Origin of the sequence: Clostridium sp., from assembly GCF_050717535.1 — a bacterium.
Taxonomy (GTDB): Bacteria; Bacillota; Clostridia; order Clostridiales; family Clostridiaceae; genus Clostridium_AD.
In genome coordinates, this window is record NZ_JBOITM010000074.1 from 1 (window position 1) to 57671 (window position 57671).

The following is a 57671-nucleotide window of genomic DNA, read 5'->3' on the forward strand; positions in this document are numbered from 1 at the left end:
CATTCACATCCTTTTTTTGATACCTTATTATACCATAAATACCCAAAAATAAGAACCCTGAGCATAAAGAAAAAGCAGGTTTTTACACCCGCATTTTCTTCTATACACCCAAAGTTTAGTAAGAACCATTAATTTAGGCTTTTGCTGCTTTTTATTTATAAAACCCCCATTACTTTCTTTAATGTTATTTTATAAGATGTCTTAAGTGTAAATGCTGCCAGAAAGCTAATAACTACAATTCCTAGGAGTTCACCATTTAAAATGGCATTAGGTCCAATAATCCTATTTACATTAAAAGCACATAATGCAGTAAAAGACATGATAACGAAGGCTAAAGTAGCCCAGGCAATTGGCTCTGGAGCATTGATTGATTTAAGTTCACAGGAAGCCAGAGCTGGATAAAGTAAATTTGTGCATAAAAGATACATGACAATAAATAGTAAGTATAACCTAGGCAGTTCCTGATGACTAAAGATTGATACAAGAAAAGTGCCAATGAACCCTATAATATACATTACATAGGTGTGAAGATAAACAATTTTTATAATATCTTTAGTTCTTATAGGAAGAGTTAAGCAGAAAATATATCCCTTTTCAGAAATCTCGTTTATGCCTATGGATACAATGAAAAAGCCTACGATAACTACAAAAGATGTTTCATAAAAATCACTTCCACCAGTAAAAAAAATATTTACTACTGAAGGAATAATCAAGAGTAGTGCAAAGAAAAAGGTTTTATAAAAGAATCCAGCTTTAAGCATTTTAAGATAGTTTAATAATAGGTCTTTCATTTCAATTACCCACCTTCTCCGAAATTTTTAGAGGTAACTTGCAACCTAAAAAATAACTGATTATAGTTGAAAGGAGTATAATAATTAAACCTGTAATTCCGCCAATGTATCTACAAGCCTTTAATATAGGAATGAATATTGGACCTAAACCGTTAAACATATTTTGCTCGTTTACTAAAGTACTCGGTTGTAAATCAGGAATAGATATTAAATAAAACATAAATACGAGCAATATTAATATTAATGCTATGAATAGATACCTAAAGGCCTTATATTTTTCAGATGAAGATGAAAAGCCTATTGATATATTTACAGCCATAGTCCATATACAATAAATTAAAACAAGAAATCCTGAATATGCTGATATAAGCTCACTTGTGCTTACAAAAACATTTAATCCTATAAAATATATTACTACTATAAAAAATGGAATACTTACCATTTGGAAAATCCCGAATTTCACATTATATATATCTTTTTTTAATACTGGTGCCTGTATTAGAAAATCATTCAGATTACCTGTGACTTTTCTTTTTAACCCAATACCACTTTGAGTGCTTAAAATAAATACATAGGATAGGTTGATTAAATTAAGTAATTGAAGAACTATATCGCTAAAATCTACCATTGTTCCTTTATTTACATAATCCTGTACCAACCTTGTTGTTTCAGAACATATCATTATTGATATTAGTCCAGTGAAAAATATAGAAAATCTTAATAGCCACTCAATATTGCTTGGATACATAAACCAAAAGGCTTTAATTATATTAATAGTTCTTTTCATAATTATCATACCCCCAGATAGTAAAAGTTAATAGATTTTCAACACTAGGGTTAGTACCTTTTATGTCCTTAAAATATTCATGAGCTTTTTCTCTTAATATCAAACCCTCAAAAGTAATCTCACCTTTTCTAATTCCAATAAACTCATGTTCAAGTCCATTTAATTCTTCAATGCCCCCAGTTAATACAATATATTTTTCTTCGAGTTTATCAACCGACAAACTTTCTATTATTTTACCACCATGAATTAAAGTTATATAATCTGCTATTTTATCTAAATCTGAGGTAATATGTGTTGAAAAGAATACAGATTTTTCTCCGTCAGATACAAACTCTCGAAGTATATCTAAAATCTCAATTCTTGCAACGGGATCAAGACCTGCGGTGGGCTCGTCAAGAATTAGAAGATTAGGCTGATGTGCTAAGGCAAGAGCGAACATTGCTTTTGTTTTCATACCCTTAGAGAACTCACTTATTTTTTGTTTTAAAGGAATTCTCCATTTGGAAACATAGTTATTGAAAATATCGTCACTCCAATTATCATAAAACACCCTGAGAGCTTTTGCATGATTTTGCAAAGTAGAGCTACTTATAAAATAATCTTCATCTGGCACATAGCCAATTTGGGATTTTACAAAGATTTCTTCTTTAACATTATCTTTTCCAAGGATTTTAATCTGTCCTGAGGTTTTCCCAATTGCATTTAACATTAATTTTATAGTAGTAGTTTTTCCTGATCCGTTTTGCCCTATAAACCCCATAATGCATCCTTTTTCAAGGGTAAAGGTTACATTCTTCAAGCTGAAATCCCTAAAATCCTTATTTAAATTTAAAACTTCTAATATATTCTCCATTTTTATTCCCCCTTATAAATGTTTTCAATTATCTTTAAAATATTTTTTTTCGTTACCCCAACTTCCATTATTTTAAGAGTCATATCTTCATATTCTCGGATTAATTTATCTTTTCTTTCTGATAACAACTTTGACACATCCACAGTATTTACAAAAGTGCCCTTGCCAGAGACTGTATATATAAGGCCTTCATGTTCTAAATCTGTATATGCTCTTTTGGTGGTAATAGTGCTAACATTTAGCTCCTTAGCTAGCTGCCTAACCGACGGGAGAGTGTCACTTGCTTGAAGCTTTCCACAAAGTATATTTGATTTGATACAAGCCTTTATTTGTTCATACATAGGCAAGTCACTTGTATAATCTATAGTAATATTCATTAATTCACCTCTTTCTTGGTAGGACTTATTTATACAAAATCGTGTATACCATATATATACGATATCGCATATCCAGCTTATTGTCAATGAATTTAATGTTATACTTATACATGGAAATATAGAGAAATCATAAATTATGGGTTATCTCACTGAAAAAATGAAATATGGTTTTATATATTATAAATAGTAAATTTAAATGTGTTTTAGAAAGGACTGAACAAAATTTATGAAATTGGTATGTTTTGGCGATAGTTTAACCTATGGATATGGGATAACAAGAGGGAAATGTTGGGTAGATTTAATTAGAAAAAAATTAAATGTAGAAGTTATAAATCAAGGTGTTAATGGCGAAACAACTGCTGCTATGATTTCTAGGTATTATACTGATATAGTAGAAAAAACTCCAAGTCATGTAATTATAATGGGTGGTAGTAATGATTTCTTAAAGGGATATACGGTGAGTAGAGTTGAAGCAAAAGTAAGCCGCCTAATTAAGGAAGCAAAAGAACATGGAATAGTACCTATCATAGGCATACAAACTCTAATAGACAAAGATTTAGCACTTGAACATTGGAGTATTGATGTGGACTATTTAAAAGTAAATGAAAAGATCAAATTGTATAGGCAATGGGTATTAAATTTTTGCAATGAAGAACATATTTTGTTTATAGACTTTTATAATGCTTTAGAAAATTCCAAAAAAACTTTATACCCTAAACAATTGTACATTGATGGGATTCATCTAACAGAAAAAGGCCATGAAATTATCAGTGAATGTGCATTATTAACGATTTAAGAATGGGAGCTTTACTATTTTAGAAAGGCGGGATAGTAGTTGGCTGTGGATAACATTTATACTCCACCGTAGGGAGAATTCGCTTTTTACACGGTAAAGAAAGTATATATTACGTAAACTTCATTTGAGCAAGCTCTAGTAATATATACTTTCTTTTATTTTTTATTTTTGACTCTGCGCCTTATTATCAATAAGTTGTAGATCATTTTCCTTTATTATGGAAATCAACAGATCCGCATATACGTTATTTTCATTAATATCTTGTATAGTACTATATCCTGCATTTTCAAGGGCTTGAGCTTGCTGTATATACTGAGAGGCATCGAAAACTCCATTTTTTTTATATCTATCATTGTCAGAAAGAAATTTTCCATAATCATCTAGTGAATCTACTTTGTTTTCATATAGTCTAAAATTAGCTTTTACAACTTCATCATGATATTCTGATGTAGTCATATTTATACTTTTTCCATTCCAACTACTATCAGATTTTATTCCAAATAGATTATTTGCTTTAATACTTAAATCTGATTTACCCCAAGCAGATTCTAATATACATTGAGATATTGTGATGGATGGAAGAATTTTATACTTATTGTATAGTTCAATCGCTTTTGGTGAAAGGTCCTAAATGAAAATTTTATTTGAAGAATCCTTTTTTAAATTACCATTTACTAAACCTATAAATTTTAGTTGGGATAAGTAGTTATTTACGAAACAGTAGGTTTAAATGTAATAAATAGCATAAAATTAGTATATACCTATTAAATCAAGCAAATCAACTAAATTAAGGTTATAATGAATAGAATAAGCAAAATAATAAATTCTAGGAGATGGTATGGTGGGAAACTCAGAAAGTATAATATCAATTGTGGATTTACAAATGAGCTATGGTAGTAAAAAGGTGCTTAATGGAATAAATCTAGAGATACCTAGAGGCCAAATAATAGGATACATAGGGACTAATGGTGCTGGTAAAAGCACAACTATAAAGATAATGCTTGGGATATTAGATGGATACACAGGAAAAGTTGAAATATTAGGACAGGATATAAGTAATGGAAGTGTAGAGTATAAAAAGAAAATAGGGTATGTTCCTGAGCTTGCAGATATATATGAAAACTTAACTGCGTATGAGTATATAAGCTTTTTAGGTGAAATATATGGATTAGAAAAAGATAAGATTATTGAGAAAGCTAAAAAGTTAATGGCCTTATTTGGAATGGAGGGTGTTATAAATTCTAGAATATCCTCATATTCAAAAGGTATGAAGCAAAAGTTACTTATAATATGTAGTTTAATTCATAATCCTGAAATATTATTTTTTGATGAGCCTTTAAGTGGTCTAGATGCCAATAGTGTAATGGTGTTTAAGGAGGTTATGCGTTCTCTTGCAAATAGCGGAAAAACCATATTTTATTCATCACATATAATGGATGTTGTTGAGAAGGTAAGTGATAGGATATTACTTTTAAACGATGGACAAGTAGTAGCCGATGGAAGTTTCGAGGAGCTTAATAATAATCAAAAGGATGGTTCACTTGAAGAAATATTCAATCAGCTAACAGGCTTTAATGAGCATGCGAAGATTGCCAAAGAATTCGTTTCTTTGGTGTGCGAGGTGTAATTATGAAGAATTTTACCGTACTTAAAATATTAGATAAATTCCAATCAGCATATAAAAAATTAGGCGTTGACTATAAGACAATGAGAATGATACTTCAAATAAAACTAACCATGGATGGCCGTAGAGTAAGTACTGTTATGGCAAATAATAAAAAAACAGATGACACAGAGGAAAAGAACAATTATTCATCTTTACTTAAAATAAACGGATTTATGAGCATTTTCATTGGACTCATAATGATGGGTGAGATGCCTTCTATGATTTCAACAAATATTGTTATAGGTATAAATTTATTTATGATGGTATCTCTTATGATATCTGATTTTTCAGCAGTTTTGCTAGATGTAAAAGAAAAAAATATATTGTTACCGAAACCTATTGATAGTAAGACATTTAATGCGGCAAAGACTACTCACATATTTATATATTTAATGGGGTTATCACTGTCACTAAATTTAATTCCACTAGTTCTTGGTACAATAAACTATGGACCCTTATTTTTTTTAATATTTAGTATAGAAAATATACTTTCAGTATTGTTAGTTATAGCATTGACAGCATTACTATACACTTTAGTTTTGAAGTTTTTTGATGGAGAAAAACTAAAGGATATAATCAACTATTTTCAAATATTATTAGCTTTTGTGTTTGCCTTTGGATATCAGCTAATGATTAGGGTTTTTAATATGCAAAGTATTAATATTGAATATGCACCAAAGTTTTGGCATGCACTACTTCCATCTATGTGGTTTGCAGCGCCCTTTGGAATATATATTGATGGTAATAAACAACCTTTTTTAATACTTTTATGCGTATTTGCAATAGTAGGTCCGATTTTATTAATTACGGTTTATATTAAAGGGGTAGTACCTTATTTCGAAAAGAACCTTCAAAAATTAAATGAAAATGGAGGAAAAGTAAGTAAGCGGAGTGAAAATAGAAAAGAATTTATAGCATCATTAGTTTGCAGGGATAAGATTGAAAGGAGCATGTTTAAATTTACTCAAAACATGATAGCTACAGAAAGAAATTTAAAGCTTAAGGTATATCCAACACTGGCAATGGCTGTATTTGTGCCAATCCTATTCATGTTCATGGATAGAGGTGATAAATCCATTATGGATAATATCCAAACTGGCTTTGGTGGTAAAGTTCATTTGTTAATGTATGTAAGTATATTCCTGCTATGTTTTTGTACAGCTTTTATAAATAATAGTGATAGTTATAAGGGTGCCTTTATATACAAGGTATTACCTATAGAAAATCCAGGAGTAATATTAAAAGGAGCAATAAAAGGAACTATATTCAAGCTAATAATACCACTTTACATATTAGAGGCTGGAGTGTTTTTAATACTTAAAGGTCCCTCAATAATTATAGATTTAATAGTAATGTTTTTAGTGCTTTTAATAGTATCATTAGTGTATTTTAAAGTATCCAATAAGGAAATGCCCTTTAGTGTAAAATTTGCGGTGGCAGATAGTGGAAAGCTTATAGGACCATCGGGAATTACAATAGTGCTACTTGGGGCTTTTGCAGGAATCCATTTTATTATTAGAAATAATATGATGTTTACTTCCGTTTATGCGGTGGTACTTTTAATTGTTAATATAATTCTTTGGAAAATTAGCTTTAAAGTAAGTTGGAATGATGTAAATATGTAAGGAGTCATATATAAAAGGTTACAGAAACATTAACTTGTCACATGAGTTACACCTAGGTTATCTTACAAAACTGTAAGATAACCTTTTGCATTTGTAAGTTGAATGATATGGAGTGTAAGCATTGCAAGAAGTATAATATGCTTATAGTGATGAGAAATGAGAAAAGGGAGAGATATAAATGGAAGTTTTAAAGGTTGAAAATTTAACTAAAACTTATGGAAAAGGTGAAAATGAGGTAGAGGCTCTTAAAAATATAAATTTGTCAGTACATAAGGGGGAGTTTGTAGCAATTGTGGGAGCATCGGGTTCTGGTAAGAGTACACTTCTTCATTTACTTGGAGGGCTAGATAGGCCTACATCTGGAAATGTGGTTATTGATGGGGAAAGTATTTATGATTATAAAGAAGAAAAACTTGCAGTGTTTAGAAGAAGAAAGATAGGTTTTGTATTTCAGTTTTATAATTTACTTCCTATTTTAGATGTAGAAGAAAATATAGCACTTCCAGCATTACTTGATAATGATAAGGTAGATAAAGTTTATTTGGAAGAGCTTATTAAAATACTCGGACTAAGCGAAAGGAAAAAGCATCTTCCCTCAGAGCTATCAGGAGGACAACAGCAAAGGGTGTCAATAGGTAGAGCGGTGTTTAATAAGCCATCAATAATACTTGCAGATGAGCCTACAGGAAATCTTGATACTAAAAATTCAAAGGATGTTATAGAATTATTAAAGTTTACAGCTAAAAAATATAATCAGACATTAATACTCATCACCCATGACGTGAATATAGCAGCTATGGCAGATAGAGTTTTAACAATTGAAGATGGTGAAATAATTTCTGATAAGCATTTGAAAGTAAGCTAGGGGGAAGAGAAAAGATGATAACAAGTTATAAACAGTTAACAGGTAAATATTTAAAGCGAAATAAAAAAAGAACTGCACTTACTATTATAGGAATAATGTTATCAGTTGCGCTTATTTCAACAATAGGACTTTTCTTTAAGGGGATGCAAGAGGCGCAGATACAAGATGCTAAAAATAGTGGAGGCTCTTTCCATCTAGCATTTCTAAAAACTGATGAAAAATTGATTTCTAAAATAGTTAATAATCCAAAAGTATCTAGGAGTGGATTATATAATATAAGTAAGGAAATAAAGATAGGTGATAAATTAGTTGTTAATATAATAACAGCAACAGATAAAGCCTTAGAACTTTTCCCATATAATGCCAAGGTAGGTAGATTGCCAGAAAGTGCAAATGAAGTAGCCATGGAAAAGTGGATATTACCATATATTGAAAAAGATACTCATGTAGGAAGTAAAATTAATGTTAATAATAAGGATTGTACTCTTGTAGGAATACTGGAGGATAATGTACAAAATCAGATGGATGGTAACGGACTAATTTTAACTAAAAATAATAATATTAATAAACAGAATGCATCGCTTTTAGTGGAAATAAGCTCAAAAACAAATTTGAAAACTGCAGTAAGCCAGTTAAAGCAATTAGGTGAGAAGGATTCTGTAATGGAAAATAGCTATTTGCTTCAAATGCAGGGGGCAGGAGACGATAGTTCAGGGTTTGGACAATTATATGTAGCCCTAGCAATAATAATTGGGATAGTTGTAATTTCAACTATAGCAGTAATATACAACTCATTTCAAATAAGTGTTGTAGAGCGGATTAAACAGTTTGGACTTTTAAGAGCAGTGGGAACAACTCCAAGTCAAATTAGAAAAATTGTCCTAAGAGAGGCAACAATACTTGCAGCAATTGCTATTCCATTGGGGCTTGTATGTGGCATTATAGCTATCTTTGGAATAAGTTCTGCATTTAAATTAATTGGTGCAGATTCAGTTATGCCAATGAAAATTTCAATATCTCCTATGGTTTTATGCATCAGTGCAGGTGTTGGACTTGTCTCAATATACCTATCAGCACTGGTACCAGCATATTTCGCAGGCAAGATTTCACCACTGAATGCTATAAGTGGTAGAAACTCTATAACAAAAGAGAAAATTAAAAGACGAAAAAATGTAGTCATTAAAAAAATATTCGGATTTGAAGGAGCATTGGCGGCTAAAAATATAAAGAGAAATAGAAAAAGGTATAGAATAACTGTTTTTTCTATAGTAATAAGTGTGGTTTTATTTGTTACTTTTAAATCCTTTATGGATATGTCACTTAATATATCGTCAGATCTTAATGAATCAAAAGATATTCATTTTACTGTTGTTAGAGATAATAAAGTTACAGCAGAAGATTCAAATATAGATAATAAAATAGTAGATGACATAAAAGCACTGAAGTCGGTGGAGAAGGTATATAAAGTATGCGATCCATATCTTTTTCAGATGGCAATAAACCAAAACAGTGAAGTTAAAGAAATTCAGGACATGAAAAATATATATAAAAAAACAACCTTAGATGGAGACAAGAAAACTCTTATGGAAAGTGCTATTGTAGTTTATGATAAGGAATCTTTAGAAGTTTCTAAGAAATATCTAAAGTCAGGAAAAATTGATATAGAAGCACTAAACAGTGGAAATGGAGTGATCTTGTATAATAAATATAGTTTATATAATGAAAACACGAAGAAACAATATTTTGGATCAATGGCAGATATAAAAGTAGGAGATGAAATTGACCTTCAATTTACTGGTGAATACAGTGAAGGTAGTGAAGTAAAAACAGAATTTGGGAAAGGCAAGGTTCAAAAGGTTAACGTTATGGCAATTCTTGAAAATTCACCTTTTGATACTATTCAATATAGTAATAGCTTAAATATAATCACAACAGAAGAAATGGGAAGGAAATTGACAGGTGGCAAGTATGCTAAGCCTGTAAACTTAAACATAGTTCTTAAAGATATAAAAGATGAAGATGCAGGAAAGATAGGAATAGAAACGGCCATAAAATCAAACCCCTCACTACAAGTAATAAATAATATAGATAGTAATAAAGAAGCAAAATCTGCAATATTAATGGTTCAAATATTACTTTATGGATTTGTATTGGTAGTTTCCTTAATTGGCAGTGTTAATATTGTAAATACCTTAACAACAAATATTATTCTTAGAAAAAGAGAGTTTGCTACCTTAAAATCCATAGGGCTCACTCAAAAGGGTTTAAAGAAAATGATTGTACTAGAAGGACTTCTTTATGGAATTGTAGGTGCCATATATGGCTGCATAATAGGCTGCGGAATATCTTACCTCCTAGGATTATCAATGGGTGCATTTAGAGAGTTTGGATGGATGGTGCCTTGGCAGGCAATAGCTATTGCGGGAGCTGCATCTATAGCAATAAGCTATCTTTCAGTTTTATCACCGCTTTCACGAATTAAAAAAGAAAATTTAATTCAGGCAGTTAGAGAAGATTATTAATAATAATCTTCTCGTTAAAAGGTTTATATGACTATGGCATTTTGATACTTTATAAGATATAATAATATTAAATATTAATTTAAAAGAATTTGTGAATGGTTTGCTTAAAAAGTTTCAGAATGGTAAAGATATTAATAATAAAATATATTGAGGTGAGCTGTATGAAAGCGAATTTGAATGAAGTTTGGGAACTAATTGATTGTTTAACATTAGAAGAAAAAAAAATAATATATAAAAAAATGGAAGTGGATATAAATTTAAAATTAATAGACTTATTGGATAGAGTAAGCGAACGAGTAGAAAAAGAATCTCTTTCATTGGATGATATTACTAAAGAAGTTGAGGAAGTAAGAGGGAATTTTCATGAACAAAATTAAAGTTGTAATAGATACCAATATATTTGTTAGTGCATTTCTAGGAAGTAAAAATGCAAAGCTAATACTAAAGGAAATAATTAATGGTGAATTTCTTCTTATTATGTCTACAGAACAATTAAGAGAATTAAAAGAAGTTCTAAATAGACCTAAATTCAGTAAATATATAACATTAAGGGAAGTGGAAGAATTAATAGCTTTGTTGTCAATGAAAGTAATAGTTCCAGCATGTTATGAGAAAGTAACTGATTGTAGAGATCCAAAAGATAATATGATTCTTGAGGAAGCAGTTTATGGGAACGCACAATATATAATAACTGGAGATGATGATTTATTAGTTTTAAATCCATATAAATGGATAAATATAGTGAATTTGAGAAACTTTATTACAGAAATATATGATTTGTAAATTAGCATATTAAATACAAAGCAATATAAACGAAAATGAGTATTGGATAGAGAGTATAGTAATTAAAATAATATATGAGCTATTGTTTCTATTAGGTTATCTTACGAAATTGTAAGATAACCTTTTGCATTTGAGTTGACTTAAATGATGATATACTTTGAATTAACCCATAAGTAAGGTATTATTAAGGTATTAATTGTTTGCAATATTTAAAATGAGGTGAAAATTATGGATAGATTATTATTAGTTGAAGATGATGAATCATTAGCCCTTGGCATAGAGTTTTCTCTAAAAGATGGGGGATATGAAGTTTCTAGAACCCCAACAGTAGAAGGTGGTAAAAACTTATTCCATTCTGAACTTTTTGACTTAGTTTTATTAGATGTTAACTTGCCTGATGGCAATGGATATGAATTATGCAAGTATATAAGAAGTCTAAGTGATGTGCCTATAATATTTTTAACGGCTTGTGATGATGAGGTTAATATAGTTCAGGGTCTTGAAATAGGTGGAGACGATTATATAACAAAGCCTTTTCGGGTTAGAGAACTTATATCAAGAATAAAGGCAGCCATAAGGCGTAATTCTAAAAACACAGCGAATTCTAAAAATATATTATTAGAGAATACGCTTAAAAGTGAAAATATATTTGTTGATAATATAAAAGGAACAGTTCGAAAAAATAGCGATATTATAAATCTTACAGCGCAAGAATATAAACTTTTATTAATATTTATGAATAAGCCCAATGTTTTAATGAAGAGGGATGAGATACTGTGTGAATTATTAGAAGGGGAAGACCCTTTTTTTGATGAAAACACGCTATCTGTTTATATTAAGAGAATAAGAGACAAAATAGAAGACAATCCAAGGGAACCCCAGTATATAGTTAATAAACGTGGACTGGGGTATAAGTGGAATAAGGATGTTGTAGCATCCTAGGTGATAAACAGCTTCGAAGATGATGAATAGCACCTAGGGCGATAATTAAGGAGTAGATTACTATGAGAAGATATTTTATTAATTCTGAACTGAAAATAAGCACGGCGGTTCTTTTGTTTGTAATGACACTATTTTTAATTATTACTGCTTTGTTTTTAAAGATCCATAATGATAATTTGAAGGCTGACTATATAAAAAGTTTAGGAGCCATTGCTACAAGGGTAATTGAAAAAAATCCTGAAATGGAAAAGGAAATTATACCACTTATTACAAAGGAAGTTTCTAAGGAAGAAGCTGCACATGGAAGTGCTTTACTAAAGCAATATGGGCTAACACAGGAGTTAGAAGATTCACTTTTTCCCTATGTAAGTAGGGCTATTATAAAAAATAACTATTCAATTAGTTTAAGCTTTATTCTTATGGCGGCTATATTATTTATGTTGAATTATTTTCAATATGTTTTTTTTTATAAAAGGATAAGAAGACTAACAAATGCAGCAAAAAAGGTAGTTGATGGCGATTATGATATAGCTATAAATGAAAATAAAGAGGGCGATTTTTCAAAACTAGCAATTTCTTTTAATTCCATGAGGGAAATCATTAGAAGTAATTTAAGTGATCTACGGCGTGAGAAACAATTTCTAGCGGATTTATTATCAGATATATCTCATCAACTAAAAACTCCACTTTCATCTGTAATTTTATATAACGATATTATGGTTACAAAGCAGCTACCTGAAGATCAAAGAACAGCTTTTTTGCTGAATAATCAAAATCAGCTAGAAAAGATGAATTGGCTCATAAAAAACTTACTTAAGTTAGCTAAATTAGATGCTAAAGCTATAGAAATTGTCAAAGAGAAACAAAGTTTAAATGAAACGGTGCAAGATGCAATAGATGCACTAGAGAGCAAGGCATATGAGGCAGAGGTTGTTATTACTTTTAAAGAAAATGGAGAAATAGTTTTTTATCATGATAGATTGTGGCTTGAAGAAGCACTTATTAATATTATTAAAAATGGCATAGAACATAATGCTGTGGGTGGAACAATAAATTTAGATCTCCAGGAAAATCCAATGTATACAAGAATTATTATAGAAGATACTGGAGAAGGTATAAGCGAGGCTGATATACCTAATATATTTAAGCGGTTTTACAAAGCTAAAGCAGGAAGGAAAAGCGAATCTATTGGAATAGGGCTGGCACTATCAAAATCAATAATTGAAGCACATAATGGGATGATTGAAGTACGAAGTCGGGTGGATGTAGGAACCAAATTTATTATTACGTTTATAGTATAGAAGATAAATACAAGGAAGTCGCACACAAATATAAATTTGTGTGCGACTTCCTTGTATTTATTGTCAGGTTATTTTATTTTATTAGAGTTTATATATCTTTTTAAATCATATTTCAACATTATGAAGTAACTGGGAATTGTGTATACTAACACGCCTAGTTTAAAAGCATTAGGAATATAACTACCAAACAATACTTCTAATCCATCACCCAAGTAGTATGCTCCAAGACCTACCAAGAATAGATTTAGTATATAAAATACTAAGCCAATATTAAGATTAGAGATTCCTCTAGATACTATATAAACAACTAAAGCTGCAGTTGCTAAACCAAGTACAGAGGAGCTTGCAACTAGTAGTGGTGAGCCATCTGGGCTAGTTAAAATAAATAAGGTTGCTTCTAATAATTCTCTAAAGCAGGTTACAGCAGCAAGAATAAATACTCCCTTTTGACTAAGCAAAACAAATTGTTGGTTTGGAAGGGTGCTAAAGGATTTGTTTTTCCTTAAAAGTACTATACTATATAATATTAAACCAGCTAATACTATCCCAAGGAGTCCATCAAATAATTCGCCAGCAGGACCGTTTAATAATGCAGTTTGTGAAAACATTATTAGAGCGGTTATAGTTGCAATAAATGTTCCTAAAGCTACACCTAATAAAGAACTCTTAGTCATATTATATAATTTGTTTTTGTTAAAATAAACTACTAAAGGGATAATAACTAAGAAAATCTCTATACCTTCTCTTAAGCATATTATAAAAGGAGCAAACATCGTAAATCACCTCCTAATCTGCAATCGTAGACTTGTCTACTATACATAATATGCTGAATTAATGCTTTGAGATACTTTGTTATATGGCATTTTGAAAAAAAAGTTATTAGAAATAGAGGAAAATTTAAAGGAGTGTCAAATATGGGGATTTTGATAAAGATGAAATTGCTTTAGTTAAAGAAATATGCTCAGTTCTTGGAGTAAATTCAGCTGATTTTCAGATTTAATAATGAATATGTGTAAAAAGTCTCAATATGTATAATATTGCGACTTTTTTCTTCGTAAGAATGGTATTTAAAGTGGTATAATCTGATTAGCCTATTAAAAATATCAATTTATGGAGGGGTGGAATATGGTAGATAAGTTTGGAAGTGGTTTAGAGGAATACATTACTAAAATTAAAGAAGCTGTAGATGAATTATCTGAAGCAATAGTGGTTTTTGTATACGGTACTCTTATGAGTGGAAATAATAATAATGAAATGTTCTTATCAGAGACTAAATTTGCAGGTGATTTCATAGCTGAAGGTTTTGAGTTATATGACTTAGGTAATTATCCTGGCATAATTCATAGTGAAAATAATAAAGTTAAAGGTCAGCTTTATGTTATTAATAAAAATATATTAAATAATTTAGATATACTTGAGGGTGAGGGAAGTTTATATATAAGAGAGTTAATTAGAGTAGTCAATGATAAAAATGAGTCTCGAGAGGCATATACGTATGTATATAATCAGGATATCTCAGGAAAAGTTAAGGTTAGTTATGAAGATCAACCCTGGAGAGTAGTAAAAGAAGTTTTTTAATGAATGTATTTGGACTAGTATGGATTAAAGTGGAATGGATTAGCTTAGAAGAAGCTATATAGAATATGAATGGGAGATGACTTTATGAATAGGACTATAATGCAATTTTTTGAATGGTATTTGCCTTCAGATGGGGGGCACTGGAATTTTTTAAAAGAACATTGTAAGCAGTTAAGTGATGTTGGTATAAATACTCTGTGGCTTCCTCCGGCATATAAAGGTGGCGGTGGCATTAATGATACCGGTTATGGAATTTATGATTTATATGATCTTGGGGAATTTGATCAAAAGGGAACCGTGAGAACTAAATATGGCACAAAAGATCAATATATAGAAGCAATAGCGGAGGCTCACAAAAATAACATTGAGATATTAGCAGATATAGTACTTAATCAGAAAGGTGGAGCAGATGATACTGAGTGGGTAAAGATAGTTAAAGTTGACCCATCAAACCGAAATAATAAGATATCTGGAGAGTATGATATAAAGGCATGGACTAAATTTACCTTCCCAGGAAGAAATAATAAATATTCTGATTTTAAGTGGAATTGGGAACAGTTTGATGGGGTAGATTGGGATGAGAATAAAAAGGAAAGTGCTATATTTGAATTTACTGGGGAAGGTAAATGCTGGGATCCAGATGTAGATTTAGAAAATGGAAACTATGATTATCTTATGCTTACAGACTTAGATTTTACTTCAACTGTAGTATGTGAAGAACTTTTAAAGTGGGGATTATGGTACATAGAAATTGCAAACCTTGACGGATTTAGATTAGATGCAGTAAAACATATAGATTATGAATTTTTCATCAAGTTTATTAGTGATATTAGAAGAATTACCAATAAAGAGTTATTTACAGTAGGGGAATATTGGAGTGGTGATTTAGGTGTTCTAAAAAAATATATAGAAAAAACAAGTCATGCATTTAATATTTTTGATGTACCTCTGCACTATAACTTTTTTTCAGCAGCACAACAAAAGGAGAAATATGATTTAAGAAATTTAATGTCAAATACCTTAATAAGTTGTTATCCTGAAAATTCAGTGACTTTTGTGAATAATCATGATACCCAGCCGGAACAATCCCTTGAGTCATTTGTAGATAAATCCTTTAGTTTACAGGCATATACTTTTATTTTGACAAGACAAGAAGGAATACCAAACGTTTTTTTTGGGGATTATTATGGCATACCAAATAATAATATAGCTCCACTAAAAGATAAACTAGATAAATTATTAAAGGCTAGAAAAGATTTCGCCTATGGTGTGCAACATGATTATTTTAACGAGGCACATATTGTTGGTTGGACAAGAGAAAATGGACTAGCTGCCTTGATTTCTAATGGAAATGATGGTGGCTCTATCAAGATGTTTGTTTCCGAAAAACTTTCGGGTAAGACATTTGTAGATATAACTGGTAATGTTCAAGGAGAAATTAAAATAGCTGAGGATGGTAATGGGGATTTTAAAGTTAATGGTAATTCCTATTCGGTTTGGTGTATGGTTTAAAAAAGCAGAAGCTTCCAATTTAATGGAGGCTTCTGCTTTTGTTGAAAATTTTAGATGTAATACATATCCACGTTCTCTAATTAAAGAACGTGGATTATTTGTACGTCCAGCATGTTCGCTGAGCCGATAGGCTGAAAGAAGCCTATGTCACCTAACCAACGGGAAGACAACCTGAGAGCAAGGGCGCTACTGGCAACGGTAGAGTCTGAAGGAAGCAGCAGGGGAAATGTGGAACATAACAAAAGTAAACCGAAGTTGGCTTATAAAGTGGGTAACCCTGCAAAATATGGGAAAGCCCCAAAGTTGGATGACTTTATAAGTTAAGACGGATGCGTTCGCATTTAGGCAGGCAAACCTATCTGGAGAAACCTGTATTATCCTATTTTAAAAGGTAAGTTCAAACAAATGGGAACATAAGGGAGATACGATGTAGTGCAGGTGGCAGATGAATCCATAGTAGTTATTAACTTTTAGCCAATGAAAACTGGTAACAGTATGGAGGGCAAAACTAAGAGGACATTATGCAGAAAGTATTATATGAGCAGTCATAATGAGGGATAGATTACCAAAAGTATCTATTCTTGCAAAGGGAGGAAGGCAAAACAAAGTTTGTAATTCAAAATTGTAAACTTATAAACTTATTAGAAAAGATAATCAAGGTCGAAATACTAAGAGGTACTTGTAACTGGTGATGACGAATCTACTGGAAACATAGCCCGTTCTAAACAGAGTAATTAGGTTAAGCTAGATATATTGCCGTAAGGCTAAAGAGGTCAGCAAAACCAATGAAGAAACTGTGGTTTATAAGGGAATAATTTAGATAGCAAAGCGAGAGGAGTTCATGATGAAAAAGTGGTATAGTTTGATTGATAAAGTTTATACAATTGATAACTTAAGAAAGGCTTTTAAAGCGGTCAAAAGCAATAAGGGAGCCCCTGGTATAGATGGGGAGACTATTGGAATTTTTGAAGCTAATATGGAAGCTAATATAGTCAAGCTAAATCATGAACTCAAAACCGAAACGTACGAGCCACTTTCAGTACGTAGGGTATATATTGATAAAGATGATGGCACTAAAAGACCGTTAGGTATTCCGACGGTTAGAGATAGGGTTGTCCAACAAGCACTAAAGAATATTTTAGAACCAATTTTCGAACCCACATTTCATCCTTCAAGCTATGGTTATAGACCGAATAGGTCTTGTCAAAAAGCTGTAGCAAAAGCTGAAAGATTCATGAACAAATATGGATTAGAGCATGTAGTAGATATGGATTTATCTAAATGTTTTGACACACTTGACCATGAAATAATAATTAAATCAGTGAATGAAAAAGTAAGTGACAGTAGAATTTTAAAATTAGTAGGTAAATTCTTAAATGCTGGAACTATGGAAAATGGAATTTTTGATGAATCTGATATAGGTTGTCCGCAGGGCACTGTTATTTCACCATTGCTAATGAATATATATTTAGATTATTTTGACAAGGCAATGATGGAAAAAGGTATCCGCATAGTTAGATATGCAGATGATATACTGATTTTTGCAAAATCAAAGAAATTGGCAGGAAAATATCTAGCTTTTGCTATCCATATATTAGAAAGGGACCTAAAACTTAAGGTGAATGGAACTAAGACCCATATAGCTGACGCTAGTCAAGGGGTGGCTTTTCTTGGATTTATAATCAGAGAAAAGTGGGTTTCCATACATCCTAAAAGAATTGAGGAATTCAAAAATAAAATCAGACGGCTAACGCCTAGAAACCATGGGATGAATATAGAACAAATGCTTAGAAAGTTAAATCCAGTAATCAGAGGATGGGCAAATTATTTTAGAATTGCAAACTGTAAAGGACTTTTTGAGAAGCTATTTAGTTGGATTAAAAGAAGGCTAAGAATGAAGAAGATGAAAGAATGGAAAAGCTATAAATCTTTGCATAAAGCACTTAGGCGAAGAGGGTATAAGGGTGAATTCAAGAAAATATCAATGGTAAGGTGGAGAAATTCAAATTGTGCGTTGATACACATGGCTTTACCTAATACATGGTTTAAGGAAATAAAGCTTGTCTACTTGTCAGATATACAGGTCGGTGTCTTGTCAAATTATTATGAATAAATAATTTTTAGTTTTTGCCAGGAGCCGTATGCGTGGTCCGCAAGTCCGGTTCTGTAAGAGGAAAGAAGTCGGCAATTAATTTCCGACTTCTACCTACTTGATTATTTAATAAAATTCAAATTGTAATTTAACCAAAGAGAGCAACAACTGCTAGCGCACCTACGATGCCACCACAAATTGGAGCTACTACTGGTATCCAAGCATATCCCCAATCAGAATCGCCTTTACCAGCGATTGGTAATATAGCATGAGCTATTCTAGGTCCTAAATCTCTAGCTGGATTAATAGCATATCCAGTTGGTCCACCTAAAGATAAACCTATTACTAAAATAATAAATGCAGCGATAAGTGGTCCAAATCCAGGAGATGATTTTGTTTGAGCAACTCCGAGTAGTGTGAACACTAATACAAATGTGCCTATAAATTCTGATAAAAAGTTTGATGGTGTATGTCTAATTGCTGGTCCTGTACAGAAAACAGCAAGTTTTCCTGCTTTGTCATCTGTAACTGCCCAATGAGGGTAATACATTAACCAAACAAGGACTCCACCTACTATAGCTCCAAGCATCTCAGCTACGATATAACCAGGTACTACTGCCCAGGATAATTTACCAATTACAGCTAGTGCTAAAGTAAGTGCGGGATTGAAAGAAGCTCCGCTTACCGTAAAGATATAAGCTGGAATACCAACAGCAAATGCCCAACCAAAACAAATAACTATCCAGCCAGAATTATTTCCTTTTGTTTTGTTTAAAACTACATTTGCAACTACCCCATCACCAAGAAGAATAAGTAACATTGTTCCAAAAAACTCTGCATAATACACTAACATATTATTATACCCCCATATAAATTATTTTGTAGAGAAGTAAAATGTAAAATACATTTTACTCTCTTAAATACATTTAATTATTTTTCTTCCCAATCTCTTGATCTTCCAACAGCTTTATGCCAACCTTTTAATAATTTTACTCTGTTTTCCTCTTCCATGTTTGATTTGAAAGATCTAGATAGTGCCCAGTTCTTTCCAACTTCTTCTTGATCTTTCCAATATCCAACTGCAAGTCCTGCTAAATATGCAGCACCGAGTGCTGTTGTTTCAATTACTTCTGGTCTGTCAACTTGAACATCTAATATATCTGACTGGAATTGCATTAAGAAGTTATTAGCACAGGCACCACCATCAACCTTTAAGGCTTTAAGTGTTATACCTGAATCTTCTTGCATAGCTTTTAATACATCATTTGTCTGATAAGCTAATGATTCAAGAGCTGCTCTTATAAAGTGTTCTTTCTTAGTTCCACGAGTTAAACCAACTATTGTTCCTCTTGCATAAGGATCCCAATATGGAGCACCAAGTCCAACGAAGGCTGGAACCATATATACACCATCAGTGTCTTCAACAGCAGAAGCATATTCTTCTGATTCTGGGGCAGTTTTTATCATTCGAAGTTCATCTCTTAACCATTGAATAGTTGCTCCTGCAACAAATACACTTCCTTCAAGAGCATAATTAACTTTGCCGTTTATACCATAGGCTATAGTTGTAAGTAATCCATTATGAGATTCAACTGCTTTTTCACCAGTGTTCATTAGGAGGAAACAACCAGTTCCATAAGTATTTTTAGCTGTTCCTGCTTCATAACAAGTTTGTCCAAACAATGCAGCTTGTTGATCTCCTGCTGCGCCAGCTATTGCTATAGGAGAACCAAATATTGAGTTATCAGTATATCCATAAACATAACTTGATGGTTTTACATCAGCAAGCATTGATTTAGGTATATCTAAAGTTTCAAGTATTTCATCGTCCCATTTCAATTCATGAATGTTGTAGAGCATTGTTCTGGATGCATTAGTATAATCTGTTACATGAACTTCTCCTCTTGTTAATTTCCAAATCAGCCATGTATCAATAGTACCAAATATTAAGTTTCCTTTTTCAGCTTCTTCTCTAGCACCAGCAACGTTATCAAGTATCCATTTTACTTTTGTTCCGGAGAAATAAGCATCAAGTATAAGACCTGTTTTGTCTCTTACTACTTTATCAAAACCTTTAGCTTTTAATTCATCGCAAGTGCCGGCTGTTCTTCTACACTGCCAAACTATTGCATTGTATACTGGAATACCAGTGGTTTTATCCCAAACTACAGTAGTTTCTCTTTGATTTGTGATACCAATAGCAGATATATCTTCTGCTGTTGCATCAACAATAGCCATAGCTTCTTGAGCCACACCTAATTGAGTAGCCCAAATTTCCATAGCATCATGCTCAACCCATCCAGCTTTAGGAAAAATCTGTGTAAATTCTTTTTGAGCTACACTAACAATTAAGCCTTCTTTGTTAAATAAAATACATCTTGAACTTGTTGTACCTTGGTCTAGTGCCATTACATACTTAGCCATAATTTTTTACACTCCTTCGTAAAATTATTAGTAACCGTTTACTTGATGCTTATATAAACATGGTATTAAATTATTTAATACCATGAATTTATCATTATTGAACTATCAATCTAGAATATATAACCCACACGTGGATGACACTATACTTGTCCAAGTTGCCACTTGCCACGTGGGTGGCAACAGGTTTATGCCTCCTTGATATCCTTAGTAGCTATGATATTTACTCCTGTGTTAAGAACATTTTCTAATACTATATCGCCAATATGGACTGGTGCTTTTATTATAACATCTTTTAATGCTCCTACACAGTCATAAATTAGATTTTTTGGAATATCTTTTTCTGTTTTTACAGAAAGTATGTCGCTTTCGCCACCAGTAACTAAAACAGAGGACGTAACAACTCTTGTTGGATTAGTGCATTCTTTTTTACCATAGTTTTCACCAATTTTACAACTACTTCCTTTTACACTTATAACTTTATCACCATCAAGCTCTACTATAAGAGCACAACCCATTGGACAGCCTATGCATGTCAATTCTCTGGTACTCATAATTAATTACTCCTTTTCTACTTTTATAGTAATTTTCTTGCATTCACTGTATTTATTGAAAATCGCTTTAGTTAATTTAACACTTTCCATTTCACCAGGGGTAAGAATCTTCTTCTTTAAATGCATTTCACGAACATCATCAAAGTACACAGATATGTAAGAGTTCTTATATACTTCTCCAACTCTAAATCTAACATCTATTCCGTCACCAATATTGTCAGCATTGATAGTTTTTGGAACTGTGTATCTAACTCCATCTGTTGCAAAAACTTCAACTCCTGTCCCTACATGATGAATTCCATTTATATAATCTGCTGCATTTTTACCAGCAGTGTAGCTTTCAGTGGTTACATTATCTACTAAATCGTGAACGTGAAGCACATTACCACAGGTAAATATTCCAGGAATGCTTGTCTGCATACTTTCATCCACTTCAGGTCCTCCAGTAACTCTAGAAAGTTTAACATTTGCTTTTCTAGAAAGTTCGTTTTCTGGTAGAAGTCCAACAGATAATAGTAGTGTATCGCAAGTAATATATTCTTCAGTGCCTTTAATTGGTTTTCTATTTTCATCTACTTCTGCTATAGTAACACCTTCCAGTCTATCATGTCCAACTATATTTGTTATAGTATGGCTCAATTTTAGTGGAATATCAAAATCATCTAAGCATTGAACAATATTTCTTTTAAGTCCGCTTGAATGGGGCATGAGCTCTACACAAGCTTTAACTTTTGCACCCTCCAAGGTCATACGCCTTGCCATTATAAGACCAATATCTCCTGAACCAAGTATTACTACTTCTTTGCCTGGCATTAAGCCTTCAATATTAACATACTTTTGAGCTGTTCCTGCTGTATAAATACCTGAGCATCTTGCTCCTGGTATATTTAAAGCTCCTCTTGGTCGTTCTCTACATCCCATTGCAAGTATAATTGCTTTTGCTTGAATCTCAATAATACCATCTTCTGTATTTACAGCAGTTACTTGCTTATCATCATTTACATCTAAAACCATAGTATCTAGCTTATACTCAATATCAAGAGCAATAATCTTATCAATAAATCGTTTTGAATATTCAGGGCCAGTTAACTCTTCTTTAAATGTATGAAGACCAAACCCATTATGAATACATTGATTGAGGATACCACCTAATTGATTATCTCTTTCAATAATTAAAATGCTGTTTATTCCTTGATCCTTCGCAGAAACTGCAGCTGCAAGGCCTGCTGGACCTCCACCAATTATGATTAAATCGTATTCTTGCATATATATTCCTCCAATTTATAGTGATTCTTTGTTCTTGCCAGTTAATAAAATAGAATCTCCACCTGATTTTGTAACATCTAAGCGAGATATATTAAGTTCTTTAGAAAGAATGTCTACAACTCTTGTAGCGCAAAAACCTGATTGGCATCTACCCATTCCAGCTCTTGTGCGTCTTTTAACTCCATCAAGTGTTTTTGCTCCAAGAGGTCTTCTTATTGAATCTAAGATTTCACCTTCGGTTACAGTTTCACACCTGCAAATAATTTTCCCATATTCAGGTATTTCCTTGATTATTTTTTTTCGCTCTTCATTAGACATTTCTCTAAATTTTGGTATACCTTGTCTTATAGGGTTGAACCCTACATTTTTTTCAGGTGATAATTTTTCTTTTACTATATCTACTACCATTACAGCAATAGCTGGAGCACTAGATAATCCTGGAGAATCAATTGAAGCTACATTAATAAAGTTTTTAGCATCTGGAGCTTCGCCAATTATAAAGTCATTTCCTTCAGTTTTTGATCTGTTACCTGCAAATGAGGTTATTACCATATTCATAGGAATTGGATTTTGAAGACTGAGTTGCGCATGCAATAGAATATCATCAATACCTTCCTTGGTTGTATTAAGATCATCTTTGCCTTCTACGTTTACAGCATCTGGTCCAATTAGAAGATTACCATCTACAGTAGGAGTGACTAAAACACCTTTTCCAAGTTTAGTTGGAAGTTGAAAAATAGTTTTTGTTACTAAATCTCCCACAGCTTTATCAAATAAAACGTATTCTCCTCGTGTGGGAAGTATTTTAAATTTGTGCTGGCTTACCATATTATTAATTTCATCTGAATATAAACCAGCTGCATTTATGACTATTTTTGTTTCGAGGTCGCCTTTATTGGTTTTTATATTATAATTATATTCATTTTTTTCTATGGAAATGACTTCAGTTTCAAATTTATATTCCACACCATTCGTGTATGCATTTTCAGCCATAGCAATAGTCATTTCATATGGACAAACAATTCCTCCGGTTGGAGCATATAATGCACCAACACAGGCTTTAGTTATATTAGGCTCCATTTCTCTAACCTGATCACCACTCAGAATAACTAAATCAAGCACTCCATTTTTTTCTCCTTGTTGCAATAACTTATCAAGATCCATCATATGATCCTTATCAAAGCACAGAACCAATGAACCATTTCTCTTAAATGGAAAATCTAATTCTTTTGCCAGGTCTGTATACATTACATTACCTATAGCATTTAATTTACCTTTCAAAGTACTTGGATTAGCATCATGTCCTGCATGGACAATAGCACTGTTTGCTTTAGATGTTCCAGAACCCACATCACTAGTTTTTTCAAGTACACATGTTTTTAAATTATATTTAGATAGCTCTCTTGATATTGAGCATCCCACAATACCAGCTCCAATAATAGTTACATCAAACATCATATTACCTCCTAAACGCAAATAAAAAGAGAACCTTGAAAAATAGGTATAACTATACCTAAAAATCAAGGCTCTCTTCTCTTCGCCTCTGAATTATTTAACTTAATGATAACATAATGATTAAACGATTGCAAGAACTATTTATTGTAAAACTAAATAATAAAAACCAATTAAAACCAATAAAACCATATCTCAATTTGCATAAACATATTTCAAATAAATGTTTTATTCAAAATGTGATTTATAATGTTTAATATAATGTAGGAATTATTTTTATGCGTTTGTATAAGAATAAATACATAAAATAACTTGAAAGAAAAATAACACTGTGATAAAATTAATTTATTTGAAATATCTTAATGTAATGCAATCACAATAATGTGGTATTGTTATTTTTTAATTTGAATTGATTAAAATAAATTTTTGGAGGATACACATTGAGAAAACTAGATGAATTACTAATAGAGAACCCAATTATTGGTGCCATAAGAAATGATGAAGATTTAGAAAAAGTAATTTCTAGTAATGTTCTTGTTGTGTTTGTATTGTATGGAAGCATAGTAAATCTAAATGATATATGCGAAAAACTTAAAGCTGCGGGTAAAGTAGTATTTGTTCATGCAGATTTAATAGAAGGATTAAAGGGAGACCATACAGGAATGCTCTTTATAAAGCAGTGCGGAGATCCTTATGGGATTATAACCACAAAGGCAACCAATATAAAAAATGGAAAGAAACTAAATTTTTGTGTAATACAGAGAATATTCGTAGTGGATTCACTATCGCTTATGACAGGAATAAAAAATATACAAGCAGTACTTCCAGATGCTGTAGAAGTTATGCCTGGGGTTGCAAGTAGAATTATTAAAAGCATGGAAAATAAAGTTAGAGTTCCAATTATAGCTGGGGGGCTTATTCAAACTAAGCGGGATATAATGGATTCACTAGGTGCAGGAGCTATGGCTATTTCGACAACAAATCGCGAATTGTGGGATTTATCTTAGGAGTAACAAAAAACTAACTCCTAAGATTGTTCATGCTTATTTGTGTGTTGATGGGAATAAAGATTTCAAGTATAATATATTTGAAACCGTTGTTCCTTTTTTTTTTACATTTTATGCACTCGTTTGCATAAAACATATAAAAAAGATAATATATACGAAACAATAATAATAGAAAGAGGTGTACTATGGCTATTAATACAAAGGTCTCTTTGAGGAATAAGGTAATGTACTCTATATATGTTAGAAATCATGGAATTAATGGAACATTTAAGGACGTTGAAGAAGATTTAGAAAGAATAAAGAGTTTAGGGACTGATATTATATGGCTAATGCCTATTTATCCTATTGGAATTAAAAATAAAAAAGGTGAACTTGGTTGTCCTTATGCAATAAAAAACTATAGGGAGGTAAACCCTGAGTATGGCAGTTTAAAAGACTTTAGGAATTTACTTAAGAAAATACACTCGTTAGGAATGAAATGTATAATAGACGTAGTTTATAATCATACTTCTCCAGATTCTTTTCTTGTAGAAAATCATCCAGAGTTTTTTTACAGAAAAGCAAATGGGTTAATGGGAAACAAGGTTGGAGATTGGACGGATGTAGTAGACCTTGACTATAACAATATGGAGCTGTGGGCTTACCAAATTGAAACCTTGAAATATTGGACAACCATTGGGGTAGATGGTTTTAGATGTGATGTGGCGCCACTTGTACCATTAGGATTTTGGCTAAGAGCAAGAGAAGAAGTGGCAAAAATCAATGAGAATAGCATATGGCTTTCAGAAAGTGTTCATCCGGAATTCATTTTAACCATGAGGGAAAATGGATTTGTAGGGTTATCTGATAGTGAAATATACCAGGCTTTTGATATGGCCTACGATTATGATGTAAACGTTGAATACTTAGGATATTTAAGTGGAAAGAACTCATTAAAGCAATATATAGATAGAGTTTCTATTCAAGAGTCAATTTATCCAGATAACTATGTTAAGTTAAGGTTCTTAGAAAATCACGATCAGCCTAGAGCAAAAGAGCTTATTTCTGATGAAAAAATCCTAAGGATTTGGACGGGGTTTTTGTATTTCCAAAAGGGATGCACACTCATATATGCAGGACAGGAGGCAGAGGAGGATCACACACCAAGCCTTTTTGATGTTGATAAAATAAATTTGCATTCTATAAAAAAAGACTTTATAGACCTATTAAAAACTCTTGGAGATATAAAGAAGAATGAAATTATGGCTAAGGGCTTTTATGAAATTCATACGGCGGCGGATAAAGATGTTATTGTAGCATCTTACAAGCTTGGAAATAGAAAACTTGTAGGAATATTTAATGTAGGGAAGGAGAACGGAGAGGTAATCATAAATGCAGCTGATGGTGAATATACAAATCTTACAGATGCTACAGTTACTGCAGTTGTGCAGGGTAAATTACTTCTTGAAAATAAAACAATAATCTTTGAAATTTAGTAAAATATGCAGGAGCCAATAGCTTTTATTGGTTCCTGCATATTATAAATATTTATATTTAAATTATCAAAAAATATTTTCAAAAAACTGTTTGACATATAAAGAAACTAATAGTAAAATAAAGCTAAGCAAACGGTTGCACAAATTGTTATAATCCTTTGTAAAAAATCTAAACATATGTGAAGTCTTAAAATCTTTATTTTATAATATTAAGGGGGAAAAAACATGAAGAAAATCAAATTAATAATAGCTATGGCTATGATATCTACTTTAGTAGTAGGCTCCATGGCAGGATGCACAAAAAAAGCAGCAGTTACACCTGAAACTACAACAGCAGTTGCAGAGTCAACTAAACCAGTAAGCCTAGCTATATGGGAAGCAGATGATCCTACCTCACAAAAGGCTCTTGATGGATTAATCACTGAATTTCAAGCTGCAAACAAAAACATAACAGTTAAAAGAACACATTATGAAACTGAAGAATTGAGGAAAAATTATACAACAGCATCACTAGGTACAACAGGCCCTGATATAATTCTTGGACCAAATGATAATCTTGGAGTTTTCGTTCCAGGTAGTTTAGTACAACCTATCGATGCTATTGTAGGAGCAGATTTCATTGCTCAAATAGATCCATTAGCATTAGAAGCTGGTAAATTTTCAGGAAAACAATATATGCTTCCAGATAGAAATGGTAATGAACTTTTAATTGCTTACAATAAAAAATTAGTTCCAACTCCTCCAAAAACTTTTGAAGAATTAGAAGCAATGGGATTAAAACTTAAAAAAGAAGGAAAAGTTGATTATGGTTTAGTATTCAATGAAGTTGAACCATTTTTCTCAATTCCATTCCTCGGAGCATTTGGTGGAGAAGTATTTGATGATGTTAACGCAGCAACACCTAAACCAACACTAAATACACCAGCTGTTACGCAGTGGATGACTTTTATGAAAAAGATTCACACTGAAGGTTTAATTCCTAAAGAAGCAGATGGAACAGTAGCTGACAACCTTTTCAAAGGTGGGAAAGCCGCATTTGAGCTTAACGGACCTTGGGGCTTTGCAGACTATACTAAAGCTGGAATCGACTTTGGTATAATGCCAATACCTACAATAAATGGTAAATCACCAGCTCCTTATTCAGCTGTTAAAGGATATACAGTTTCTGCAGGAGTAACAGACAAAGATAAATTAGCTGCAGTTAAAACTTTCCTTTTATTTGTGAATTCAAAAGATTCACAACTTAAAATGGTTGATGGACATCAACAAACCCCAACCAATATTGAGGCTATGAAAGATGCTAAGATTACAGGAAACCCATTAATAGCAGGACAAAAAGATCAATTAGCACTATCAAAACCAATGCCAATTATTACACAAATGAGAGCTATTTGGGATGCTCTTAAACCAGTTCAACAAGACGTATTATCAGGAAAAACAAAGCCAGAAGATGCAGGAGCAATTATGCAGAAGAAAGCTATCGACGGAATAAAAGCTTTAGGATTATAATTTTCATTTAAGAAAGGGGAGAAATCCCCTTTTTCTTCTAAGAAAGGAGCATTCACATGGACGTTACCGTTAAAAAAATAAAAAAGAAAAAAAACAATAGTAGTGTAGGAATAGGACAAAGTAAGATGACCCCTTTCTTTTTTTTAGCACCAGCAGCTATAATTTTAATATTTGTTGTGGCTTATCCACTTATATATGAAATAGTAATATCTTTCAAAAATGTTACGTTATTAAATTTGAAAAGTCAGAAATATCCTTGGATTGGACTCGATAATTACAAAAATATACTTGCTGATAGTTTATTTTATTCAACTTTAATTAGAACAATATTATGGACTGCAATCAATGTGTTTTTTCATGTTACCTTTGGATTATTTCTTGCAATAGTTTTAAATAGAAAATTACCTGGTAAAGCATTAATAAGAGTTTTACTTATCCTACCTTGGGCAATACCACAATACATAGCTGCTATGACATGGAAAGGTATGTATAATGTGGAATACGGTTCTATTAATATTATTTTAACAAAGCTTTTTGGAAGTGCAGCAGCAATTCCATGGCTATCTGTACCAAGTTGGACATTTGTAGCCTGTATTATAACTAATATATGGCTTGGAATTCCTTTTATGATGATGATATCACTTGGGGGACTTACAAGTATTCCAGAAGAATTATATGAAGCTGCCGATCTTGATGGGGCAACAGGTTTTCAAAAATTTAAGAGCATAACGCTACCACTTTTAAAGCCAATACTTACTCCGGCTATAGTCCTTGGAACAGTATGGACATTTAATATGGTTAATGTAATATACATAATTACTAGTGGCTCAGCTTCAGATGAATCTCAGATTCTTGTAACTATGGTATTTAAAAGAGCATTCCAATATTTCAGGTATGGACAATCAGCAGCTCTTTCAGTAATTATATTCTTAATTTTGCTCGCGTTTAGTACAGTCTTTATTAGAGCTCAAAAATCAGAAGATTAGAGGTGATTTATATGAAAAAAAGTGATAGATTTAATAAGGGGGATTCTCTTGGAAAAATAATATTGATATATGCATTTTTAATAATTGCGTGTGTATGCTCAATATATCCAATATTAACTATATTACAAGTATCTTTAAGACCGGCGAATGCAATATATACTAAATCTTTAAGTATAATTCCACCTAATGCAACATTTGATAATTTTAGACAAGCTTTTATACAATATGATCTGTTGGGCTGGCTTTCTCATAGTTTAATTGTATCAAGTGCCGCCTGCGTTTTTAGTGTATTAGTTTCTGTTACAGCGGGATATGCATTTTCTAGGTTTGAATTTAGAGGCAAAAAAATGGGATTATCCTTGATTTTAGTTACTCAGATGTTTCCATTAGTTATGATGTTGTTACCACTATATTTAATGATAATTAATTTGAAGATGACAAATAGTTATATTGCCTTGGCAATAATCTATGTATCCACATCAATTCCTTTTAACATTTGGATGATGAAGGGCTTTTATGATACTATTCCGAAATCCCTTGAAGAGAGTGCTTATGTAGATGGTGCTTCAGTATTTAGGTCTTTTTATCAGATAATATTACCACTTGCAAAGCCTGCTGTTGCATTAACAGCATTGTTCTCATTTATGGGAGCCTGGTCTGAATATATAGTTGCCAGTGTAATCATGAATGAAACGGCAAAAATGACGTTGCCCGTTGGACTTGTAAGTATGCAAGGACAATTTTCAACTGCATGGGGTATTTACTCTGCAGGAGCTTTAATTACAGCTTTGCCTGTAATGATACTATTTGTTTGTCTATCTAAATATCTTGTAGGTGGATTAACTGTGGGTAGTGTTAAAGGTTAGTAGATAAAATTGTTAAAGGAAGTCTAAAAGCTAAGGTTAGAAAAAACAATCTCCATACCTAAATTAATCTAGGTATAGAGATTGTTTTTTTTAAAGAGTTAAAGTTGTTTGTCACAATCTAAAGGGCCACATATATCAAACTCAGAATCAGATGGTGGTTGTACAAAATTTGCAACTTTTTTTGCCTCTTCAAGTTTAGCATTTTCTCTCTTTGATATTTCCTCTGGGCTTAGTTTTTTTTCTTTATCAGGCATTAATTATCCTCTCCTTTTTTAATAGTATTAACTTATTAGTTACACTATAACCCTAATTTCAAATTATATCAATGATTATGAACAAATATTAATTGTTATACGGGATTAATTATCAACAAAGTTTCACCATTAGTTCTAAGTTCTATCATACTTCTATCACAATTGCCCCTTATACTAAATATATAAAGTAAATAAAAAATTATGAGGAGTGAGTGTTTTATGAAGAATATTAAAAAACTTGTGTTATCTATTGCAGTAGTGAGTGTACTTAGTACCAGCATTGTTTTTGGAGCGGTATTAGCAAAATCGCCAGCGGATATAACAGCCGGCTTAACAGGGAAAACAGTAGAAGCAGTTACAAAAGAGAGAACTTCTGGAAAAACTTATGGAACAATTGCAAGCGAAGCAGGAAAGTTAGATGAGTTTAAAGCAGAGTCGCTCCAGCAGAAAAAAGTAGTACTAGATCAAAGAGTAAAAGATGGTAACTTAACTCAGGCAGAGGCGGACAAAATTTATAATGATATCAAGACTAATCAGCTAACTTGTGATGGAACAGGCAGTGCTGGAATAGGGAAAATGAATGGTGCAGGCTTTGGACAAGGACAAGGGAAAGGACAAGGGAAAGGACAAGGGAAAGGACAAGGGAAAGGACAAGGACAAGGACAAGGGCTGGGTAGAGGTATGGGTCAAGGATCAGGACAACGTAACGGAGGCGGATGTGCAGTTACAGCAGAGGCAACTACAAAATAAGAATATCAGTGGTTTGCATTAGTAAGCCATTAAAACTACTGAAATATATAAATATATTTCAGTAGTTTTTGCTTAGTTTTGCCCTATAAATTGTAGAATACTAAAAATGATGTAAATAATATTATGATGGAGCCCTTTTGTGTGAGAAAATTATAGTATAATAGGTTCTATAAGAAAGAGGTGGGTTTAATTGGATAATGAAAAAATACTTCTTGTTGATGATGAAGAACGCATGAGGGATATGATAAAAGAATATACCAGCTTAGAAGGGTATGATATAGATGAAGCAGCCGATGGTTTAAAAGCACTAGAACTATTCAAACAGAATAAATATTCATTGATTATATTAGATGTGATGATGCCCAAAATAGATGGTTGGAGTGTATGTAGAGAAATACGTAAGACCTCTAATGTTCCTATAATTATGCTTACTGCAAGGGGAGAGGAGTATGATAAGCTTTTCGGTTTTGAGCTTGGAGTGGATGATTACATGATAAAACCATTTAGCCCCAAGGAACTTCTTGCACGCATGAAAGCAATAATAAGAAGAAGTTCTATTATGGACCTTGAAGCTAAAAAAGAAAATACGGCTAATTTTGAGGGACTTGTTATAGAATTTGATTCTAGAAATACGTATGTAAATGGCAATGTAATTACACTTACTCCTAAAGAATATAGTTTGCTTACTTTTTTTGCTAAGAACCCAAATAGAGTATTCTCTAGGGAGCAGCTGCTTAATGAGGTATGGGACTATGACTTTATTGGTGATGATAGGACTGTAGATACACATATAAAAATGCTCCGCGAGAGTATAGGTGAATATAGGAAATTTATTGTTACAGTATGGGGAACAGGATATAAGTTTGAGGTGGGTGAAAAAAATGAAAAGCATAGCACTTAAACTATGGTCAGGTATGATAGCGCTTGTTGTGGTGATGCTACTTATGTTATGGCTTTTCCAAATTGTATTTTTAGAAAAATTCTATACTGGGATAAAGATTTCAGAGGTGAAAAACAAAGGCTACTCTATTCTTAGTGGGTTAGATGTGGAAAGTGGGAAGGATTTTGGAAGCACTTTTGAAACCTTTGCTAATGAAACCAATTCTAACGTTGAACTTCTGGATTCAAAGGGAGAAACACTTTATAGTGCAGGCTCAAATGCTGGAAATTCTCAGATGCCTATGATGATGATGAATAATTCAAGGCTTGATGCTATTAATGTTATACGTTCAGGAAAAGAAGTAACCTTATCACTAATTCATCCCAAATTTCAAACTACTTTTATATTAATTGGATTACCTTTTAAAGTACAAAATGAGTCTAAAGGTGGACTTATTATAAGCTTACCACTAGCACCTGTGAAAGATACAGTATCTATATTGAAAGTACAGCTATTTTATATTACTTTAATTCTTCTTTTTATAGCTTTCATACTTGCTTATTTCTTATCTAGAAGCTTTACAAAACCTATACTTGAAATTACAAAAGTTTCTGAGAAAATGGCTTCAGGTAATTTTTCAATAAAAATAAATTCTAAAGGCAAAGATGAGATTGGAAGACTTGCAATGACTATAAATTACATGGGAGAGGAATTATCGAAAATTGAACAACTTAGAAAGGACTTAATTGCTAATGTATCTCATGAATTACGTACACCCCTAAGTCTTATCCGTGGATATGCAGAGACCATTAGAGATGTTACAGGAAATATTCCGCAAAAGAGGGATAAACAGCTTGAAATTATTATAGAGGAATCGGAAAGACTTTCAAAAATTGTTGATGACATTCTTAATTTATCTCAAATACAGGCTGGGTATGTTAACTTGAATAAAACTCAGTTTAATATAAATGAGCTTTTGGAAAGAGTCATAGCTAAATTTCAGATTTTAAGTGAGAAAACTGGGGTGGATATACTTCTTGAAAATCATGTGGATAAAGTAGTAGAAGTTGATGAAATCAGAATAGAACAGGTTATGTATAACCTTATAAATAATGCTTTTAACCACACCAAAAGAGGGGGGCATATAAATATAAGGTCAATAGAAAACGAGAAAAATCTTAGGATTGAAGTTGCTGATACGGGAATAGGTATATCTGAAGAAGACCTAAAACATATATGGGATAGATTTTATAAAACGGATAAAATAGAGGGCGCAAAATCCACAGGGAGTGGATTAGGGCTTACTATTGTAAAGACTATTTTAGAATCTCATGGCTTTAAATATGGAGTAGAGAGTAAAAAAGGAACAGGGACTATGGTTTGGTTTGAACTTTGCGCAGAGGAGAAAATATGAATGAAAATATTAATATATTAATTGTAGAAGATGATAATACCATAAATACTTTACTTGCTAGGCTTATTGAAAAAAATGGATATAAAGTGGTGCAATCTTATTCAGGTACAGAAGAATAGATAACATGTTAAATATTTATTGTGGGTTTCAAATTATTAAAAATTAGAGAAATCGTTAATTAAGAGACTTTATCTTTATAAGATAGAGTCTCTAATTTTATTAGGAAAATTTCACCATTAGTTTTGTATTCTATCATACTTCTGTCACAATTGACCCCTATAATAAAGATATAAAGTAAATCGAAAAAATTATAAGGGGTGACTATAATTGAAGAAAAATAAGAAAATCGAATATTTGAGATGGAGTTTACTTGGGTTATTTGTAGTGCTTGTTAGTGTTGCAGCATACCTTCATCAAGTGCTAGGAGGACAAAAGGCACCATCAATTCATGCCCTGTGCCCTTTTGGAGGGCTTGAAAGTCTTTATACATTGTTTACGACAGGCGGATTTATAGGGAAGATTTTTTCGGGTACTATAATACTTTTTGCAATAACTTTAGTTATAGCTATTATTTTTAGAAGAAGTTTCTGTGGACTTATATGCCCCTTTGGAGCAATCCAAGAATTTTTTGGAAAACTTGGACAAAAGATATTTAAAAAGAAGTTTATAATGCCAGCAAAGATTGATAAACCACTACGGTATTTGAAATATGTTATCCTGGCAATAACAATTTTTTATGCTTGGAAAACGGCAGGATTATGGATGGCTCCTTATGATCCATGGTCTGCATATGCTCATCTTCCTGAAGGAATATCAAGTGTTTGGGCTGAATCTGCTATTGGACTAATAATACTTATAATAACAGTAGTTGGTTCTCTTATATATGATAGGTTTTTCTGCAAATACCTTTGCCCTATGGGTGCATTTTATGCAATAGTGGGTAAATTCAGCCCTTATAAGGTTGTAAGGAATGAAAATAAATGTATAGATTGCGGAATATGTTCTAAAAAATGTCCTGTAAACATAGATGTCCAACACCTAAGTGAAGTGAAATCAGCAGAGTGTATAAGTTGTCAGACCTGTGTACTTAATTGTCCGAGGGAAGGCGCTCTTGAACTTAAACAAGGGAAACGCACAATAAGCCCACTTGTTACAATAATAATTGTAATGGCACTATTCTTTGGATCTATATTTGCATTTCAGGCTGCGGGAATATATAAACTGACCCCAGATGCACTTAAAGCTGGAGAAAGTATAAAGTATGATGAAATCAAAGGATTCATGACTATTGATGAGGCTGCTGAAGCTACAAAAACAGAACTAAAGGATTTTTACATCAAATTCAAGATACCAGAAAATGTACCGAAAGATGTTAAGATGAAGGAAATACAAAATGTTTCACCTGGATATAACTTTGATGCAGCAAAAGAATCTCTTAAGTAAATAGGGGTCTTATCCTATGCAAGCTACGGCTACATCAGTTTATGTTAATGAAGTAAATAAGTAACTTGTCCAAGTTGCCACTTGCCACGTGGGTGGCACTTGACAAATCAGAGTTTAAAATATAGAATTTAAACTATAATATAATTTTATATTTTAATTATGCACAATGAAGTGTATTGAATGAGCAATGTAGCTCCATGGGAATTAAATCCTATGGGGCTTTTTTATTTTATTGTGAAGGGAGAATATTAATGGAAAGTTTTAATATTAAAACACAGATATATTTTGGAGATGGGTCATTAGAAAGACTAAGTCAACTTAATTGTAAAAAGGTATTTATAGTTACAGATCCTTTTATGGTAAAGTCAGGTGCTATTAATAAAATCACTGATGAAGTTTCAAAAGGTGATGCTCAGTACCTAGTATTTTCAGATATTGTGCCAGATCCACCAATTGAAGTAGTAGTACAAGGTATAGAGGTTATGATGAAATTTAACCCAGAGGTAGTTATAGCATTAGGTGGTGGTTCTGCTATAGATGCAGCTAAGGCCATATGCTCTTTTAGTTCTAAAGTACAAGAACGTACTGATTGTTGTGCTAAAAGTAATAGTAAAATTAAATTTATTGCTATACCCACAACTAGTGGTACAGGATCTGAGGTGACAAGTTTTTCTGTTATTACGGATAAAAGGAAAAATATAAAATATCCATTGGTATCAGATGAGTTACTTCCGGATGAGGCTATATTAGATGCACAACTTGTTTCAACTGTACCAAATTTTATAACAGCTGATACAGGTATGGATGTACTAACACATGCTATAGAAGCATATGTTTCTACCAAGGCAACAGATTATACAGATGCCTTTGCAGAAAAAGTCATAAAATTGGTTTTCGAAAATTTAATGAGAGCTTATAAGGATGGTAATGATATAGGAGCAAGAAAGAAGATGCACAATGCTTCATGTATGGCTGGAATAGCTTTTAATAATGCATCACTGGGATTAAATCATGGAATGGCACATATTGTTGGTGGGAAATTCCATATATCTCATGGAAGAACTAATGCTATATTATTACCATATGTAATAGAATATAATGCAGATATAAAGGGTTATAGTTCGACGAGTTATACAGAAGCTGCTATTAGATACTGCGAAATTGCAAAAATACTTGATTTGCCATCATCAAATGTTAGGCAAGGGGTAAAAAGTCTAATATCAGCTATAAATAAGTTGCTTAAAGAATTTAAAATACCTACATCGCTAAGTGAAACAGGAATAAAAGAGGAGGACTTTAAAACAGAGGTAGTGGAAATATCTAAAATCGCTATGGAGGATAGATGTACTGAAACAAATCCAAGAGTGCCTACTCAAGATGAGGTAATAGCGTTATTTGAAAAGGTTTTTTATAAAAACTAATAGAAAAAAACTTAAATTATAGTTTTTTATTATTGACAAACCAGAATAAAAAGTATAGTATTTAAATATAAGTTGCACAATGGTGTGCAAATTTTAGAGAAAGCAATGAGGCTTCTTAAAAATATAATTATATTTTTAGGGAGCTTATATTTTTTTAAAAATTGAAAGGATTTGTGAACACTATGGAAGAAAGACAAAGAGTAATACAAGAATATGTTCCAGGAAAACAAGTTACATTAGCTCATTTAATAGCAAATCCCAACAAGGATTTATATAAAAAATTAGGGCTTACATCAGAACATAAGGATGCCTTAGGTATACTTACTATAACACCTGGTGAGGCGGCTATTATAGCTGCGGATGTGGCAACAAAGTCAGCGGATGTATCAATTGGTTTTGTAGATAGATTTAGTGGCTCAGTAGTTATAGTTGGTGATGTTGGCAGTGTAGAGTCGGCACTTAGCGAAGTTATAAAGGTTCTCACCAATATACTTAATTTTTCCGAATGTAAGATAACTAAATCGTAACTAGAACTTAGAGGTGTGCAATGAAAACGTTAATGTTGATTGGAAAGACAAGTTGTGGTAAAACTACCTTGACTCAAGCATTAAATGAGCAATCACTAAATTATAAAAAAACTCAGACAGTTGAAATCTTGGATGGGATTATAGATACTCCGGGTGAGTATATTGAAAACAGATCTTATTACAGGGCTCTTATAGTTACTTCAGTAGAGAGTGATGTAATCGCTATGATTCAGGATTGCAGCGAGGAAGGTAGTATTTTTCCACCAAGTTTTGCTAGTATGTTTTCAAAGCCAGTTATTGGAATTATTACAAAGACTGATTTGTGCTATGATGAGAACAAAATAAAAGCGGCAGAAGAAGTTCTAATAAGCGCAGGAGTAGAGAGAATTTTTAAAGTAAGTGCTTTTGATAAATTAGGGTTAGAAGATTTAAAGGATTATATTATAAATTAAGCTTTTTAATAATCTATTTTTATTTTATGAGGTGAAATATGAGTAAACGATTAGTAATAGCCGATGATGAGCCTATTACAAGGATGGATTTAAGAGAAATGTTAGAAGCTGCTGGATACAATGTTGTAGGAGAAGCTTCAGATGGATTTGATGCAGTAGCATTGTGTAGAAAACATTTGCCTGATTTAGTGCTTATGGATATAAAGATGCCTCTTCTTGATGGTTTAAACGCAGCTAAAATAATACAAAACGAAAATTTAGCTAGTGGGATTGTATTGCTCACAGCTTATAGTGGTAAAGAGTTTGTAGAAAAAGCTACTAAGGTGGGCGCCATAGGATACATAGTTAAACCTATAGATGAAAAATCACTTATACCTAGCTTGGAGGTAGCTATAGCCAAAAGTGCCGAAATAAAGAAAATAAAAATAGACATTCAAAAAGCTTGTAGTAAGTTAGAAGGAAGAAAAGTTATTGAAAAAGCTAAGGGTCTTTTGGTGCAAAAGGATAAAATTACAGAGCAAGAGGCTTATGACCAGATTAGAACTCTTAGTATGAATAAAAGATGTTCAATGGGGGATATAGCTGAGGCTATAATAATGAGCTATGAATAGTGGAAATATATATGAACTATGCAGAATGTACACTAATTTAGATGAAGAGGATATTTTTAAAATAGAGCAAATGTCGTCTTGTATTAAATCTTTTGCGGATATTTTAAATGCAGATGTTTTTATAGATTGTCCAACTAGGGAGGCTGATGAAGCAATAGTTGTGGCTGAGGCAAAACCTATTAATAGACCTTCCTTGTATCAAAAAACTGTAGTAGGTGAATTAGCATTAAGAGGCAATGAACCTGCTGTGCTTAGAACACTAGATCTTGGCATAGCAACAAAAGATCTCAAGGCTTTAACTCAAGAGAATATTAGTGTTAAGCAAACTGTTTCTGCTATAGAGAATAATGGTAAAATTATTGGGGTTTTAATAGTAGAAAAGGACATAACAGAAAAAATAAATAAAAATAAACATATGGAAATGTTAGCACAAGGCTATGAGCAGCTAGCAAATACCTTAGTATCTTCTACAGAAAATGAAAATAACATAGTGGATCACTTAGATGAAGCAGTTATTATCTTTGATGAAGAAGGTGTAGTTAGGTTTAAAAATCCTATTGCCGATTTATTATACAAAAAGCTTGGCTATAAAGAAACCCTAATAGGCATGGATTATGATAATTTAGCTTTAGATGATACTAATTTTGCGCAGGTAATGAGTTCATCTAATTCAAATGAAAGTGAAGTGCATTTAGGAAAATTGTTTTTTAAAGTTAAGAGAATAATATTAACTAATAAAAATTTAAAACTGGTTACTATGATTAGGGACATAACAATGATGAAAGAAAAAGACAAGGAATTAATTTTAAAATCTGTAGCTATTAAAGAAATTCACCACAGAGTGAAAAATAATCTACAGACTATAGCAAGTTTGCTTAGACTTCAAGCAAGAAGAAGTGATAATCAGCAGACTAAAGATGCATTAAATGAAAGTATGAATAGAATTTTAAGTATAGCAACTACCCATGAATTATTATCTAAGGAAGGTTTGGATGAAGTAAATATACAAGAAGTTATTATTAATATTAAAAACAATGCTATAAGATATTTTAATGTAACTAATAGAAATATTGATGTAAATGTAATAGGAAATAATTTTAAAGTGAGTTCTGATAAAGCAACTTCAATAGCACTTGTAGTAAATGAATTACTTCAGAATTCAATGCAATATGCTTTTATAGATAAACCTTCTGGTAGCATAGATATTATAATAGAAAAAAGCAAAATATATTCTAGCATTGTAGTGGTTGACAATGGTATAGGCTTTGATATAAATAATGTTAGAAAAAACAGCCTAGGACTTAGCATAGTAAATAGCTTAGTTGTGGAGAAGTTAAAAGGTAATATTAATATAGCTTCAGATTCAGAAGGAACTAAGGTTTTATTTGATTTTAAGAATTAACGATTAATGAAAAATTATATTTTTATAATTTAATATGGATAACAGAAACACAATGGAGTGTTTTTATGGTAAGCAATGGGGCTTAAAGTTATTTTTTATAAATAACTTTAAGCCCTTTTTGTTACCTAAGTGTGTTTCTCAAAATCTATATATCATTTGAAAAGAGGAATTGATATGAGAGAAGAAATTCTAAGTGTTGGTATAGATATTGGTACTTCAACAACGCAACTTGTATTTAGCAAGTTAACCATAGAAAATTTAGCCTCAAGTTTCGCTATACCTAGAATATCCATTGTGGATAAAGAAGTTATATATAGAAGTGAAATATACTTCACTCCACTTAAATCTCAAAAGGAGATAGATGGCGAAAAAGTCCGCGAAATAGTAGAAAGAGAGTATAAAGCGGCTGGAATATCTCCCTCAGATGTTATAACTGGTGCGGTTATAATAACAGGTGAAACTGCTAGAAAGCAAAATGCTAATGAGGTTTTGCAGAAATTAAGCGGACTTGCAGGAGATTTTGTTGTAGCTACTGCGGGTCCTGATTTAGAATCAATAATTTCAGCAAAGGGTGCAGGAGCAGATAAAATTTCAGAGGATGAAGACTCCACAGTAGTTAACCTAGATGTTGGTGGTGGAACTACTAATATAGCAGTTTTTAAAGAAGGAAAGCTTTTAGATACAGGATGCTTAGACATAGGTGGAAGACTTATTAAAATTGATAAATCATCAGGGAAAATCACATATATTGCAGACAAGATTAAAGAATTGGCAAAGTTAAAGCATATTGAATTAGAAGAAGGTCAAAAACCTTCATTAGATAATTTAAATCTTATAGTGGATGAAATGGTTAAACTTTTAGAAGAAAGTGTGAATATAAGAGAAAAAAGTAATTCCTATGAAAGAATACTTACCAATAAAGGAATTAAAAGTGATATAAAAGTAGAGTATGTTACTTTCTCTGGAGGAGTTGCCGATTATGTTTATAACCTGGACACTGAGGATATGTTTAAGTATGGAGATATAGGAATATTACTTGGACAAGCTATTAGTCGTTCCAGTTTATGTACTAAACTTGTAGTTAAAAAATCTATAGAGACCATAAGAGCTACAGTGGTAGGGGCTGGTTCTCATACCACAGATATTAGTGGTAGTACTATAACATATACAGAAGATAAATTTCCTATTAAAAATCTTCCAATATTAAAGCTTTCGCAGGAAGATGAAAATTCAGGTCATGAAAATATGGTAAGGGTTATTAAGGAAAAACTTAAGTGGTTTACACTAGAAAATGAACTTCAACCTGTGGCTATAGCTATAAAAGGAAAATTAAATCCTAGCTTTGTAGAAATACAAAAACTAGGTGAGGCCTTGATTGAAGGTATGGAAGATATTTTAAAAGAAAATTTTCCTGCTATTTTAGTAATAGAAAATGATATAGCAAAGGTTCTTGGACAAACTTTATATAGGCAACTGGATTTTAAAAAACAAGTTGTTTGTATTGACACTATAAAGGTTGAAAATGGCGATTATATAGATATAGGTAAGCCACTAGCAAATGGTAGAATTGTGCCTGTAATAATTAAAACACTAATATTTAACTCATAAAAAATAAGAGGGGTGAATTATCTTGATATTAAAAACAAAGTTATTTGGAAAAGTGTATGATTTTAAATCAATAATGGAAGTTATGGCAAAGGCAAATGAAGAAAAATCAGGAGATAGGCTGGCAGGAGTTGCAGCAGAATCTGCAGAGGAGAGAGTAGCAGCTAAGGTAGTTTTAAGTCATTTAACACTAGAGGATTTAAGAAATTGCCCAGCGGTACCTTATGAAATAGATGAGGTTACAAGAATAATCCAAGATGACGTTAATGAAAAAATATATGCTGAAATTAAAGAGTTAACAGTATCTGACTTTAGAGAGTGGATACTAGATGAAAATACTTCTGAGGAGGATATTAAAAGAGCAAGTCGCGGTCTTACTAGTGAGATGGTAGCTGCTGTGACTAAGTTAATGTCAAATTTAGATTTAATTTATGCAGCGAAAAAGATAAGAATTACTGCACATTGTAACACAACCATAGGAATTGAGGGAACATTATCTGCAAGACTTCAACCTAACCATACTACAGATAATATACAGGGTATCTTAGCATCTCTTATGGAAGGTTTAACTTATGGTGTTGGTGATGCGGTTATAGGGCTAAACCCAGTAGATGATTCCGTTGAAAGTGTAATGAAAATTCTTAAAACTTTTGAGGAATTTAAGAATAAATGGGAAATACCTACCCAAAATTGTGTACTAGCGCACGTAACAACACAAATGGAAGCTATAAGACGTGGAGCTCCTGCAGATTTGATTTTTCAAAGTATAGCAGGTTCTCAAAAAGGAAATGAAGCTTTTGGAATAACTGCAGATATGCTTGAGGAAGCAAGACAATTAGCACTTAAAGAAGGAACAGGATCAGGTCCTAATGTAATGTATTTTGAGACAGGACAAGGCTCAGAATTATCTTCAGATAGTCATTATGGTGTTGACCAATTAACAATGGAAGCAAGATGTTATGGATTTGCTAAGAGATATAGCCCATTCTTAGTAAATACCGTTGTTGGATTTATAGGACCCGAGTATTTATATGATAGCAAGGAAGTTATAAGAGCAGGACTTGAGGATCATTTTATGGGTAAATTAACTGGAATTCCAATGGGAGTGGATGCTTGTTACACTAACCACATGAAGGCAGATCAAAATGATATAGAAAATTTATCGGTTCTCCTTACAGCAGCTGGATGTAACTACTTTATGGGATTGCCTCATGGCGATGATATAATGCTTAATTACCAGTCTACTGGATACCATGAAACAGCAACACTTAGAGAACTTTTAAACTTAAGACCAATAAAAGAGTTTGATGTTTGGATGGAAAAAATGGGGTTCACAAAAAATGGTAAATTAACTGAAAAAGCAGGAGATGCATCTGTATTTCTTAAATAATGAGGGGAGGAATAAATAATGGTATCAGAAAACGAATTAAAAAAATTAGTGGAGCAGGTTTTACAAGAAATGACATCTAAGGGTGCAAAAGCTCCAGCAAAGGTTGAAAATAATACAAGTGTTGAGGTTGAAGATGGATTTATCGAGGATATTACAACTGTTGATATTAAAAGTCAACTTTTAGTTCCAAATCCAGCAGATGCTAAGGGATATTTAAAAATGAAACAAGCTACTCCAGCAAGATTGGGTATTTGGAGAGCCGGTCCTAGGTATAAAACAGAAACAGCTTTAAGAGTTAGAGCCGATCATGCAGCAGCTCAAGATTCAGTTTTCTCATATGTTTCAGAGGAATTCTTAAAAGAAATGAATTTATTTTCTATTGAAACAGAGTGCGTCGATAAAAATGAATATATAACAAGACCAGATCTAGGAAAAAAGATAAATTCAGAGGGTATAAAAGCTATAAAAGATAACTGCAAAATGAGACCACAAGTACAAATATATGTATCAGATGGATTAAGCTCAGCTGCTATAGAAGCTAATATCCGTGATGTACTTCCAGCTATGATTCAAGGCCTTGAGGGCTTTCGAATTTCTGTAGGAACACCATTCTTCCTTAAAAATGGTAGAGTAGGGGCTATGGATGTAGTGTCCGAAACTACAGAAGCTGAAGTTACTTGTGTACTTATAGGGGAGAGACCAGGCCTTGTTACAGCAGAAAGTATGAGTGCTTATATAGCATATAAAGCTACTGTAAATATGCCAGAAGCTAGAAGGACAGTTGTATCTAATATCCATAGTGGTGGTACACCTCCAGTAGAGGCAGGAGCCCATTTGGCTGATATAATAAAAATAATGCTTGAAAAGAAAGCAAGTGGAGTAGATTTAAAATTATAGTAAAAAAATTATAATTAGGAGGGAAAACACATGAAAAATGAAGCTATTCGTGCAAAGGTATTAGGTGTAAAAATAATATCAAATGTTAGTCCAGATTTGGTAAAGGCTTTTAATTTAGCTCCACATCATAAGAGTTTAGGAATTATAACAGCAGATACAGATGATGTTACTTATACTGCTTTAGATGAAGCGACTAAATCAGCAGAGGTAGAAATAGTATATGCTAAATCAATGTATGCAGGTTCTGCAAATGCAAGTACTAAACTTGCAGGTGAAGTTATAGGAATAATGGCTGGGCCAAGTCCAGCAGAGGTTAGAAGTGGACTTAATTGTGCTATAGATTTCATTGAAAGCGGTGCAAATTTTGTAAGTGCTAATGAAGATAATTCCATTCCATATTTTGCTCACTGTGTATCAAGAACAGGAAGCTATTTATCAAAGAGTGCCAACATTAAAGAAGGAGAGCCACTAGCTTACCTAATAGCACCTCCCCTTGAAGCTATGTATGCATTAGATGCAGCGCTAAAAGCAGCAGATGTTGAAATGGTGACTTTTTACGGACCACCATCCGAAACTAACTTTGGTGGAGCACTCCTAACAGGAAGCCAATCAGCTTGTAAAGCAGCTTGTGATGCTTTTGCAGCAGCAGTACAATTTGTAGCTGAAAATCCTACAAATTATTAAAGTAGGTAAGATATATGAATAGAAGAGCCTTGGGCTTAATTGAGGTAAAAGGCTATCTTGGTGCCATAGAAGCTGCAGATGTAGCACTTAAGTCAGCTAATGTAAATCTCATAGGTTGTGAAATAGTTAGAGGTGGGCTTGTAACTGTAAAACTAGAAGGTGATGTTTCTTCAGTTAAAGCAGCTGTGGAGGCTGCTGAAGATGCCCTTGCTAAGTTGAATGTTTTACTAGCATCTCATGTGATTGCGAGACCAGATACATCAGTTTGGGATATTATTGAAAACAAGATAAATAAAGAGGAAAAATCACAAAAGATTGAAGAGATAGAACGCGAAGATAATACACAAGAAAATAGTACAAGCCTAAGAGAAGATTTAGAGAGTAAGAAAGTAAATGACCTCAGAACTTTAGCAAGAAGTTTTAACTTAGATACTATGACTAAGAAACAAATAAAATTTGCTAAAAAAGATAGGCTTGTAGATGAGATTATGCTGTTCTATCAGAGGAGGACTAAATAATGGATAAGGATTTAATGTCAATTCAAGAAGTAAGGGATCTTATAGCTAGTGCAAAATTAGCACAAAAAAAACTTGGCGAAATGAGTCAAGGTCAAATCGATAAAATAGTTAAAGCTATTTGTGATTCAGCTTTTGATAATGCTGAAAAATTAGCCAAAATGGCAGAGGAAGAAACAGGCTTTGGAAAATGGCAAGATAAAATTGTTAAAAACACTTTTGCAAGTAAATCAGTTTATGAGTATATAAAAGATTTAAAAACTGTAGGAATAATAAATGAAGATAGTGATAAGAAATTAGTTGAGGTTGCAGTTCCAGTAGGAGTAATTGCAGGACTTATTCCATCAACTAATCCTACATCTACAGCTATATATAAATCAATGATAGCTATAAAAGCAGGAAATTCTATAGTTTTCTCACCACATCCAATGGCTAAAAAATGTATATTGGAAACTGTGAGAATAATATCGCAGGCAGCAATGGCAGCAGGAGCACCAGAAGGAGCTATCGCATGTATGTCTGTACCAACAATGCAAGGTACAGAGGAGTTAATGAAGAATAGTGATATCTCATTAATACTGGCAACAGGTGGTACACCTATGGTTAAAGCAGCTTATAGTTCAGGTAATCCAGCTATAGGAGTAGGACCAGGAAATGGACCAGCTTTCATAGAAAAATCTGCAGATATTCCACTAGCAGTAAAGAGAATTTTAGACAGTAAGACCTTTGATAATGGAACTATCTGTGCTTCAGAACAATCTATAGTAGTTGAAGCTTGTTCCAAAGATAAAGTAATTTCAGAGCTTAAGGCGCAAGGAGCTTATTTCTTAAATAAAGAAGAAGCTGATAGACTTTCCGGATTTATACTTAGAAGCAATGGTTCAATGAACCCTCAAATAGTGGGAAAAAGTGTGCAAGCTATAGCTAAAATGGCTAACTTAAATGTTCCATCTGGAGCTAGGGTACTTATTGCTCAGGAAACAAATGTAGGGCATAAATATCCATATTCAAGAGAAAAGTTAGCCCCAATTTTAGCCTTTTATTGTGAAGAAACTTGGGAAAAAGCTTGCTCAAGATGTATTGATATATTAAACAATGAGGGTGCTGGACATACTCTTATAATTCATTCAAACAATGAAGATATAATTAGAGAGTTCGCACTTAAAAAACCGGTATCAAGAGTATTAGTTAATACACCAGGTTCTCTTGGCGGAATAGGAGCTACTACTAGCCTTGTACCAGCTTTAACACTAGGCTGTGGAGCAGTTGGCGGAAGTGCAACTTCTGATAATATTGGACCTATGAATTTGCTTAATATAAGAAGATTGGTTTATGGAATAAGGGAAATAGAAGATATAGTAGATAGAAAGAGCATTGCAAGTTCTAATAGTAAAAATGAAAACTTAAATGAAGATTCTATAAATCTAATAGTAGAAAAGATCATGGAAAAATTAAAAAGCCAATTATAAAAATAATTGATATAAATATACTAATAAAATCTTAGGAGGAATATAAAATGGCAAGTACAAATGCATTAGGAATGATCGAAACAAGAGGACTAGTAGCAGCAATAGAGGCAGCAGATGCAATGGTGAAGGCAGCAAATGTTACATTAGTAGGAAAAGAACAAATTGGTGCAGGACTAGTAACTGTAATGGTTAGAGGCGATGTTGGAGCTGTTAAAGCAGCTACTGATGCAGGAGCTGCAGCTGCAGAAAGAGTAGGAGAATTAGTTTCTGTTCATGTAATTCCAAGACCACATTCTGAAGTAGATGCAATACTTCCGAAAGTAAAAGAAGAAGTAGAAGAAGCTTAATATTTTAAATTATACTATCCCCACATATCAAAAGGTTGTGGCGGGTAGTATGTTTATATAAGGCTTTCTTAAGGGGATGTGAGTTATATGAGTTTGTTAACTGAAAGTGAGCTAAGAAAACAACTTAAAAATACAGACATTAAAGAATTTGAAGTAGTTAAGGGTGTTATTATAACACCGTCTGCAAAACAATATCTACAAGATAAAAATATTAAGCTTGTAATTGTTGATACACTAGGTTCTAAGAAACAAGGTGATTCCATGAACGAAAAAGAAGATGAGGGAAAGATTTTCCCAAAACTAATTTGCCTTCAAGGTGGATATTTAGAGGAAAAACCAGAGCATATGACACAGTTATATGGCAATAAATTAGTACCTAAGGACCATAGAAGAATAGAGTTTAGAGGAAGACTTGATAGCCTTCAATCTAAAATTTTAGAGACCCAAGTTTTAGCTTCAAATCTTAAAAATGAAGGGGTAATAAAGGATTTAGAGGAAATTCTAAATTTTGTACGTAATATATTAAGGGCGGAAGTATTAGAAGATGAACTTCCTGAATTCTCTCTACTTGGAATGAGTGAGAATGATCTTAGAGAAATATCACATAATCCTAAAAAGTACTTTAATATGGAGCATTTTATGCCCAGTTATAAAATGGGTGAAATAGTTGTTGCACTTAATTCTATAAGAAGTAACATAAGGGAAGTTGAAGTATATGGATTCAAGGCATTTAAAGACATTGATGGAGAGATAACAAGAAATGATATTATGAGATATTTAAATAGGTTAAGTAGCTGTTTGTATATAATGATGTTTAAGTTTTTATCAGGAAAATATAAATAGCTGAGATGTGATTTAAATAGAGGAGATGCAAGTATGACAGATATGAACATTGAATATATTGTAGAAGAGGTCATAAAAAGAGTAAATGAAAAATTAAGAATTACCGTTGAGGCATCAGGAAGACACGTCCACCTTTCAAGAGAAAGTATTAATTTGTTATTTGGAAAAGGTTATAAATTAACAAAGGCAAAGGATTTATCACAACCAGGCCAATATAGCTGCAATGAAAGAGTTAGTATAACTGGACCTAAAGGAACAATTAAAAATGTAATTGTGCTTGGACCAGAAAGAAGTAAGACACAGGTGGAAATATCTAAGACAGATGCACTTATTTTAGGAGTAAAAGCACCAATTCGCGAGTCAGGAAAACTAGAAGGTTCTGCAGGTATAACAATAACTACAGAAAATGCCTCTCTAACAATTAAAGAGGGTTTAATTGTTGCCAAACGTCACATACATTTAACACCAGAAGATGCAAAAATCTTTAAGGTTTGTGATAAAGAACTAGTAAAGGCCCAGGTATCTGGAGAAAGACCATTGATTTTTGATGATGTTGTAATTAGGGTAGACAAAGAGTACAAAACAACAATGCACATTGATTATGATGAAGCAAATGCCTGTGGATATATTAAAAGCTCTACTGCAAGAATTATGAAATAAAACCTTTATATAAGAAGGAAGTGATTTAATTGGATATTGAAATATTAGTGGATCTGATTACGAGAGAAGTTATGAACCGAATTCCAAGCTGTAAAAATAGTACTGTAATGGACACAAAAAAGGTGTTAGTAATAAGTTCCTGTAGTGAAGAATTAACAGCGGTCAAGGAGCTTGTACAGGATAAATATGAGGTTCATGCTTATAATAATGAAGATATAAATTTGAAAAACTATGAGCATATAATAGTTACAAATTTATGTAATAAAGGATTATCATCCATGGCACTTGGTTTATGCAATGATAAGGTGCAGGAGCTAGTAGTTGAGGCCTTCTTTAATGGCAAGAGAGTTTATGTGTTAAAAGAGGGAATACAATATAGAAAATATTCTAGAAATGCTAATGAAGCATTATATAATCTATATAATCAATATGAATGTAAAATCATGTCTTATGGAGCTATTCTAGTGAATGAAAGTGATTTATTGAAGTATATGGAAACAGATTTAGCTTGCAGTGAGGGATCAGCTCAAGTGGATTGCTTAGTAGGATCAAGTTTTGCATGCGGTGGAGTCATGACATCTAGTAGTGAATCAGGTTCAAAGACGGTGCGTTCAGAGGATTCAGTATTATCTAATCAAGTAATAGAAATAAACAATAAAAGACTTATTACAGAATCAGACCTTAAAAAATTATATATGAATGGAATAAAGGAAGTAAACTTAATTAAAAAAGTTATATTAACCCCACTTGCTCAAGACTTTATAAGAATAAAACAATTAAAGATAAATAGAGTATAGAATTATTTTGAAACATTTCAACAGGTAAAGGGATAAATAGAATAGTTCACAAATAAAAACAAAGGGGACAGTTAATGATTATTGGGAAAGTTATAGGAAATGTTTGGGCTACAAGAAAAGATGAAAAATTAAATGGACTAAAATTTTTGGTGATAGAACCATCTAAATCGTCAACTGGACAAGATAGCACGAATTTTGTTGCTGCAGATATAGTAGGCGCGGGTATAGGAGACAATGTATTAGTTACTAAAGGTAGCTCTGCGAGGGCATCACTTCATATAAAAGATGTACCTGTGGATGCTGTTATTGTAGGGATAATAGATAGTTTAGAAGTTGATGCAGAATTTCTGAAATAGCAAAACGGCTGCCCTATAAATAAATTTATTTGGAGTGAATCTATGATTAAGACTTTAGGAATGTTGGAATTTAGAAGTATAGCAAAGGGAATAGAGATAGCAGATGTAGTTTTAAAAGCTGCACAGGTAGAATTGTTATTATGTAAAACTATTTGTCCAGGGAAATATACGATACTTATGACAGGAGAAGTAGGAGCTGTTGAAGAAGCCTTGAATAAGGGCAAAGAGGAAAGTACAGGGTTTTTGATAGGCAGTTTTCTACTTCCAAATGTGCATAAGGACATTATACAATCATTAAAAAATAAAATTAGTGTAGAGCCTAAGGGTGCTATAGGGGTAGTGGAAACTACTAATGTAGTGTCAGGATTATTTATTTTAGATAAGGCACTTAAAGCAGCAGAGGTAAAGCTTTTCAAGCTAAGCCTAGGTATGGCTATAGGTGGAAAATCATATTTTGTTATTTATGGTGATGTAAGTTCTGTTAAAGAAGCAGTAAAAGAAGCTCTAAGCGTGGTTGAAGAGAAAAAAATAGTCTATAGCATAGTAATCCCATCACCATCTGAGGAACTAATAAACAGTTTGTAATTAATAGGCAAAATAATGTAGAAAAGATATAAAAGTAATATTTACCTCCAAAAATATATATAAGAAGGGGATATAAACATGGGAATAAATGAAATTATTATATACATAATGGTTATTTTTATGGTTTTAGGTGCAATAGATAAGTGCATAGGAAACAAATTTGGTCTAGGAGAGCAATTTGAAGAGGGCTTTATGGCAATGGGTTCATTAACTATAGCCATGGTTGGTGTAGTTTGTTTAGCACCAGTACTTGCAAGTGTACTAAAACCTGTAATAGTACCAATTTATACTGCACTCGGTGCAGATCCATCTATGTTTGCTACTACTTTACTTGCTTGTGATATGGGAGGATACCCTCTTGCAAAAGAACTTGCACAAACAGCTCAAGCAGCGAGTTTCTCGGGGGTAATTATAGGATCTATGATGGGACCAACTATTGTATTTACTATACCAGTTGCTCTTGGAATAATTAGAAAAGAAGACCATAAATTCTTAGCAACAGGAGTACTTGCAGGAATAATAACAATTCCTATAGGAGCATTTATAGGAGGAATTGTAGCTGGATTTGGAGTAATAATGGTCCTTAAAAATCTTATTCCAATAATAATAGTTGCAGCGCTTTTAGCTATAGGCTTGTGGAGAATTCCTGAAAAAATGATAAAAGGCTTTAGTGTTTTTGGAAAAGGAGTAGTTGTGGTAATAACAATAGGTCTTGCAGCTATAATAGTAGAAACTTTAACAGGATTGGTTGTTATTCCTGGCATGGCACCATTATCAGATGGTATCGCTATAGTAGGTTCTATTGCCATAGTCTTAGCAGGAGCCTTCCCAATGGTTTTTGTTATAACAAAAGTATTTAAAAAACCTCTTATGAAACTTGGTTCATTGTTAGGTATGAATGATATTTCAGCAGCAGGTATGGTGGCAAGTCTTGCAAATAATATACCAATGTTTGGAATGATGAAGGATATGGATGATAGAGGTAAGATAATTAACGTTGCGTTTGCAGTTAGTGCGTCCTTTGTATTTGGAGATCATTTAGGTTTTGTTGCAGGAGTAGAAAAAGGAATGATATTCCCCATGATAGTTGCAAAATTAATTGGTGGAATTACAGCAGTTGCACTCGCTTGTTTTATACTTAAAAGAAATAAAAAAGACATGGCTATTGAAGCAAAATAACAATGAATGGAGGAATTAAATTGGAAAATATAGATGCAAAATTAATTGAAGACATGGTGAGAAAAATAATAACTGAAAGTTTATCTAAAGATAAATGCGGATTTGAAAAACAAGTAGATCCTAGTGGTATAATGTCAATAAAATTAGACACTGTAAAAATGGGTAAGTTTGATACAGGCAAAGAGGGAGACGATGTACTTTTAACTGATGTTGTAACATTAGAAGAAAGCCCAAGACTTGGATGCGGTCTTATGGAGATGAAAGAGACAACCTTTGACTGGACATTAAATTATGACGAAATAGATTATGTTATAGAGGGAACTTTAGAAGTAATCATTGATGGAAGAAAAGTTGTAGCCAATAAAGGGGAAATAATCTTAATTCCTAAAAATTCAAAAATTCAATTTAGTGTTCCAAACTATGCAAAGTTTATGTTTGTAACATATCCTGCTAATTGGGCGGATTTGAAGTAGATTTGTTTGTCTATAAAACTAATAGAAAAAGAAGCGGATTGCCGCTTCTTTTAGTGTTTTATATAAATAATAAAGTAATAAATGCTAAAAATATGATTAAGTAAATCTAATAAATAATAATTCATACAGCAATTAATGCCCATATTAAAAAAATAATCTCATTTATAAGCATAATTAAAATAAATATATAATATTAGGAGGAATTTACCAAAAAATCTTGAATATATGTAATATATACTATTTTATATTATAAGGGAGCGTTTTAGATGGAATTAAGCAAACTAGAAAATCAAATAGTGATGGATATTTATGATGCTGATATGTCGCCAGGAATGTCATTTGAAATTCAAAATTATAAATTAGATGAGCAAGACCCAAAAGACAGGAAACAAGAATTTGCTTATCATTTAGTAAAATTAAAAAGATTAGGTTTAATAAAGTATGAAGAAAAAGAAGCCTTCTTAAAAGGTGGAAGTATTAGCGCTAAATATAATAATAGTGTAAGAGTGGTTCGTGAGGATAAAATACACATTGATTATGAGGGAATAAAATTGGTAGAAGAGGATAAAAGAAACCTATAACTTAGGTGAAAAAAGAATTCTAGTAATAGGGTTCTTTTTTATTAGTAAACATATTGACCAAAATCGTATGTTTATGGGTTAAGGGCATATGTCCTTTTCATTATAAGCAATTTATGATATATTATTGGTATAAAAATTTTATCATTTGTTCTCCGAGTCATATTTCCTAAGGGATGCTATGGAATTATGACCGTTAGGGTTAAATTGAAAACGATTTAGCCTTCCATTTGAAAAGGGGGATGCTTAATTGTCATTCTCTTTTATATACAAAAATATAAAGGGGGATTTTTTTATGTCAATATTTAAAATTAAACGTCGTTTCAAGAATTTATTAGTAATATCACTTTGTATTGTTATGGCTTTTGCTATAACAGCATGTTCAAAAGAAGAGAGGTCTATGGTTCTTGCAACCACAACAAGTACTCAAGATTCAGGGCTTTTGGATTATTTGCTGCCCTTATTTAAAGCAGATACAGGTATTACAGTTAAGGTACTTGCTAAAGGAACAGGAGAAGCAATAGAGGTTGCCAAGCGTGGAGATGCAGATGCATTGCTTGTGCATGCAAAGTCTCAAGAACTTCAATTTGTTAAAGATGGATTTGCTACAGAAAGGCTTGAAGTGATGTATAATGACTTTGTAATAGTAGGACCAAAAGATGACCCTGCAAAACTTAAAGAGAAAGCTCCAAAAGATGCAACAGCTGCATTAAAATTACTTAGTAGCAGTGAAGCAAAATTTATATCTAGAGGAGATAAATCAGGTACTAATACAAAAGAACTTTCTATATGGAAGGCTGCAGGAATAACACCTACTGGAAAATGGTATATATCAGCAGGAAAAGGCATGGGAGCAGTACTTACAATGGCATCTGAGAAAAAAGCTTATACATTGACTGACAGGGCTACATATTTAAATATGAAGGCTACATTAGATTTGGATATTGTTACTGAAAAGGGTACAGATTTATTAAATCAGTATGCTTTATTAAGAATGGATGATAGCAAGAATAAAATTAAAGTAGAAGAAGAAAACGAATTTATTGATTGGATGCTTTCTGATAAAGGACAAAAGCTTATAGGTGAATATGGCAAGGAGAAATATGGCATGCCTTTATTTGTACCTAATGCAAATTAGGACTAATGCAAATTAGCACTAATGTAATTAGAACTAATGCGAAAAAATAGGTGATTTTATGAGTTATTATGGAGAAGTTGCACATATAGTTTTATTATCCTTGTTTGTTTCAATTACAGCCACATTAATAGCATCAATGGCAGGGATGTTACTAGCAATACCTCTTGCCTTAAAAGATTTTAGGATGAAAAAATATATTGTGAGAATATCTGAAACTTCTATGAGTATTCCACCAGTGCTAATGGGACTGGTGGTTTATCTATTACTTTCAAGAAAGGGACCGTTAGGACATTTTGAACTGTTATATACTCCTGCGGCAATGATTATAGCTCAGAGTCTTCTGGTATTTCCAATAGTATTTGGGCTTACTGTTTCAGCAATAGGAGGTCGTGGAAGGGAAATTAAGAAAAATTGTATTTCTTTAGGTGCAGGAAATAGAGAAACTCTACTTTTAATAATAAGAGAATGCAAAGCTCAACTTTTTTCTGTTGTTGCTGTTGGTTTTGGAAGGGCAATTTCTGAGGTTGGTGCAGTGATGATGGTAGGTGGAAATATAAAAGGTGATACAAGGGTAATGACTACATATATAGCGCTGGAAACTGGTCAAGGCAAATTTTCTGAGGCTATTACTATAGGGATTATATTGCTTTTTGTTGCATTTATGGTTAATTTTATTTTGCATGGACTTAGTAAGATAGATGAAAAATAGGTGATAGGGTATGAATATTAAATTGATAGATGTATGTAAAGAGTATAATGGAAAAGAAGTATTAAATATAGATGAACTAAATTTTAAACAAGGCTATGTTTATGCATTGCTTGGTTTAAATGGTAGTGGAAAGACTACACTTTTGCAATGTGCCTCAGGTATTGAGGCGTTTACAAGGGGAACTGTATTATATGACAATAAAGCATTTGGCGAATTTGTAAAAAGAGATATATCAGTTATGCTTCAAAGTCCATATTTATTCAATTCTTCAGTAATTGAAAATATAATAATGGGACTTAAATTCAGAAAATTCGGTAAAGATGCAATTGAGGAAAGAATAAGCCACTATGTGAACTGCTTTGAAATAGATGACTTGCTTAATAAAAATACTAGAGAGTTATCGGGTGGAGAACAAGCAAAGGTGTCCCTACTTAGAACAGCTATTTTGCAAACCAAGATGACTTTTTTGGATGAACCTACTGCCAGTATGGATATTGAAAGTACGCTAAGAGCTGAAAAACTTATAAAAGCTATGGCTAAAGGAAAGAGAAGTGTTATTTTAGTCACTCATGACTTAATGCAAGCTGAGAGAGTAGCTGATTTTGTTATATTTTTAGACAAGGGTAGAATTATTGAACAGGGAGAAAAACATAAGGTTCTTAATTTTCCAGAGCATAAATTGCTAAGACAACTTTTAAAAAGGAGTGATGACAATGATAAAAACAGCAATATTGACCATGAGTGATAAGGGCTTTCGAGGAGAAAGAATAGATGGTACAGGTCCTGCAATTACAAGTGAATTAGAAGATAAGGGATTTATTATAAGCTATTATAAAATGATTCCTGATGAAATTCGAGAAATAGAAAGAGAACTTATTTATTTATGTGATGAACTTAAGGTGGATTTAGTTTTAACTAATGGGGGAACAGGGTTTTCACAAAGAGATGTCACTCCAGAAGCTACTCAAAATGTAATTGAAAAATATGTGCCTGGTATTGGCGAGGCTATGAGAATGAAATCACTTCAAATTACACCAAAAGCAGTGCTTTCAAGAAGTATTGCAGGAATTCGTGGAAAGACTTTAATTATTAATCTTCCCGGTAGCCCTAAAGCTGCTGTAGAAAATCTAGGGTTTGTATTATCTGCAATTCCACACGGAATTGATATATTGAAAGGCGAGGCTAGCGAGTGCGCTACCAAGTAACGTGCGCTAGCAAGTAGCGAGCGCTAGCAAGTAGCGAGCGCTATCAAGTAGCAAAAGTGCTAGTGAATAACCACTACTACAACTAAATTAATTTGCTAAAATTAGAAAACTAACGCAGGCACTAGGGGGAATGACAATGGAACTTTTTAATGTGGTATCTGTAAAAGAGGCTAAAGAAATAATAGATAGTTCGTTTACGTATGCACTTGGATGTGAAAAAATCAATATTTTGCAAAGTGCTTCTAGAATTAGTTTTAGTGATATAAAAGCAGAATGTAATATACCTGAATTCAAAAGGTCAACAGTAGACGGTTATGCAGTGAATTCAAGAGATGTAAACGGAGCTAGTGAAGCGATGCCGGCTATGCTTTTCCTAAAAGGTGAGGTTTTAATGGGAAAGGTACCACCCTCAGATATAGCTTTGGGTGAGTGTATGTATGTGCCAACAGGAGGAATGCTTCCGGGTTCCGCAGATAGTGTTGTGATGATTGAGTATAGCCATGGGATGGATGAGGATACAATACTAATTTATTCACCTGCAGCTATGGGAGATAATGTAATACAAGTTGGTGAAGATATAAATGCTGGGGATATTGTTATTAAAAAAGGTGATAAGTTAAGACCCTATGAGATAGGCGTCCTTGCAAGTATAGGAATTTCAGAGGTAACAGTTTATAAAAGACCGAGGGTTGCTATTATTTCAACTGGTGATGAAGTAGTGCCTTGTGAAGAAAAACCATCTATAGGACAGGTGAGAGACATAAATACAAATCTGATTTGGTCCTTGCTTCTTGAGGATGGAATGCAGCCAGTAAGTTATGGAATTATTAAAGATGAATATAATGATTTAAAGAATACAGTTGATAGAGCTTTTAATGAATGTGATATGGTATTGATTTCAGGAGGAAGTTCCGTAGGTAAGAAGGATCAGACCTTAAAGGTGATATCGTCCTACGACGATGGAGAGGTTTTGGTACATGGTATAGCAGTAAAACCTGGGAAACCAACTATAATAGGAAAACATGGTGAAAAAATAATATTTGGACTGCCAGGACATCCACTTGCGTGCTCCATTGTATATAAGGTACTTGTTAAAGAATATTTATATGGATTAACATCTCAAAGCGAAAAAATCTATGGAACAGATGCAGTAATAAGTATAAACTACCATAGTGCTAAGGGCCGCGAGGAATATTTACCTGTAGAGCTTGAAACAATAGAAAATATGGTGGTTGCAAAACCTGTGTTTGGTAAATCTGGGTTAATATCAGTATTTTCAAAGGCCTGGGGATATGTTGTTATAGATAAGAACGTAGAAGGTTTAAAGGAAGGGCAAATAGTACAAGTTTACAGATTATAAATAAAATGATTAACTATATGGACAAAGGGGATGAGAGTATTGGCTCAAGAGGTTTTTTTATCAAATATGGATTTAAAAGAGGCAATTGATTTATATTTTAACAAATTACTTCCTATAAAGAGTGAAGTAGAGTATGTTGTTACTTGGGATGCTGCAGGAAGAGTTTCATACTTGCCAATTTTTGCGGAAATATCCTCGCCTTTTTATAATAGTTCAGCCATGGATGGGATTGCAACGATAAGTACAAAAACTTATGGTGCAACAGATAGAAGTCATATTAAACTCGAGGAAGGGATCGACTATTTAGTGGTAGATACTGGAGATCCTATACCGAAAGAATATGATTGCGTAATTATGGTAGAGGATTTGATAAATGTAGAAAAGGGAAAAATAGCTATTTATAAGAGCGCTACCCCTTGGCAGCATATTAGAACTATTGGGGAAGACATTGTTCAGACACAACTTATTATTCCATCAAAGCATTTAATTAGGCCAGTTGATATAGCATCTATTATAGCCGGAGGAGTAAATGAAATTTCGGTGTATAAAAGACCAGTGGTTGGAATAATACCAACTGGAACTGAGATGGTGGAGCCCGGTGGTGACCTTGTGGTTGGAGACATAATTGAGTTTAACTCAAGAGTATTTTCTGCGCAAGTTAAGGAGTGGGGAGGAATACCTCTAAGATTTGATATAGTAATAGATGATTATTCACTTATTAAAGATGCTGTGAAAAGTGCAGTAGACAAGTGCGATATTATACTTATAAGCGCAGGTTCTTCAGCTGGTAGGGAGGATTTTACATGTAAGGTAATAGAGGAACTCGGTGAAGTTTATGTACATGGAGTAGCTATAAAGCCGGGTAAACCTGTTATTCTAGGGAGTATAGAAGGAAAGCCTGTTATTGGTATACCGGGATTTCCTGTGTCTGCTTATTTTGTAATGGAGAATATCTGTAAAAATATAGTCCGTACTTATCAAGGGATAAATAATGAAGAGAAAAAAACTATTGAGGCTATGCTTACTAGACGGACCATGTCAACACTAAAATATTTAGAGTTTGTTAGAGTTAAGATTGGTTTTGTTTCTGGAAAATATATTGCTACACCTATAGGTCGTGGGGCTGGAACAACAATGTCTTTAGTTAGGGCAGATGGGGTATTAGAAATTCCACAAAATATAGAAGGATATGAAGTGGGAACTAAAGTAAATGTTAAGCTTTTAAGAAGCCAGGATGAAATTAAAAATACTCTTGTATGCATTGGAAGTCATGACCCAATAGTAGATATAATTTCTGATCTTTTCCATATTAAAAACGCCAACTATTTTCTTTCATCTGCTCATGTTGGAAGCATGGGAGGCATAATGGCATTGAAAGGCTCAGAAACCCATATAGCTCCGATTCATTTACTTGACATGGAGGATGGAAGCTATAATATATCGTATCTTAAAAAATATTTAGGGTATAAACCTATGGCATTAATTAAAGGTGTTAAAAGAATTCAGGGAATAATAGTGCCTAAAGGAAACCCATTAAATATTAAATCACTTTCAGATATAGCTATAAAGGGTAGAAAATTTGTTAATAGGCAAAGAGGTTCAGGTACTAGGTTATTTTTAGATTATAACCTAAAGAAAATTGATATTAATTCAAAAGATATATATGGCTATGAAAGAGAGGAATTCACTCACATTGCTGTT

The 57671-nt window shown here is 32.7% G+C and carries 61 protein-coding genes and 1 riboswitch (1 of these 62 running past the window's edge); of the genes, 49 read left to right on the plus strand and 12 right to left on the minus strand.

Going from position 1 to position 57671, the window contains the following annotated elements:
• Positions 1-155 precede the first annotated feature (155 nt).
• From ACREVU_RS13610 to ACREVU_RS13625, 4 genes are read right to left on the minus strand one after another with little or no spacing between them, the layout of a single operon-like run.
• Positions 156-791 carry a hypothetical protein gene (locus ACREVU_RS13610; RefSeq protein ID WP_431552146.1) on the minus strand — a complete coding sequence of 212 codons (636 nt, stop codon included), beginning with the start codon at positions 789-791 and terminating at the stop codon, positions 156-158.
• A gap of 1 nt (position 792) precedes the next feature.
• Positions 793-1578, minus strand: coding sequence for a hypothetical protein (locus ACREVU_RS13615; RefSeq protein ID WP_431552147.1), 786 nt, complete (start codon positions 1576-1578; stop codon positions 793-795).
• The gene (locus ACREVU_RS13620; RefSeq protein WP_431552148.1) at positions 1562-2431 is read right to left on the minus strand and encodes an ABC transporter ATP-binding protein; all 870 of its coding nucleotides are present in this window, start codon (positions 2429-2431) and stop codon (positions 1562-1564) included. Before ACREVU_RS13620 ends, ACREVU_RS13615 begins: the two co-directional genes overlap by 17 nt.
• 2 nt (positions 2432-2433) lie before the next feature.
• A complete protein-coding gene (locus ACREVU_RS13625) occupies positions 2434-2808 on the minus strand; it encodes a GntR family transcriptional regulator (protein ID WP_431552149.1) in 375 nt (124 codons plus the stop codon).
• Between the two features lie 226 nt (positions 2809-3034).
• Here ACREVU_RS13625 and ACREVU_RS13630 point away from each other — a divergent pair, with 226 nt between their 5' ends.
• Complete coding sequence (locus tag ACREVU_RS13630; protein WP_431552150.1) at positions 3035-3604, plus strand: GDSL-type esterase/lipase family protein; 570 nt, start codon at positions 3035-3037, stop codon at positions 3602-3604.
• A gap of 162 nt (positions 3605-3766) precedes the next feature.
• On the opposite strand, the gene ACREVU_RS13635 is transcribed toward ACREVU_RS13630, so the two are convergent.
• The gene (locus ACREVU_RS13635) at positions 3767-4213 is read right to left on the minus strand and encodes a glycoside hydrolase family 73 protein (protein ID WP_431552238.1); all 447 of its coding nucleotides are present in this window, start codon (positions 4211-4213) and stop codon (positions 3767-3769) included.
• Positions 4214-4442: 229 nt separating this feature from the next.
• On the opposite strand from ACREVU_RS13635, the gene ACREVU_RS13640 reads away from it, so the two are divergent.
• The 8 genes from ACREVU_RS13640 (at position 4443) to ACREVU_RS13675 (ending at position 13308) form a co-directional block, all read left to right on the plus strand.
• A complete protein-coding gene (locus ACREVU_RS13640) occupies positions 4443-5231 on the plus strand; it encodes an ABC transporter ATP-binding protein (RefSeq protein ID WP_431552151.1) in 789 nt (262 codons plus the stop codon).
• A gap of 2 nt (positions 5232-5233) precedes the next feature.
• Positions 5234-6895, plus strand: coding sequence for a hypothetical protein (locus ACREVU_RS13645; RefSeq protein ID WP_431552152.1), 1662 nt, complete (start codon positions 5234-5236; stop codon positions 6893-6895).
• 178 nt (positions 6896-7073) lie between these two features.
• A complete protein-coding gene (locus ACREVU_RS13650; protein WP_431552153.1) occupies positions 7074-7760 on the plus strand; it encodes an ABC transporter ATP-binding protein in 687 nt (228 codons plus the stop codon).
• A gap of 14 nt (positions 7761-7774) precedes the next feature.
• Entirely contained in the window at positions 7775-10282 is a 2508-nt protein-coding gene (locus ACREVU_RS13655) for an ABC transporter permease (protein WP_431552154.1), read from the plus strand.
• Positions 10283-10443: 161 nt separating this feature from the next.
• Positions 10444-10659 carry a hypothetical protein gene (locus ACREVU_RS13660; RefSeq protein ID WP_431552155.1) on the plus strand — a complete coding sequence of 72 codons (216 nt, stop codon included), beginning with the start codon at positions 10444-10446 and terminating at the stop codon, positions 10657-10659.
• The gene (locus ACREVU_RS13665; RefSeq protein WP_431552156.1) at positions 10646-11065 is read left to right on the plus strand and encodes a putative toxin-antitoxin system toxin component, PIN family; all 420 of its coding nucleotides are present in this window, start codon (positions 10646-10648) and stop codon (positions 11063-11065) included. The genes ACREVU_RS13660 and ACREVU_RS13665 overlap by 14 nt, the downstream gene beginning before the upstream one ends.
• A 228-nt stretch (positions 11066-11293) precedes the next feature.
• Positions 11294-12007 (plus strand): response regulator transcription factor, encoded by a 714-nt coding sequence (locus tag ACREVU_RS13670; protein WP_431552157.1) that lies wholly within the window; start codon positions 11294-11296, stop codon positions 12005-12007.
• A 62-nt stretch (positions 12008-12069) separates the two neighbouring features.
• Positions 12070-13308 carry a HAMP domain-containing sensor histidine kinase gene (locus ACREVU_RS13675; protein ID WP_431552158.1) on the plus strand — a complete coding sequence of 413 codons (1239 nt, stop codon included), beginning with the start codon at positions 12070-12072 and terminating at the stop codon, positions 13306-13308.
• A 68-nt stretch (positions 13309-13376) separates the two neighbouring features.
• On the opposite strand, the gene ACREVU_RS13680 is transcribed toward ACREVU_RS13675, so the two are convergent.
• Positions 13377-14081: an FTR1 family protein gene (locus ACREVU_RS13680; protein WP_431552159.1), complete on the minus strand. Its 705-nt coding sequence runs from the start codon at positions 14079-14081 to the stop codon at positions 13377-13379.
• A 352-nt stretch (positions 14082-14433) separates the two neighbouring features.
• Here ACREVU_RS13680 and ACREVU_RS13685 point away from each other — a divergent pair, with 352 nt between their 5' ends.
• The 4 genes from ACREVU_RS13685 to ltrA all read left to right on the plus strand — a co-directional run bounded on the left by ACREVU_RS13685 (position 14434) and on the right by ltrA (position 18511).
• Positions 14434-14886 (plus strand): gamma-glutamylcyclotransferase family protein, encoded by a 453-nt coding sequence (locus ACREVU_RS13685; RefSeq protein WP_431552160.1) that lies wholly within the window; start codon positions 14434-14436, stop codon positions 14884-14886.
• Between the two features lie 84 nt (positions 14887-14970).
• Positions 14971-16398: an alpha-amylase gene (locus ACREVU_RS13690; RefSeq protein ID WP_431552161.1), complete on the plus strand. Its 1428-nt coding sequence runs from the start codon at positions 14971-14973 to the stop codon at positions 16396-16398.
• 144 nt (positions 16399-16542) lie between these two features.
• A complete protein-coding gene (locus ACREVU_RS13695; protein WP_431552162.1) occupies positions 16543-16722 on the plus strand; it encodes a hypothetical protein in 180 nt (59 codons plus the stop codon).
• A 517-nt stretch (positions 16723-17239) separates the two neighbouring features.
• On the plus strand, positions 17240-18511 hold the full coding sequence (gene ltrA / locus ACREVU_RS13700; protein WP_431552163.1) for a group II intron reverse transcriptase/maturase: 1272 nt from the start codon (positions 17240-17242) through the stop codon (positions 18509-18511).
• A gap of 127 nt (positions 18512-18638) precedes the next feature.
• On the opposite strand, the gene ACREVU_RS13705 is transcribed toward ltrA, so the two are convergent.
• From ACREVU_RS13705 to ACREVU_RS13725, 5 genes are all read right to left on the minus strand, one after another.
• Complete coding sequence (locus ACREVU_RS13705) at positions 18639-19343, minus strand: MIP/aquaporin family protein (RefSeq protein ID WP_431552164.1); 705 nt, start codon at positions 19341-19343, stop codon at positions 18639-18641.
• A 77-nt stretch (positions 19344-19420) separates the two neighbouring features.
• A complete protein-coding gene (gene glpK / locus ACREVU_RS13710) occupies positions 19421-20914 on the minus strand; it encodes a glycerol kinase GlpK (RefSeq protein WP_431552165.1) in 1494 nt (497 codons plus the stop codon).
• A 185-nt stretch (positions 20915-21099) separates the two neighbouring features.
• Positions 21100-21465, minus strand: coding sequence for a DUF1667 domain-containing protein (locus ACREVU_RS13715; protein ID WP_431552166.1), 366 nt, complete (start codon positions 21463-21465; stop codon positions 21100-21102).
• A 6-nt stretch (positions 21466-21471) separates the two neighbouring features.
• On the minus strand, positions 21472-22731 hold the full coding sequence (locus tag ACREVU_RS13720; RefSeq protein ID WP_431552167.1) for an NAD(P)/FAD-dependent oxidoreductase: 1260 nt from the start codon (positions 22729-22731) through the stop codon (positions 21472-21474).
• 15 nt (positions 22732-22746) lie between these two features.
• Positions 22747-24186 (minus strand): NAD(P)/FAD-dependent oxidoreductase, encoded by a 1440-nt coding sequence (locus ACREVU_RS13725; RefSeq protein ID WP_431552239.1) that lies wholly within the window; start codon positions 24184-24186, stop codon positions 22747-22749.
• A 437-nt stretch (positions 24187-24623) separates the two neighbouring features.
• Here ACREVU_RS13725 and ACREVU_RS13730 point away from each other — a divergent pair, with 437 nt between their 5' ends.
• The 5 genes from ACREVU_RS13730 to ACREVU_RS13750 all read left to right on the plus strand — a co-directional run bounded on the left by ACREVU_RS13730 (position 24624) and on the right by ACREVU_RS13750 (position 30026).
• A complete protein-coding gene (locus ACREVU_RS13730; protein ID WP_431552168.1) occupies positions 24624-25190 on the plus strand; it encodes a glycerol-3-phosphate responsive antiterminator in 567 nt (188 codons plus the stop codon).
• A gap of 185 nt (positions 25191-25375) precedes the next feature.
• Positions 25376-26665: an alpha-amylase family glycosyl hydrolase gene (locus ACREVU_RS13735; RefSeq protein WP_431552169.1), complete on the plus strand. Its 1290-nt coding sequence runs from the start codon at positions 25376-25378 to the stop codon at positions 26663-26665.
• Positions 26666-26890: 225 nt separating this feature from the next.
• Positions 26891-28174 (plus strand): sugar ABC transporter substrate-binding protein, encoded by a 1284-nt coding sequence (locus tag ACREVU_RS13740; RefSeq protein ID WP_431552170.1) that lies wholly within the window; start codon positions 26891-26893, stop codon positions 28172-28174.
• A 56-nt stretch (positions 28175-28230) separates the two neighbouring features.
• Complete coding sequence (locus ACREVU_RS13745) at positions 28231-29160, plus strand: carbohydrate ABC transporter permease (protein WP_431552171.1); 930 nt, start codon at positions 28231-28233, stop codon at positions 29158-29160.
• Between the two features lie 11 nt (positions 29161-29171).
• Positions 29172-30026, plus strand: coding sequence for a sugar ABC transporter permease (locus ACREVU_RS13750; RefSeq protein ID WP_431552172.1), 855 nt, complete (start codon positions 29172-29174; stop codon positions 30024-30026).
• A gap of 98 nt (positions 30027-30124) precedes the next feature.
• Here ACREVU_RS13750 and ACREVU_RS13755 read toward each other — a convergent pair whose 3' ends face one another.
• Positions 30125-30280 (minus strand): hypothetical protein, encoded by a 156-nt coding sequence (locus tag ACREVU_RS13755; protein WP_431552173.1) that lies wholly within the window; start codon positions 30278-30280, stop codon positions 30125-30127.
• Positions 30281-30499: 219 nt separating this feature from the next.
• On the opposite strand from ACREVU_RS13755, the gene ACREVU_RS13760 reads away from it, so the two are divergent.
• The 31 genes from ACREVU_RS13760 to ACREVU_RS13910 all read left to right on the plus strand — a co-directional run.
• Positions 30500-31030: a hypothetical protein gene (locus tag ACREVU_RS13760; RefSeq protein ID WP_431552174.1), complete on the plus strand. Its 531-nt coding sequence runs from the start codon at positions 30500-30502 to the stop codon at positions 31028-31030.
• Positions 31031-31220: 190 nt separating this feature from the next.
• Entirely contained in the window at positions 31221-31931 is a 711-nt protein-coding gene (locus ACREVU_RS13765; RefSeq protein WP_431552175.1) for a response regulator transcription factor, read from the plus strand.
• The gene (locus ACREVU_RS13770) at positions 31912-33324 is read left to right on the plus strand and encodes a sensor histidine kinase (protein WP_431552176.1); all 1413 of its coding nucleotides are present in this window, start codon (positions 31912-31914) and stop codon (positions 33322-33324) included. Before ACREVU_RS13765 ends, ACREVU_RS13770 begins: the two co-directional genes overlap by 20 nt.
• Complete coding sequence (locus ACREVU_RS13775; RefSeq protein WP_431552177.1) at positions 33321-33443, plus strand: hypothetical protein; 123 nt, start codon at positions 33321-33323, stop codon at positions 33441-33443. The genes ACREVU_RS13770 and ACREVU_RS13775 overlap by 4 nt, the downstream gene beginning before the upstream one ends.
• Before the next feature lie 208 nt (positions 33444-33651).
• Positions 33652-34767 (plus strand): 4Fe-4S binding protein, encoded by a 1116-nt coding sequence (locus ACREVU_RS13780; RefSeq protein WP_431552178.1) that lies wholly within the window; start codon positions 33652-33654, stop codon positions 34765-34767.
• Between the two features lie 251 nt (positions 34768-35018).
• A complete protein-coding gene (locus ACREVU_RS13785; protein ID WP_431552179.1) occupies positions 35019-36188 on the plus strand; it encodes a 1-propanol dehydrogenase PduQ in 1170 nt (389 codons plus the stop codon).
• Between the two features lie 182 nt (positions 36189-36370).
• Positions 36371-36715, plus strand: coding sequence for an ethanolamine utilization microcompartment protein EutS (gene eutS, locus ACREVU_RS13790; protein WP_431552240.1), 345 nt, complete (start codon positions 36371-36373; stop codon positions 36713-36715).
• A gap of 20 nt (positions 36716-36735) precedes the next feature.
• Positions 36736-37167 carry a EutP/PduV family microcompartment system protein gene (locus tag ACREVU_RS13795; RefSeq protein WP_431552180.1) on the plus strand — a complete coding sequence of 144 codons (432 nt, stop codon included), beginning with the start codon at positions 36736-36738 and terminating at the stop codon, positions 37165-37167.
• Between the two features lie 38 nt (positions 37168-37205).
• The gene (locus ACREVU_RS13800) at positions 37206-37778 is read left to right on the plus strand and encodes an ANTAR domain-containing response regulator (protein ID WP_431552181.1); all 573 of its coding nucleotides are present in this window, start codon (positions 37206-37208) and stop codon (positions 37776-37778) included.
• Positions 37771-39180, plus strand: coding sequence for a sensor histidine kinase (locus tag ACREVU_RS13805; RefSeq protein ID WP_431552182.1), 1410 nt, complete (start codon positions 37771-37773; stop codon positions 39178-39180). The genes ACREVU_RS13800 and ACREVU_RS13805 overlap by 8 nt, the downstream gene beginning before the upstream one ends.
• 174 nt (positions 39181-39354) lie before the next feature.
• Positions 39355-40788, plus strand: coding sequence for an ethanolamine ammonia-lyase reactivating factor EutA (gene eutA / locus ACREVU_RS13810; RefSeq protein ID WP_431552183.1), 1434 nt, complete (start codon positions 39355-39357; stop codon positions 40786-40788).
• 22 nt (positions 40789-40810) lie between these two features.
• Positions 40811-42175 (plus strand): ethanolamine ammonia-lyase subunit EutB, encoded by a 1365-nt coding sequence (locus tag ACREVU_RS13815; protein ID WP_431552184.1) that lies wholly within the window; start codon positions 40811-40813, stop codon positions 42173-42175.
• A gap of 18 nt (positions 42176-42193) precedes the next feature.
• Positions 42194-43072: an ethanolamine ammonia-lyase subunit EutC gene (gene eutC, locus ACREVU_RS13820; RefSeq protein WP_431552185.1), complete on the plus strand. Its 879-nt coding sequence runs from the start codon at positions 42194-42196 to the stop codon at positions 43070-43072.
• A gap of 30 nt (positions 43073-43102) precedes the next feature.
• Positions 43103-43756 (plus strand): ethanolamine utilization microcompartment protein EutL, encoded by a 654-nt coding sequence (gene eutL, locus ACREVU_RS13825; protein WP_431552186.1) that lies wholly within the window; start codon positions 43103-43105, stop codon positions 43754-43756.
• A 14-nt stretch (positions 43757-43770) separates the two neighbouring features.
• The gene (locus tag ACREVU_RS13830) at positions 43771-44274 is read left to right on the plus strand and encodes a BMC domain-containing protein (protein ID WP_431552187.1); all 504 of its coding nucleotides are present in this window, start codon (positions 43771-43773) and stop codon (positions 44272-44274) included.
• Positions 44274-45740: an acetaldehyde dehydrogenase (acetylating) gene (locus ACREVU_RS13835; RefSeq protein WP_431552188.1), complete on the plus strand. Its 1467-nt coding sequence runs from the start codon at positions 44274-44276 to the stop codon at positions 45738-45740. Before ACREVU_RS13830 ends, ACREVU_RS13835 begins: the two co-directional genes overlap by 1 nt.
• Positions 45741-45787: 47 nt before the next feature.
• Positions 45788-46087 carry an ethanolamine utilization microcompartment protein EutM gene (gene eutM / locus ACREVU_RS13840; RefSeq protein ID WP_216163132.1) on the plus strand — a complete coding sequence of 100 codons (300 nt, stop codon included), beginning with the start codon at positions 45788-45790 and terminating at the stop codon, positions 46085-46087.
• 87 nt (positions 46088-46174) lie between these two features.
• Entirely contained in the window at positions 46175-46930 is a 756-nt protein-coding gene (locus ACREVU_RS13845; protein WP_431552189.1) for a cobalamin adenosyltransferase family protein, read from the plus strand.
• Between the two features lie 33 nt (positions 46931-46963).
• Positions 46964-47590, plus strand: coding sequence for an ethanolamine utilization phosphate acetyltransferase EutD (eutD, locus tag ACREVU_RS13850; RefSeq protein WP_431552190.1), 627 nt, complete (start codon positions 46964-46966; stop codon positions 47588-47590).
• A gap of 29 nt (positions 47591-47619) precedes the next feature.
• Positions 47620-48387 (plus strand): hypothetical protein, encoded by a 768-nt coding sequence (locus ACREVU_RS13855; RefSeq protein WP_431552191.1) that lies wholly within the window; start codon positions 47620-47622, stop codon positions 48385-48387.
• Positions 48388-48461: 74 nt separating this feature from the next.
• Positions 48462-48743, plus strand: a complete 282-nt coding sequence (locus ACREVU_RS13860) for a EutN/CcmL family microcompartment protein (protein WP_431552192.1) — start codon at positions 48462-48464, stop codon at positions 48741-48743.
• A 42-nt stretch (positions 48744-48785) separates the two neighbouring features.
• Positions 48786-49328, plus strand: a complete 543-nt coding sequence (locus ACREVU_RS13865) for a BMC domain-containing protein (protein ID WP_431552193.1) — start codon at positions 48786-48788, stop codon at positions 49326-49328.
• Between the two features lie 78 nt (positions 49329-49406).
• On the plus strand, positions 49407-50507 hold the full coding sequence (gene eutH, locus ACREVU_RS13870) for an ethanolamine utilization protein EutH (protein WP_431552194.1): 1101 nt from the start codon (positions 49407-49409) through the stop codon (positions 50505-50507).
• A gap of 20 nt (positions 50508-50527) precedes the next feature.
• Positions 50528-50980 carry a EutQ-related cupin domain-containing protein gene (locus ACREVU_RS13875; protein WP_431552195.1) on the plus strand — a complete coding sequence of 151 codons (453 nt, stop codon included), beginning with the start codon at positions 50528-50530 and terminating at the stop codon, positions 50978-50980.
• Positions 50981-51246: 266 nt separating this feature from the next.
• On the plus strand, positions 51247-51561 hold the full coding sequence (locus ACREVU_RS13880; RefSeq protein WP_431552196.1) for a hypothetical protein: 315 nt from the start codon (positions 51247-51249) through the stop codon (positions 51559-51561).
• 138 nt (positions 51562-51699) lie between these two features.
• Positions 51700-51815: riboswitch (molybdenum cofactor riboswitch) on the plus strand.
• A gap of 38 nt (positions 51816-51853) precedes the next feature.
• Positions 51854-52696: an ABC transporter substrate-binding protein gene (locus ACREVU_RS13885; protein WP_431552197.1), complete on the plus strand. Its 843-nt coding sequence runs from the start codon at positions 51854-51856 to the stop codon at positions 52694-52696.
• 58 nt (positions 52697-52754) lie between these two features.
• Positions 52755-53405 carry an ABC transporter permease gene (locus ACREVU_RS13890; RefSeq protein ID WP_431552198.1) on the plus strand — a complete coding sequence of 217 codons (651 nt, stop codon included), beginning with the start codon at positions 52755-52757 and terminating at the stop codon, positions 53403-53405.
• A gap of 10 nt (positions 53406-53415) precedes the next feature.
• The gene (locus ACREVU_RS13895; RefSeq protein WP_431552199.1) at positions 53416-54150 is read left to right on the plus strand and encodes an ATP-binding cassette domain-containing protein; all 735 of its coding nucleotides are present in this window, start codon (positions 53416-53418) and stop codon (positions 54148-54150) included.
• On the plus strand, positions 54119-54610 hold the full coding sequence (locus tag ACREVU_RS13900) for a MogA/MoaB family molybdenum cofactor biosynthesis protein (protein ID WP_431552200.1): 492 nt from the start codon (positions 54119-54121) through the stop codon (positions 54608-54610). Before ACREVU_RS13895 ends, ACREVU_RS13900 begins: the two co-directional genes overlap by 32 nt.
• 136 nt (positions 54611-54746) lie before the next feature.
• Positions 54747-55970 (plus strand): molybdopterin molybdotransferase MoeA, encoded by a 1224-nt coding sequence (locus tag ACREVU_RS13905; protein WP_431552201.1) that lies wholly within the window; start codon positions 54747-54749, stop codon positions 55968-55970.
• A 39-nt stretch (positions 55971-56009) separates the two neighbouring features.
• Positions 56010-57671, plus strand: the 5' portion of a protein-coding gene (locus ACREVU_RS13910; protein WP_431552202.1) for a molybdopterin biosynthesis protein. It continues 246 nt past the right edge of the window; the window shows 1662 of its 1908 coding nt (coding positions 1-1662); its start codon is at positions 56010-56012; its stop codon lies beyond the right edge, outside the window.

Excerpts from the sequence above, each read along its gene's own strand:
- ACREVU_RS13895 (WP_431552199.1), top strand. The coding sequence starts at position 53,416 with ATGAATATTAAATTGATAGATGTATGTAAAGAGTATAATGGAAAAGAA.
- ACREVU_RS13905 (WP_431552201.1), top strand. The coding sequence starts at position 54,747 with ATGGAACTTTTTAATGTGGTATCTGTAAAAGAGGCTAAAGAAATAATA.
- ACREVU_RS13860 (WP_431552192.1), top strand. The coding sequence starts at position 48,462 with ATGATTATTGGGAAAGTTATAGGAAATGTTTGGGCTACAAGAAAAGAT.
- ACREVU_RS13615 (WP_431552147.1), bottom strand. The coding sequence starts at position 1,578 with ATGAAAAGAACTATTAATATAATTAAAGCCTTTTGGTTTATGTATCCA.
- ACREVU_RS13785 (WP_431552179.1), top strand. The coding sequence starts at position 35,019 with ATGGAAAGTTTTAATATTAAAACACAGATATATTTTGGAGATGGGTCA.
- ACREVU_RS13760 (WP_431552174.1), top strand. The coding sequence starts at position 30,500 with ATGAAGAATATTAAAAAACTTGTGTTATCTATTGCAGTAGTGAGTGTA.
- ACREVU_RS13775 (WP_431552177.1), top strand. The coding sequence starts at position 33,321 with ATGAATGAAAATATTAATATATTAATTGTAGAAGATGATAATACCATA.
- eutC (WP_431552185.1), top strand. The coding sequence starts at position 42,194 with ATGGTATCAGAAAACGAATTAAAAAAATTAGTGGAGCAGGTTTTACAA.
- ACREVU_RS13735 (WP_431552169.1), top strand. The coding sequence starts at position 25,376 with ATGGCTATTAATACAAAGGTCTCTTTGAGGAATAAGGTAATGTACTCT.
- eutS (WP_431552240.1), top strand. The coding sequence starts at position 36,371 with ATGGAAGAAAGACAAAGAGTAATACAAGAATATGTTCCAGGAAAACAA.
- ACREVU_RS13900 (WP_431552200.1), top strand. The coding sequence starts at position 54,119 with ATGATAAAAACAGCAATATTGACCATGAGTGATAAGGGCTTTCGAGGA.
- ACREVU_RS13885 (WP_431552197.1), top strand. The coding sequence starts at position 51,854 with ATGTCAATATTTAAAATTAAACGTCGTTTCAAGAATTTATTAGTAATA.
- ACREVU_RS13835 (WP_431552188.1), top strand. The coding sequence starts at position 44,274 with ATGGATAAGGATTTAATGTCAATTCAAGAAGTAAGGGATCTTATAGCT.
- ACREVU_RS13770 (WP_431552176.1), top strand. The coding sequence starts at position 31,912 with ATGAAAAGCATAGCACTTAAACTATGGTCAGGTATGATAGCGCTTGTT.
- ACREVU_RS13645 (WP_431552152.1), top strand. The coding sequence starts at position 5,234 with ATGAAGAATTTTACCGTACTTAAAATATTAGATAAATTCCAATCAGCA.
- ACREVU_RS13755 (WP_431552173.1), bottom strand. The coding sequence starts at position 30,280 with ATGCCTGATAAAGAAAAAAAACTAAGCCCAGAGGAAATATCAAAGAGA.
- eutA (WP_431552183.1), top strand. The coding sequence starts at position 39,355 with ATGAGAGAAGAAATTCTAAGTGTTGGTATAGATATTGGTACTTCAACA.
- eutL (WP_431552186.1), top strand. The coding sequence starts at position 43,103 with ATGAAAAATGAAGCTATTCGTGCAAAGGTATTAGGTGTAAAAATAATA.
- ACREVU_RS13640 (WP_431552151.1), top strand. The coding sequence starts at position 4,443 with ATGGTGGGAAACTCAGAAAGTATAATATCAATTGTGGATTTACAAATG.
- ACREVU_RS13750 (WP_431552172.1), top strand. The coding sequence starts at position 29,172 with ATGAAAAAAAGTGATAGATTTAATAAGGGGGATTCTCTTGGAAAAATA.
- ACREVU_RS13720 (WP_431552167.1), bottom strand. The coding sequence starts at position 22,731 with ATGCAAGAATACGATTTAATCATAATTGGTGGAGGTCCAGCAGGCCTT.
- glpK (WP_431552165.1), bottom strand. The coding sequence starts at position 20,914 with ATGGCTAAGTATGTAATGGCACTAGACCAAGGTACAACAAGTTCAAGA.
- ACREVU_RS13705 (WP_431552164.1), bottom strand. The coding sequence starts at position 19,343 with ATGTTAGTGTATTATGCAGAGTTTTTTGGAACAATGTTACTTATTCTT.
- ACREVU_RS13610 (WP_431552146.1), bottom strand. The coding sequence starts at position 791 with ATGAAAGACCTATTATTAAACTATCTTAAAATGCTTAAAGCTGGATTC.
- ACREVU_RS13890 (WP_431552198.1), top strand. The coding sequence starts at position 52,755 with ATGAGTTATTATGGAGAAGTTGCACATATAGTTTTATTATCCTTGTTT.
- ACREVU_RS13665 (WP_431552156.1), top strand. The coding sequence starts at position 10,646 with ATGAACAAAATTAAAGTTGTAATAGATACCAATATATTTGTTAGTGCA.
- ACREVU_RS13715 (WP_431552166.1), bottom strand. The coding sequence starts at position 21,465 with ATGAGTACCAGAGAATTGACATGCATAGGCTGTCCAATGGGTTGTGCT.
- ACREVU_RS13745 (WP_431552171.1), top strand. The coding sequence starts at position 28,231 with ATGGACGTTACCGTTAAAAAAATAAAAAAGAAAAAAAACAATAGTAGT.
- ACREVU_RS13660 (WP_431552155.1), top strand. The coding sequence starts at position 10,444 with ATGAAAGCGAATTTGAATGAAGTTTGGGAACTAATTGATTGTTTAACA.
- ACREVU_RS13675 (WP_431552158.1), top strand. The coding sequence starts at position 12,070 with ATGAGAAGATATTTTATTAATTCTGAACTGAAAATAAGCACGGCGGTT.
- ACREVU_RS13650 (WP_431552153.1), top strand. The coding sequence starts at position 7,074 with ATGGAAGTTTTAAAGGTTGAAAATTTAACTAAAACTTATGGAAAAGGT.
- ACREVU_RS13805 (WP_431552182.1), top strand. The coding sequence starts at position 37,771 with ATGAATAGTGGAAATATATATGAACTATGCAGAATGTACACTAATTTA.
- ACREVU_RS13655 (WP_431552154.1), top strand. The coding sequence starts at position 7,775 with ATGATAACAAGTTATAAACAGTTAACAGGTAAATATTTAAAGCGAAAT.
- ACREVU_RS13800 (WP_431552181.1), top strand. The coding sequence starts at position 37,206 with ATGAGTAAACGATTAGTAATAGCCGATGATGAGCCTATTACAAGGATG.
- eutM (WP_216163132.1), top strand. The coding sequence starts at position 45,788 with ATGGCAAGTACAAATGCATTAGGAATGATCGAAACAAGAGGACTAGTA.
- ACREVU_RS13680 (WP_431552159.1), bottom strand. The coding sequence starts at position 14,081 with ATGTTTGCTCCTTTTATAATATGCTTAAGAGAAGGTATAGAGATTTTC.
- ACREVU_RS13795 (WP_431552180.1), top strand. The coding sequence starts at position 36,736 with ATGAAAACGTTAATGTTGATTGGAAAGACAAGTTGTGGTAAAACTACC.
- ACREVU_RS13630 (WP_431552150.1), top strand. The coding sequence starts at position 3,035 with ATGAAATTGGTATGTTTTGGCGATAGTTTAACCTATGGATATGGGATA.
- ACREVU_RS13625 (WP_431552149.1), bottom strand. The coding sequence starts at position 2,808 with ATGAATATTACTATAGATTATACAAGTGACTTGCCTATGTATGAACAA.
- ACREVU_RS13690 (WP_431552161.1), top strand. The coding sequence starts at position 14,971 with ATGAATAGGACTATAATGCAATTTTTTGAATGGTATTTGCCTTCAGAT.
- ACREVU_RS13670 (WP_431552157.1), top strand. The coding sequence starts at position 11,294 with ATGGATAGATTATTATTAGTTGAAGATGATGAATCATTAGCCCTTGGC.
- ACREVU_RS13620 (WP_431552148.1), bottom strand. The coding sequence starts at position 2,431 with ATGGAGAATATATTAGAAGTTTTAAATTTAAATAAGGATTTTAGGGAT.
- eutH (WP_431552194.1), top strand. The coding sequence starts at position 49,407 with ATGGGAATAAATGAAATTATTATATACATAATGGTTATTTTTATGGTT.
- ACREVU_RS13725 (WP_431552239.1), bottom strand. The coding sequence starts at position 24,186 with ATGTTTGATGTAACTATTATTGGAGCTGGTATTGTGGGATGCTCAATA.
- eutD (WP_431552190.1), top strand. The coding sequence starts at position 46,964 with ATGACAGATATGAACATTGAATATATTGTAGAAGAGGTCATAAAAAGA.
- ACREVU_RS13880 (WP_431552196.1), top strand. The coding sequence starts at position 51,247 with ATGGAATTAAGCAAACTAGAAAATCAAATAGTGATGGATATTTATGAT.
- ACREVU_RS13740 (WP_431552170.1), top strand. The coding sequence starts at position 26,891 with ATGAAGAAAATCAAATTAATAATAGCTATGGCTATGATATCTACTTTA.
- ACREVU_RS13865 (WP_431552193.1), top strand. The coding sequence starts at position 48,786 with ATGATTAAGACTTTAGGAATGTTGGAATTTAGAAGTATAGCAAAGGGA.
- ACREVU_RS13685 (WP_431552160.1), top strand. The coding sequence starts at position 14,434 with ATGGTAGATAAGTTTGGAAGTGGTTTAGAGGAATACATTACTAAAATT.
- ACREVU_RS13830 (WP_431552187.1), top strand. The coding sequence starts at position 43,771 with ATGAATAGAAGAGCCTTGGGCTTAATTGAGGTAAAAGGCTATCTTGGT.
- ACREVU_RS13695 (WP_431552162.1), top strand. The coding sequence starts at position 16,543 with ATGTCACCTAACCAACGGGAAGACAACCTGAGAGCAAGGGCGCTACTG.
- ltrA (WP_431552163.1), top strand. The coding sequence starts at position 17,240 with ATGATGAAAAAGTGGTATAGTTTGATTGATAAAGTTTATACAATTGAT.
- ACREVU_RS13845 (WP_431552189.1), top strand. The coding sequence starts at position 46,175 with ATGAGTTTGTTAACTGAAAGTGAGCTAAGAAAACAACTTAAAAATACA.